Raw genomic sequence first — 53,879 nt, forward strand, 5'->3', positions numbered from 1 at the left:
TTCCGGCTCCACGACCGAACAGTACAACTTCCCGCCATCTTTCGGCAGTTCAAAGAGAGATGGTTATAGGACGCTTCCAAGCGGACATAAGTACAGTGAAGTTGGCAGCCAACTTCAACAACATGGTCAAACTTCCAGACGGTTGGCCGGTCGGACTCCCTTCCGGAGGGGAGCCGGGAGCCCGAGCAGTCGGCACCGAAGCACAGTCACAACTGCAGATCGCCGCACAGCCACAACCGAACATCGCGCGCACAGTCACAACTGAACAGCTACAGCTACAGCTACAGCTACGGATGAACAGCACCCGTCGGCCGCAGGAAAGGAGCTCAGAACTGGTCCGGGCACCACGGTCGCCCGGACGTACGCAGCAGGGCGTCGGCCTCACGGGCGGCGCCCGCTCGTTCTTCCCCGAGCCGGCCCAGCGCCGCGAGCCGCGCCGCCGACTGGTCGCCGAGCCACAGCGACGCCAGGTCGGCCACGTCCAGCGTGACGTCGGCGTCGCGGGTCGTCGGCGTGCAGGCGGCGCCGTCGGGGGTCGCGTCCAGCAGGAAGCGGCCCCCGGCCAGGCCCGCCCGGTCGACCACCTCCAGGACCAGGGCGCCCGCCGTGTCGTACGTACGCGCCTCCAGAGCCCGTACGACGTCCAGGATCCGCACCCACAGCCAGTCCGTCTGCGTGGTGATGCTCGCCGCGCGCGGGTCCGGCAGGAGAAGCGGGAGCAGGTCGTCCGGGGAACGCCAGCCCGACTTCACCCGGGTGATCCAGTCGATGGAGCACAGGTAGTGCCACAGGGCGCGCTCCGCGGCCGGGGTCACCGAGAGCAGCCAGTTCACCGAGGCCGTGTTCAGCGGCAGCTTGGCGTCGGTCCACTTGTCGTCCGCCTCGTACGAGACCAGGCCCTCGACCTCGCCGTCCGCCGAGCGGTACACCGCGTAGAACGGCTCGGTCCAGTGCGTGTCGCCGTGCAGGTGGATCACGCCGGTGTTCATGTCCCACCAGTGCTCGTGGCGGCTGACGGCGCCCGGCTGGGCGCGGCGCAACCGCTCGTGCAGGTCGGGGCCGATCTTGCGGACCTCCTCGCCGTCGATCAGGTCTGTCCGGCCGCCGGCGAGGGGGACCGGGTGGCGGGGGTCGAAGCCGGCGCGCTGTACGTCGATCATCCACTCGGTCATCGTCGTGGCCGGGCCGAAGCCGTGGCGGCCGTAGATGCGGTACTCCGCGGCCATGAGGGTGGCGACGACGTCCCCTCGGTCCTTCGCGGCCGTCAGGTCGTCGGACATGAGGCGGGTGAGGAGGCCTCGGCGGCGGTGGGTGGGGGTGACGGTGACGTTGGAGATGGCGTCGGCCGGGACGGGGGTGCCGCCGACCGCGGTGACCTCCTGGGGGAAGGAGCGGAAGGTGGCCACGCAGGTGCCCGCGTCGAAGGCGCCGTAGAGGCGGGAGTCGCCGAGGGTCGCTCGGCGGGCGGCGAGGTGCTGCTCGGTGACGGTGGGGGGACGCAGGAAGCCCGTGTTCAGGGCGCGCATCCAGGCCGGGAGTTCGGGGTCGGTGATGGGGCGGACGTCCATGGGGTCACGGTAGGCAGCGTGCGGGTGGCTGTCGCCGGGTTTTCCTCGCCCCCGCCGCCCCTGCCCTTCCCGTCCCCAGGGGCGGCGCCCCTTCGACCCCGCCGGGGGCCGTGCCCCCGGACCCCGCTTCGGCCCTGAACGGGCCTCGTCCTCAAACGCCGGACGGGCCGCGGCGCGCGGCCCCGCTCCGTCACACCAGCAGGTCGTCGATCTGGGCCTCGCCGTCCCGGTAGCGGCGGGTGATTTCCGCTCCGCAGTCGTCGGCTGTGCGCTGGAGGTGCTGGCGGCTGCGGGAGACCTGTTGTTCGTAGCCGACGAGGCGGGCCATGGCCGCGTGGAGCTCGGGGTCGGTGCGGGCGTCGAGGTCGGAGAGTTCGACGTCGGCGAGCATGTCGGCGGCGAGACGGCCGTACTCCTCGCTGTGCGGGGTGCCCAGGGTGACGTGGCGGGCGGAGGAGCGGTGGCGGGCGGGGGCGTCGGTGAGGATCTCCGGGAGCCGTTCGACGACCGAGGCGGCGCCCGTCGGGGAGCGGCGGGCCAACTCGGCGCGGAGGATGTCGATACGGCCCTGTAGGAGCCGCCGTACGTAACTCAGGTCGGCCTCGTCGCGCTGGGCGCCCTGGCGCAGCGTGCGCAGCTCTGGCAGGCTCAGCCGGCCCAGGTCGGGCTCGGGCGGTTCCTCGGGCAGCCCGGGGCTGCCGCTGCGTTGGAAGGGCGGCCGGTGTGTCTCCAGCCGCTCGGTACTCGGTGTGCTCATGTCCCTCTACCGTCCCCTCGACCGGCGTGTGGTGGAAGCATCGTGCCACCCCAAGTCGCCGCTATGTGACCGAGTCCCCCCGAACGGCCCCAGACAGGGCCTAAAGGATCAAAAATGGGCCCTCTCCGGGGCCGCGCGGGGCACCCGGCATGATGGTCCGCATGCGAGCTGTGGTGCAGAGGGTGGACGGCGCGAGTGTGGTCGTCGACGGGGAGACGGTCGGGGAGATCGTCGGCGAGGGGCTGTGCGTCCTGGTCGGGGTGACCCACGAGGACACCAAGGAGAAGGCGGCCCAGCTCGCCCGCAAACTGTGGTCCGTGCGCATGCTGCACGACGAGAGGTCCTGCAGTGACATCGACGCCCCGCTGCTGGTGATCAGCCAGTTCACGCTGTACGGGGACGCCCGGAAAGGCCGGCGTCCGACCTGGAACGCGGCCGCCCCGGGCCCCGTCGCCGAACCCCTCGTCGACGAGGTCGTGGCGCAGTTGCGGGCCCTGGGGGCCACCGTGGCGACGGGCCGGTTCGGCGCGCAGATGCGGGTGTCGCTGACGAACGACGGCCCGTTCACCGTCCTGATCGAGATCTAGCGATCCGGGGATCCACAGGTCCACAGGGCTACGGCTCTACCACTACCTCCTGCGCCGCCGCCGTCGTTCCCGCCATCAGGGGGGCGTCCACCGGGACGTTCCGCTTCACCAGGGCCAGGGCCACCGGGCCCAACTCGTGGTGGCGTACGGACGTCGTGATGAAGCCGATCTTGCGGCCGTCGGGGGCCTCGTCCGCGACCCGGAGTTCGGTGCCGGGGGTCGGCAGGTGGACCTCGCTGCCGTCGAGGTGGAGGAAGACCAGCCGACGGGGCGGCTTGCCGAGGTTCTGGACGCGGGCGACGGTCTCCTGGCCGCGGTAGCAGCCCTTCTGGAGGTGGACCGCGGTGCCGATCCAGCCCAGCTCGTGCGGGATGGTGCGGTGGTCGGTCTCGAAGCCGACGCGGGGGCGGTGCTGCTCGACGCGCAGCGCCTCGTGCGCCAGGATCCCGGCCGGGGGGCCTGCCTTCTCCGCGTACGCCTCCAGGTCGGCGCGCGGGAGGAAGAGATCACGGCCGTACGGCGTCTCGCGGACGACGACGCCCTGCGGCACCTCGGCGATGGAACCGGCCGGGAGGTGGACGACGGCGGTGTCGGCGGTGCGGTCGGCGACCTCGACCCGGTAGAAGAACTTCATCGACTCCAGGTAGGCGAGGAGTGCGTCCTGGGTGCCGGGCTCGATGTGGGCCCACGCCGTCTCACCGTCGTCGACCAGGTAGAGCGCGTGTTCGATGTGACCGTGGGCGGAGAGGATCAGGGCCTCGGTGGCCTGGCCGGCCGGGAGCTCGCTGACGTGTTGGGTGAGCAGCAGGTGCAGCCAGCTCAGACGGTCCTCGCCGGTGACGGTCACGACTCCGCGGTGCGAGAGGTCGACAAAGCCGGTGCCGTCGGCCAGGGCACGCTGTTCGCGGAACAGGTCGCCGTAGTGGGCGGCGACGCCTTCGTCCACGCCCTCGGCGGGGACGGCGCCGGGCAGGGACAGCAGGGGGCTCTTCATGTACCCAAGCCTACGACCCGGTAATTGAGCCCTTGCCGGTCGAACCCTTGCCGGTCGAATCCTTGCCGTTCGAATCCTTGCCGGTCGAATCCTTGCCGGTCGAGTCCTTGGGCGAGCAGTCCTTGCAGCGACCGAAGATCGCGAAGTGCTTCATGTCGGTCTCGAAGCCGAAGGTCTGCCGCAGCTTCGCCGTGAACTCGGCGGCCACCTCGATGTCGGCCTCGATGACGTTCTGGCAGTCCCGGCACACCAGGTGGATGTGGTGGTGCCGGTCGGCGAGGTGGTAGGTCGGTGCGCCGTGCCCGAGATGGGCGTGGCTGACCAGACCCAGCTCCTCGAGGAGCTCCAGGGTCCGGTAGACCGTCGAAATGTTGACCCCCGACGCGGTCTTCCTCACTTCCACGAGGATGTCGTCGGGGGTCGCGTGCTCCAGGGTGTCCACGGCTTCGAGGACAAGCTGGCGCTGCGGCGTCAGCCGGTAACCGCGCTGCCTGAGGTCGCTCTTCCAGTCGGTGCTCACCACACCGACGAGTCTAGAACTACTTGAAGAACGCGATGCCGTCGTCCGGCATGTCGTCGGGGAGGGCCTTGGCCCAGCGCTCGACTTCCTCCGGGGTGACGACCTTCTTCAGGTGGGCCGACATGTAGGGGCGCAGCTCGACCTCGGGGGTCTGCTTCTCGCCGACCCACATCAGGTCGCTCTTGACGTAGCCGTAGAGCCGCTTGCCACCGGTGTAGGGGCGGGAGGCGGCGGTGCGGGCGACCGCGTCCGTGACCAGGTCGATCTGCGGCTTCTTGTCGGCCAGCTCGCCGTACCAGATCTCGATGACGCCGTCGTCGCGGGTCATCGTCACCTCGACCTTGCGGGTGCCGTCGATCCGCCAGAAGCCGGTCTCGGACTCCAGCGGCCGGACCTTGTTGCCGTCGTTGTCCAGGACCCAGGTGCGGGAGTGGTACTCCAGGAAGTCCCGGCCGTCATGGCTGAAGGTGACCTCCTGCCCGAAGTTGCACTTCTCCGAGCCCGGGAAGTCGTGCACGCCCGCGCCCGCCCAGGTGCCCAGCAGGAAGGCGAGGGGGACGAGGTCCTTGTGAAGGTCGGACGGGATCTCGATCATGGTTGGCAGTTCCTGGAGTGGTCGGTCAGCGCTGGCCCTGGTACAGCTTCTTCACGGTCAGGGCGGCGAAGGCGAGGACACCGACGCAGACCAGGACCAGCAGGGTTTCGAAGAAGATCTCCACGGGGTGCTCCTCGGATGAGCGTGGTTGGTTCCGTACGTACACAGGGCCGGTCCCCAGCTTACGCGGCCGGGGACCGGCCCTCCGTATGAGGTACGCCCTCAGGCGGTCATGCGCGGGTCACTCCAGCAGCTGGCTCTGCAGGACCACCGTCTGCTGGAAGGGGATCGCCGGCATGGTGCCCTTCCTGGACTGCACGATCACCGCCATGACGTCACCGGCGCTCAGGTAGGCCAGCCGGGCCTGCTCGGTGCCGTACGGCTCGGACTCGACGTACGGCGTCAGCGCGACGTTCTTGGACTGCGGGGCCACCGGGAAGTCCTCGTCGCGCTCGTAGGTGTCGGCGCCGCGCGCCGGGTACACCGGGGAGCCGTACGTGGTGAAGTCCTCGGAGATCACCTCCTCGGTGACGGCGACCGTGCCGAACCTCAGCAGGTAGATCCGGGTGTTCGTGCCGTCCTGGGTGGTCCAGCCGCGGGCCGCGACGTGCCGCAGGCCGGCGTCGACGAGCTTCTGCTGAATGTCCTCGCGGCGCGTCTCGTCGAACTCCTTCAGGAAGTCCTTCGTCGCCAGCCAGCCGTCCGAGCCGTCGAGCGCCTTGTCCTGCGTCGCGCCCTCGGGGGCGGGCAGGACCAGGGCACGCAGGTCGGCGTAGTGGGCGTTGGTCCGATTGGCCCGGGCGAAGGGCTCGGGGCTGCCGGAGGGCAACGGCGGTTTGGTGAGCGTCGGGTACGCCCACCGGCCGTCGGACTCCGTCTGCAGACCCGGTACGTCCGTCCGCTCCATCCGCGTGATGCCGTACGCCGTCGACGCACCGACCGCCGCGAACACGGTCACGGCGGCGGCCCAGCGCAGAACGGCCCGCAGGCGCCGCCTGGGCGGGAGTGCGGGTGCCCCCAGTGGGGCGCCCCCGCCCTCGGCGACCGCGGCCGCGTACGGCTCGACCGCGGCCGCGTACGGCTCCACCGTGGCCGCGTACGGCTCCACCGCCGGGCCGACCGGCGGCGCGGGCACGACCGCCGTCGGGCCGACCGGCGGCGCGGGCACGACTGCCGGCGACTCCGCCTCCGGCGCGCCGGTCTCGGCAACCGCCGCCTCCGGCTGCGCCACGCCCGATGCAGGCACTGCCGATGCCGGCACTGCCGACGGGGGGCCGTCGGGCGCCACGACCTCCGACGCCTCGGCCTCGGCAACGGCAACGGCCGGCCCGGTCGGCGCGGGAGCCGTAACCGACCCCGCCGACTCAGGAGCCACCGTCGGCCCGGTCGGCGCAGGGGCCGACGCGGTTGGCTGCGGAGTGGCGTCCGCCGGCGGCTCTGCGGGCTCCACCGCTTCCGGCGAGGGCTCCAGCGACTCCGTCGCCGGCGTCTCCTCAGACACCGACGCAGCCTGCTCGGTGAGGTTCGCGGGGGTCTGGTCGTCGGTCATACCGCCTCCCCCGGTTCCGCGATGCGGTCGAGTTGTTCGCGGAGCAGCAACGCGACTCCCTTCGTGTCGAGCGGCTTGACGGCCTCCGCGGTCAGGGTGACCAGGACGTCGCCGACGTAGGCGGAGCAGAACATGCCCTCGAGGTCGGACTCGGCGTCCTTGGGCGGCAGGAAGCACTTCGCGTTCTTGTGGCCCTCGATCGCCGGCCCCTTGCGGAAGATGTCCAGGGCGTCGAGGAACTCCCCCTGGAAGGTCGCGATGTCGCGCACCGCCGCCTTGTTGTCCATCTGGGACAGCTCGATGCTGACGCTGTAGATCCCCTCGTTCACGTCGAGGGCGCTGCCCTCCTCGCTGAGGTAGCTGCGCATCGCCATGCCCTTGATGCGCTGCCGGTCGATCTGCTTCTCCAGACGCTTGCGCTGGGAGCGGGGCAGGTCCTTCAGCGACTCCTTGCGCAGAGCCGCCGCCCGCTCCCCGCTGAGCTGCGCGTCGGCGCCGAACTCGCCGATGTCCGGCCCCCGGGTGAAGCCCTCGGTCCCGTACGGGACGAGCATCGCGGCGAGTCCGGTCCGGCTCGTCTCGAGTTCCTCCGGCTGGTCCCCGAACGGGGTCTCCTTCGGGAACTTCCAGACCGGCGCCCCGGCGTCCCGGTCGGCGTCCCGCACGGTGACGGCCGTGAAGCCGACCCCGGCGACGAGTGCGCCGGCCAGCACCAGGGAACCCGCGGCCGCGACGGCCCGTCTCCTGCGCCTGCGCGCGACCGCGGGATCGGCGGGATCGACGGGCGGCTCGGGCGGCTGCGGGCCGGCCAGTTCCACGGGCCCGACCGAGCCGGCCGACCCGACGGCGGCCTCGTAGTCCTTCTCGCTCACAGCCGCTCCATCTGCCGCTCGGCCAGGTCCATGATCTTCTTCTTGGGGATCGACTTGCTCCCGTAGACCCAGATCTCCATGGAGACGTCGCCCCGCCAGGCGTGTGCCTCCGCGCTGTACAGCGGGAGGTAGCCGGGCTTGGTGTCGGCCTTGCGGTGGACGTACGCCATGCCGGTTCCGGTGCCGGGGACGGGCCAGCTGTCGGTGGAGTCCTCGTCCTCCGCCCAGTACTGGTTGTTGTCGCAGTAGTCGGCGGCCGCGAGCGTCTCCTCCTGCCGGAACTGCACCAGCCGCAGCTCCACGGTGTACGTGCTGCCCTCCGACCAGCCGGTGACGGCGGCGCGGCGGAACTCGTCGCCGACGAGGTCGCCGAACACCTCCTCGGGCTTCTCGTACGAATCGGCGTAGGCGGCCAGGTCCATCCAGCCGTCGTCGCCCAGCCAGTCGGCCTCCTTCGCGCCCTTCGGCTTCGTCAGCAGCAGCTTGCGCAGGTCGCCCTCGGTCTTCACCTGGCGGTCCTGCGCCGCCGACAGCGGCTCCGGGGCGGGGCCCTTCGCCTGCGGCAGCGTCGGCTGCGAGAGCGAGGGCAGCTTCGTCGGCTCCCGGTCGGCCTGGATCAGGTATCCGGTGCACGTGCCGGCCACCAGACCGAGTACGACGGCACCGGCGATCAGCAGGGTGGTACGCCCTCGCCCTCGCCTTTCCGGTCCCTCCGGCCCCTCCGGCCCCTCCGGCCCCTCCGGCCCCTCCGGCACTGCCGGCCCCTCCGGCCCCTCCGGCACTGCCGGTACTACTGGTACTACCGGCCCTTCCGGTACTTCCTCGGGCAGCCCTACGGCGCCCTCCTCGCGTTCTCCCACAACGTCCCCCTCAGAACGTGAAAACGCGCCTTCCGTATCGCGCTTCACAGGAGACCCATGGTCAACACAAGTAGTTGTAACGGTGTTGATTACGATTCGGCCATGGCGAAGAAGCTCGTGATCAAGGTGACGGCGGGGGCCGATGCCCCCGAACGGTGCTCGCAGGCGTTCACGGTCGCGGCGGTGGCCGTGGCCAGTGGGGTCGAGGTGTCGCTGTGGCTGACCGGGGAGTCGGCCTGGTTCGCGCTGCCGGGGCGCGCGGCCGAGTTCGAGCTGCCGCACGCCGCCCCGCTGCCCGACCTGCTCGACTCGATCCTGGCGGGCGGCCGTCTCACCCTGTGCACCCAGTGCGCGGCCCGCCGGGACATCACGGAGAAGGACGTCATCGAGGGCGTACGGATCGCGGGCGCGCAGGTCTTCGTCCAGGAGGCGCTGGCCGACGACACCCAGGCGCTGGTCTACTGACGGGGCTTCTTGCCGTCGAGCTCGTCCCACCACTCGTCGGACTGCGGGTCGCCGGACGGGTCGTCCCACCAGCGGTCCTCCGGCCCGCGCCGGTTGGCGACCATCGCGGCGAGCGGCGGGATGACCATGGCCACGACGCACATCCCGACCGCGACCGGGACGGACCAGATGCGTACGACTCCCCAGGCCAGGACGAACAGCCCGATGCAGGTGCCCATCATGGCGAAGTACACGTGACGTCGCCGTGCGTACATGAGTCCAGCGTAGGCCGAATGTCCGGCACAGGCCGAAGGGCCGCATCCCGAGGTGTCCAACCCGTGGGATGCGGCCCTTCGACCGTCAGGAGTCCGCAGCGTCCGTCACAGACCGCTCAGACCGTTCAGACCGCGATCGCGACCTCGGCGAGGCCGCCCTGCTGGGCGACGACCGTGCGGTCGGCGGTGGCGCCGGGGACCAGGGCGCGGACGGTCCAGGTGCCCTCGGCCGCGTAGAAACGGAACTGTCCGGTGGCGGAGGTCGGGACCTCCGCGGTGAACTCGCCGGTCGAGTCGAGCAGCCGGACGTATCCGACCACCGGCTCGCCGTCGCGGGTCACCTGACCCTGGATCGTGGTCTCACCGGGCTTGATCGTCGAGGCGTCCGGGCCGCCGGCCTTCGCTCCACACATGTCTTTCTCCAGAAGGGGTCTGACCGGAAGGAAGGCCGGTCGGTTTACGGGCGTCTGCGGTATTCGGTTGTTCCCTGCCGGCGGTTACGTGCCGGCTGTTACTTGTTGGCGCCGAGCTCGATCGGCACGCCGACGAGGGAGCCGTACTCGGTCCAGGAGCCGTCGTAGTTCTTGACGTTCTCGACACCGAGCAGCTCGTGCAGCACGAACCAGGTCAGGGCCGAGCGCTCGCCGATACGGCAGTAGGCGATGGTGTCCTTCGCCAGGTCGACCTGCTCGTCGGCGTAGAGCTCCTTGAGCTCGTCGTCCGACTTGAAGGTGCCGTCGTCGTTGGCGTTCTTCGACCACGGGATGTTGCGGGCGGACGGGACGTGGCCCGGACGCTGCGACTGCTCCTGCGGCAGGTGGGCCGGCGCGAGCAGCTTGCCGCTGAACTCGTCGGGCGAGCGGACGTCGACCAGGTTCTGCGAGCCGATCGCGGCGACGACGTCGTCACGGAAGGCGCGGATGGCCGTGTTCTGCGGCTTGGCCGTGTAGGTGGTCTCGGCGCGCACCGGGACCTCCTCGACCAGCTCGCGGGCGTCCAGCTCCCACTTCTTGCGGCCGCCGTCGAGGAGCTTGACGTTCTCGTGGCCGTACAGCTTGAAGTACCAGTACGCGTACGACGCGAACCAGTTGTTGTTGCCGCCGTAGAGGATCACCAGGGTGTCGTTGCCGATGCCCTTCGCCGAGAGGAGCTTCTCGAAGCCCTCCTGGTCGATGAAGTCACGGCGGACCGGGTCCTGGAGGTCCTTGGTCCAGTCGATCCGGATGGCGTTGCGGATGTGGTTCTTCTCGTAGGCCGACGTGTCCTCGTCGACCTCGACAATGGCGATGTCGGCGTTGTCGAGATTGGCCTCGACCCAGTCGGCGTCGACCAGGACGTCGCTGCGGCTCATGCTCGTTCTCCTCCGGGGCAGTTGCGGCGGGGGTGTGCAAGAAAGAGGGGTGCGCGGCCGGGTCTCGCCGGCGGCCGGCGCACGGATGCCCTCGGATCGAGGGCGCCGGGAGGCGCGGAAGGCCGGCGGCGCTTCCGCTGTCAGAAGGTGCGACAGAGCATGGCGGCGACGCGGCACAGGTCGACTGCCCGCCGCTTCGTGAGATCCGCCTGTCGCTGCATCATGCGGTCGATCGTAGGGACGTACAGGTGGGCATGTCACCAGCAGGCCGCATAGTGAGATGCGATCGTCCGGATCCTGGGACGAGGAGCGCGCCCGGGCCGTCCCCGCACGGCTTCCGGGCGCGTGTATCCGCCCTCACATCTACGGTGCGGACGGCGGCGTCTCGCCTGTCGGACACCGCCCGTCCGGCGCCAGGGGTACTACCCGGCCAGCCGCACGTTCGAACCCTTCACCGCGATCTCCACACCGTTCTTCGCCGCCTCCACCTTGTCGAGCTGGATGCCGCCCGGCAGGCCCTCGATCTTCTGCTCGAAGTCGGTGATGGAACGCACCTCGTTCTCGGCGGCCTGCACCCCGCCGAAGCTGGGGATCGAATCGGCGTGCACCCGGACGGTGTCCCCGTCGACGGTGACGGTGCTGAGGACGTGGACGGGCTGCTGCAGGACGCTCACCTTGACGGCGACCTTGATCTTGCCGTTGCCGCCGTCGGAGAGGCCGACGACCTTGGCGGTGACGCCCAGTGGGAGCTGGGTCTCCTCGGTCCTGGCGGTCTTCAACAGCTCGTCGTAGGCGATGGTGGCCGTACCGGAGGCGGTGGCCGCGGTGGCGGAGCTGTAGTCGCCGGAGAACTCGACGCCCTTCATGTCGGCCTTGAGGTCGTCGATGCGGATGCTCTGGCCGCTGGTGCCGGTGTCCGCCTCGTAGTCCTTGATGCCGACCTCGACGTCGTCCAGCGAGCCGGACACGACCTGGGTGAGGAAGGGGAAGCCCTTGATGGACACGTCCGGGGTGGTGGCCAGGCCCTCCGTGGTCCTGAGCTTGTCCGCGGCCTCGCCCTCGGCGAAGTGGACGGCGAGGCGGTCCGCGAGGACGAACAAGCCGCCGAGCACGACGACCAGGATCAGCAGTATTCGCAGCGCGCGCATGGTGGTGTCCCCCGGGTTGCGGTCGGTTGCCGCCCCACGGTAACTCCGGGAACAGGGGACACCCCTGATTTGTCGATCAGCTGTGACACGCCGTCACGGCCAGGAACAAGTCCTAGCCCAGCGCCCGCCCCAGGACGTACACCGCCGGAGCGGCGGCCGCCAGTGGCAGGGCCACGCCCGCCGTGAAGTGGACGAAGCGGGAGGGGTAGTCGTAGCTCGCGACCCGGTGGCCGATCAGCGCGCACACCGCGGCACCCGCACCGAGCAGCGCGCCCCGCGCGCCCATCCCGGTCGTCCCGCCGACCGCGATGCCCGCGCCCGCGGCGGCGAGCAGCGACACGACGACCGAGGCCGGCGTCGGCAGTGGCAGCGCACGGGCCAGGACGGCCACCGCGACGGCCGCGGCGCCCACCGTCACCGCGTCGGGGTCCGCGCCGAGGTGCCCGGTGGCGACGATCGCCAGCGCGGCGGAGGCGACGGTCGCCATCAGGCCGTACATCCGCTCGTCCGGGTCGGCGTGCGAGCGCAGCTGGAGGACCAGACAGAGCAGCACCCACACGCCCAGCGTGCCGAGGATCGCGGCGGGCGCGTGCTCACGGCCGGCCACGAGGAGCGCCACGTCCGAGACCAGCGCGCCGAGGAAGGCGAGCGCGATGCCCTGCCGGGCGGGCCACATGCCGTTCAGCCGGAACCAGCCCGCGGCCGTCACGGCCTGCAGGACCACGAGCGGCACGAGCAGGGCGTACGACCCGACGGCCGCCGCACCCGACAGAAGCAGGCCGAGGACCGCGGTGAGCGCCGCCGGCTGCATCCCCGGCTCGATGACCGGCGAGCGTCCTTCCAGACGCGCACGCTGGGCATCGGTGATACGAGAATTACCGGCGAGGGTGGCGGGACCGTAGCCGGGAGCATCGCCGTTGAACCCCTCGTCGCCTTGAGCAGCGCCGGGGAGCCCTCCCCCGCCGCCGTGGGCAGCACCGGGCGCCGCATAACCCCCGTCGTACCCCTGCGGAGCCATCTGCTCGGCCGAGCTGATCGGCGGCTGGACGCTGGTCTCCCAGGTCTGCCCCTGCCACTGCTGCGTGTACTGGAGGTCGGCCTGCGGGTCGTCGTACCCCTGCTGCTGCCCGGGCCAGCCCTGCTGGTCGTACCCCTCGTACCCCGGATACTGCTGATACGGCTGCTGGTCGGTCATCCTCACCCTCCTGCGAACGGCGGGAGCACCTCGACCGTGCCGCCGTCGGCCAGCCGTACCGTCTCATGTTCGCGGGTGCCCACGGGGTCACCGTCGACCAGGAACGAGCATCGCCGCAGCACACGCACGAGTTCGCCGGGGTGTCGCGCACGCGCGGCATCGAGGGCCCCGGCGAGGGTGTCCGCGTCGAACGGCTCCTCGGCGACCCCGGCCGCGGCCTTGGCGGCCGCCCAGTAGCGCACCGTGACCTTGGGCATCTCGTTCCTTCTCGGATCGGTTCGTGTTCGATCGGTTCGTGTTCGGTTCGTCAACAGGGTTCAGGCTAGCCCGCCCGCGCGACCGCCCAGTCCCCGATCCGGGCCAGCAGGCCGTCGTCGGCCGCGTTCTCGGCGTGGCCCATGCCGGCCTCCAGCCAGAGTTCGCCGTGGTCACCGGCGGCCGCGGCGAGCATCCGGGGGTGGTCGAGGGGGAAATAGCCGTCACGGTCGCCGTGGACGATCAGCAGCGGGGTGGGCGCGATCTTCGGCACCGCCTCCGTCGGGGAGAGCGGTACGGGGTCCCACCCCTGGTGGTGGATCCGGGTGCCGAAGCCGAAGCGGCCGAGCAGCCGGCCCTCCGGGCGGGTGATCAGCCAGTGCACCCGGCGCATGGGGACGGTGCCCCGGTAATACCAGCGGGCCGGCGCGCTGACGGAGACGACGGCGTCCACACCCCTGTGGAGGGCCGCGTGCCGCAGCACGACCGACCCGCCCATGGAGAAGCCGACCGTCACCACACGCGCGTGCCCGAAGGAACGCGCCCACTGCACGGCGGCGTCCAGGTCCAGGACCTCCTTGTCGCCGACCGTCGAGAGCCCGCCGGAACGCCCGTGCCCCCGGAAGGAAAACGTGACGACGGCCCCGTACCGGGCGAACGCGTCCGCCACGCGTCGCACGTGGGGGCGGTCCGCCTCGCCCGTGAACCCGTGCGCGATCACGAACACGGGATGAACGGCGGATGGCGGCGAGCCGTCGTATACGACCGCACCCGGGTTGTATACGGAATCGATGGAAATCCCGTCGGCGGTGGGCAGAAACGTCCGCAATGGTGTGCGCGTGCCCGTCTCGTAGTTCGGACGAACGGTGGAACGCACCACATGACCTGCCCGACTGTTGCTCATGTGGGCTATTCTGCTGGGCAGAGGACTCGGGCAGCGTAGCCCCCGGGTCCTTTTGTGCTTTCGGAAGCGTTGTATACGAAGCGGGAAACTCCAGGTGACCGCGGGTGTACGGGGCCTTCGGGATCGCAGAGCAGACCGCAGACCGCTGTGCAGTCATGCAGTGTCGTGCAGTGCAGTGCCGTAGTGCCGCAAACGTCCTCGCAGGGACCGAGGAGGAACCAGACGTATGAGTTCTCTGCTGCTCCTGACCAATGCCCTTCAGCCGTCGACAGAGGTGCTGCCGGCCCTCGGCCTGCTGCTGCACAACGTGCGCGTGGCGCCGGCGGAAGGCCCCGCGCTCGTCGACACCCCCGGTGCCGACGTCATCCTGATCGACGGCCGCCGTGACCTCCCGCAGGTCCGCAGCCTGTGCCAGCTGCTGCGCTCCACCGGCCCCGGCTGTCCGCTCATCCTCGTCGTCACCGAGGGCGGTCTCGCCGCCGTCACCGCCGACTGGGGCATCGACGACGTCCTGCTGGACACCGCCGGCCCCGCCGAGGTGGAGGCCCGTCTGCGCCTCGCCATGGGCCGGCAGCAGATCGTCAACGACGACTCCCCGATGGAGATCCGCAACGGCGACCTGTCGGTCGACGAGGCGACGTACAGCGCGAAACTGAAGGGCCGGGTCCTCGACCTCACCTTCAAGGAGTTCGAGCTGCTGAAGTACCTGGCCCAGCACCCGGGCCGGGTGTTCACGCGCGCACAGCTCCTGCAGGAGGTGTGGGGCTACGACTACTTCGGCGGCACCCGTACCGTCGACGTGCACGTACGGCGTCTGCGCGCCAAGCTCGGCCCCGAGCACGAGTCGCTGATCGGCACCGTCCGGAACGTGGGTTATCGATTCGTTACGCCCGAGAAGGCGGAGCGTGGCGCCGACGAAGCGAAGGCCAAGGCCGAGCGGGCAAAGGCGGACGAGGCGGACAACGTGGCCCCCGTGGGTGTCGAAGAGGTCTCGGCGGAGGCGTAGTACCCGCCGGTACCGCTCGGTTACCCACCGGTACCGGCCGGATCCGCTCGGCGGAGGCATTGCTTCCGCACAGGGAACGTGAGGTACGCCCTGCCCAGGGCGGGTCCATCCGCGTAGACTCCGCGCGTGGCCAAGGTGACTCGGGACGACGTTGCACGACTGGCGGGTACCTCCACCGCCGTCGTCAGCTACGTCATCAACAACGGACCCCGGCCGGTCGCCCCGGCCACGCGCGAGCGCGTCCTCGCCGCGATCAAGGAGCTGGGGTACCGGCCCGACCGGGTCGCCCAGGCGATGGCGTCCCGGCGCACGGACCTCATAGGACTGATCATCCCGGACGCCCGTCAGCCCTTCTTCGGCGAGATGGCGCACGCGGTCGAGCAGGCCGCGTCCGAGCGCGGAAAGATGGTCCTCGTCGGCAACACCGACTACGTCGCCGAGCGCGAGGTCCACTATCTGCGGGCGTTCCTCGGAATGCGGGTCTCCGGCCTCATCCTCGTCAGCCACGCGCTCAACGACCTCGCCGCCGCCGAGATCGAGGCCTGGGACGCCCGGGTCGTCCTGCTGCACGAGCGTCCCGAGGCCATCGACGACGTCGCCGTCGTCACCGACGACCTGGGCGGCGCCCGCCTCGCCGTACAGCACCTCCTGGAGCACGGCTACGCGTACGTCGCCTGTATGGGCGGCACCGCCGAGACCCCGTCCGTCGGCGACCCCGTCTCCGACCACGTCGAGGGCTGGCGGCAGGCCATGGCCGAGGCGGGCATCAGCACCGAGGGCCGGCTCTTCGAGGCGCCGTACAACCGCTACGACGCCTACCACGTCGCCCTGGAGCTCCTCTCGGGCCCGCACCGCCCGCCCGCGATCTTCTGCTCCACCGACGACCAGGCGATCGGCCTGCTGCGCGCGGCCCGCGAACTGCGCATCGACGTGCCGGGCGAGCTGGCGGTCATCGGCTTCGACGACATCAAGGAAGCGGCGCTCGCCGATCCGCCCATGACAACGATCGCATCGGACCGCTCGGCGATGGCCCGGGCGGCGGTGGACCTGGTCCTGGACGACGGGGTGCGGGTCGCGGGGGCGCGGCGCGAGCGGCTGAAGCTGTTCCCGTCACGGCTCGTGGTGCGGCGTTCGTGCGGGTGCGCCTGACCGTATGAAGGGATTCTGAGAAGCACCGCCCTGCCGCCGGATCCGTCTTTATTTCGGACGAACGAGGTTCTGGCGGGCTTCTCAGGGAGCACTCAGGGAGCTCTCATGGTCGCGGGACAAGCTTCTTGTCATGACCGAGAGCATCCGCCGCAGCGGCGAGTACGAGAGCTTCGAGAACCCCTACTTCCAGGGCGCGCAGCAGCAGGCCTCTTCTCCCGCCAACCCGGAGTGGCCGCCCCCGCCGGCGTACCAGCCCGCCGCGCAGACCGCGCAGCAGCCGGTGGTCGAGCCGACCGCGGTGTGGCAGACGCAGCCGACGGCCGCCGGAAGCGGCGAGGGCCACGGCGGCGGAAACGGTCCCGAGACGCCGCTCGCCACCGACCCGGCTCCCCGCAGGAAGCGCACCCGGGGACCGCTGGCCCTGCTCGCCGCGGTGGCGATCGTCGCCGCGGCCATCGGAGGCGGCACGGCGTACGGTATCCAGGAGCTGACCGGCAAGGACACGGTCGTCTCCTCTTCCACCACGACCAGCGTGGTGCCCTCGAGCAAGACCGGTGACGTCGCCTCGATCGCCGCGGCGGTCAGCCCGAGCGTCGTCGAGATCAACGCCACCCTCAGCAACGGGTCGTCCACCGGCTCCGGCGTGATCATCACCAGCGACGGCGAGATCATCACCAACAACCACGTCATCTCCGGCGCCTCCTCGATCAAGGTGACGACCAGCGACGGCAAGTCCTACACCGCGAAGGTCGTCGGCACCGACAGCAAGAAGGACCTCGCGCTGATCAAGCTGGAGAACGCCTCCGGTCTGAAGGCGGCGACCCTCGGCGACTCCGACGGTGTCCAGGTCGGTGACGAGGTCGTGGCGATCGGCTCCCCCGAGGGCCTGACCGGCACCGTGACCAGCGGTATCGTCTCCGCGCTCGACCGGGACGTGACCGTCTCCACGGACGAGAGCCAGGGCCAGCAGCAGCAACAGCAACAGCAGGGCGACGGTAGTTGGCCGTTCGAGTTCGGCGGCCAGCAGTTCAACGGCGACACCGGCTCGTCCACCACGACCTACAAGGCGCTCCAGACGGACGCGTCCCTCAACCCGGGCAACTCCGGCGGCGCGCTCATCGACGCGAGCGGCAACATCATCGGCATCAACTCCGCGATGTACTCCGCCGCCTCCGCCTCCTCCTCGGACGCCGGCAGCGTCGGCCTCGGCTTCGCCATCCCGATCAACACCGTCAAGTCCGACCTGGCCGGCCTGCGAGCCGGTGGTTCCGACAGCTGACCATCCACTGAACCCGTAAGGAGTACGTCATGATCAAGCAGGTTTCGCACACGGTGACCGGTGTCGGCGCGGCCGACCTCTCCCTGGCCCTCGACGTGGCGTACGAGCTGCACGCGCCGGTGCGGCAGCCGGCGGTGCGCGCCCCGGAGGTGGCGGCCCCGCAGATGATGGGCCTGCGCACCACCGCCGCCCGCCCGCACCGCCGCAAGGTGCCGCTGAACCGCCTCACGGCGATGCGCGCCTGATCTCACGCCGCTGTCCTCTTTACGCGCAAGCCGGGAGACATGCGAGGCTGAAGGCCTTCAGCACTTCCAGTACGCCCCCGTCTCCCGCCCGTCCCACCGCACCCGAGGGATCCACGCCCATGAGCCCCGCCGAAGGCGACCGTGACACCCAGCGCATCCTGATCGTCGACGACGAGCCGGCGGTGCGCGAAGCCCTCCAGCGCAGCCTCGCCTTCGAGGGCTACGACACGGAGGTCGCCGTCGACGGCGCCGACGCCCTCGAGAAGGCGACGGCCTACCGGCCCGACCTCGTGGTCCTCGACATCCAGATGCCCCGCATGGACGGCCTCACCGCCGCCCGCCGTATCCGCGGGGCCGGGGACACCACCCCGATCCTGATGCTGACGGCCCGCGACACGGTCGGCGACCGGGTCACCGGCCTCGACGCGGGCGCCGACGACTACCTGGTCAAGCCGTTCGAACTGGACGAGCTGTTCGCCCGGGTACGGGCCCTGCTGCGCCGCAGCTCCTACGCGGCGGCGGCCGGCGCGGCCGCCGTGGAGGAGGACGAGGCCCTCACCTTCGCCGACCTGCGCATGGACCTCGCGACGCGCGAGGTCACGCGGGGCGGGCGGCAGGTCGAACTGACCCGCACGGAGTTCACCCTGCTGGAGATGTTCATGGCACACCCGCGGCAGGTCCTCACCCGTGAGCAGATCCTCAAGGCCGTCTGGGGCTTCGACTTCGAGCCGTCCTCCAACTCCCTGGACGTGTACGTGATGTACCTCCGCCGCAAGACCGAGGCGTCCGGCGAGCCGCGCCTGGTGCACACCGTGCGGGGTGTGGGGTACGTGCTGCGACAGGGCGGCGCGGAGTGAACAAGGTCCTGCGGCGGTTCCGGACCCTTCCCATCAGAGCCCGGCTGTCGATGCTGGTGGCTGCCGCGGTGGCGTTCGCGGTGGCGGCGGTGTCGGTCACCTGTTGGTTCATCGTGCAGGGGAAGCTCTATGAGGAGCTGAACGACGACCTGAAGTCGGGTGTCGAGCGGGCGCAGCCCGCGAACCTGGTGTTCGCCGCCCTCGACACCTGTGCCCAGTCGCAGTCCGACGCGTTCCCCTTCGGCCCGCGTTTCAAGGGCTACTCCCAACTGGTCCAGTCGAGCGGCAAGGCCTGCATCTACGGCAACTCCGAATCCCTGGTGAAGGTCACCGGCAGCGACAAGAACGTGGCCAAGAACGGGCAGCCCGGGACCCTGTACTTCCGCAACGGCGTCGACAGCGACGGCAACGCGGTCCGCATCTTGACCACCCCCGTCGTCGTGAACAGCGACAGCGGCGCCGGGGTCGTCAAGAACGTCGCCCTCCAGATCGCCGTCCCGCTGAAGAGCACCCAGTCGACCCTCAACGAACTCGCTCTGATCCTCCTCCTCGTCTCCGGCGTAGGTGTCATCGGCGCCGGAGCAGCCGGCCTCGCGGTCGCCCGTGCCGGGCTGCGCCCCGTCGACAAACTCACCGAGGCAGTCGAACACGTGGCCCGCACGGACGATCTGAGCACCCGCATCCCGGTGAAGGACGACGCCGAGGACGAGATCGCCCGGCTCTCCCGCTCCTTCAACTCGATGACCACCTCCCTGGCCAACTCCCGCGAGCTCCAGCAGCAGCTGATCGCGGACGCCGGGCACGAACTCCGCACCCCCCTCACCTCCCTCCGTACGAACATCGAACTCCTCACCCGCAGCGAGGAGACCGGCCGCCCCCTCCCCGCCGCCGACCGCAAGGCGCTGCTCGCCTCGGTGAAGGCGCAGATGACGGAACTGGCCTCGCTCATCGGCGACCTGCAGGAGCTGTCCCGCTCGGAGGGCCAGCGCGGCGAGCGCGTGCAGGTGGTCGCGTTGGAGGACACGGTCGAGGCGGCCCTGCGCCGGGCCCGGCTGCGCGGCCCCGAGCTGACGATCAACGCCCACCTGGAGCCCTGGTTCACGAAGGCGGAGCCGGCCGCGCTGGAGCGCGCGGTGGTCAACATCCTGGACAACGCGGTGAAGTTCAGCCCCGAGGGCGGCACGATCGACGTCCAGCTGACGGGCGGTGTCCTGACGGTCCGCGACCACGGCCCCGGCATCCCCGAGGACGAACTCCCGCACGTCTTCGACCGCTTCTGGCGCTCCCCCAGCGCCCGCGCCCTCCCCGGCTCCGGCCTCGGCCTCTCCATCGTCGCCCGCACGGTCGAACAGGCCGGCGGCAACGTCGGCCTGGCCCGCGCCCACGGCGGCGGCACGGTGGCGACCGTACGTCTGCCGGGCGCGCCGACCCCTCCGCCGGAGACGGCGTAGTCACCACTTGAGCCTTTCGGCGGCCTCGGGCCCCGGCTGCTCATGGGTCCGCGACTGCCCGTCGGACTTGCAGCACTCTGTTGCACCCTTCACACCGCGAAGGCCACTGTCTTCCCTGTGGCCAGGAGGGGTGACGCGTGACGGGTCGGTTCCTCTGGGCACGCTTCGAGCCCCGTTGAGCGGTCTAGCTCGAAAGCTTTGACCGAGAGCCTGGTATCGGCTTCAGCCTGCCCAAAATCCCTCAGGGGGAGGGTGTCGCAAAATCGATTCCCCTCTGGCGATTCTCACAGTTAGAATCTCAAACGATCTTGCCGCCCCCTCATGAAAGGACCGCGTATGAAACGCGCCCTTGCGCTCACAATCAGTGCCTTTCCGTCTTGTCACTGAGCGTTGTGAACCTCATAGGCTCGTCCGCAGGCGCAGAGGCCGCTGAGAGAGCATGTGGAGGCTTCTGCCTGTACGTGAACGACGATTTCGAAGGGGACTTCTGGGGAAGTGGCCCCGAACCTGCGTGGGGCTGCCATAATGTCCCCGCAGCATACAACAACAAGGCGAGTTCGATGAAGAACCCCTTCCACGCAAAGGTGCTGTTCCATGACAGCAAGAACTGCACCGGCACGGCCGGCTACACAGCACAACCGGAAAGCCAGGACAAGGATCTGACGAACAACGGGTTTGATGACAAGACGTCCTTGATCAAGTACGTAGCCGCGTAAACCAGAAGGGTGAGGCGGCCTCCTGCGCCACCTCACCCTGGCCGCGTTCCCGAATGGTTTAGAAACTCCTTTGCAGGGCGAGGCACGTGGGGGTTCAGAACCGTCCGCGACCACTGCCCCGGCATCTCGAGGAAGAACTTTTGCGCGTCTTCGACCGCTTCTGGTGCTCCCCCCAGCCCCCGTGCCCTCCCCGGTTCAGGCTTGGCCTCTCCGGCGTCGCCCGTACGGTCGAACAGGCCGGTGACAACTTCAAACTCGCCCGCACCGAAGGCGACCGTGCGCTTGCTGGGCAGCGGCTACGGCTCCGCCTGAGGCGCCTTAGAAACCATCTCATTTGGTGAGTCTGCGGTAGCAGATGAGGGTGCAGGCAAGGCTCGTGAAGGCGAGGAAGTAGTCGGCCTTGCGTTCGTAGCGGCGGTGGAGCCGGCGGCAGCCCGCGAGCCAGGCCGTTGGGTCGGTGCGTTCGATGGTCCAGCGGTGTCGGCCGAGTCGCTGTGAGGTCTCGACGCCCTTGCGGGCGATGCGATGGCGGATGCCCCGCTGGGACAGCCATTGCCGCAGGTGGCGATAGTCGTAGCCCTTGTCTGCGTGAAGCTTGCCAGGCTTGCGTCGGCGAGGGCCTCGGCGGGACCGGATGGGTGGTATGCCCTTCACGAGCGGGATCAGGGCCTGGCTGTCGTGAACGTTAGCGCCGGAGATCCCGACCGACAGGGGCAGACCGGTCCGCTCGGTGATCAGATGGATCTTCGAGCCGTACTTGCCCCGGTCGACAGGATTCGGACCCGTCAGGTCCCCCTTTTCAGGGCCCGCATGTTCACCGAGTCGATCGCGCACCTCGACCAGTCCAACTCGCCGCGGGAGCCGAGTTCATCGAGGACCAGGCGGTGGAGCTTGGCCCACACTCTGGCCTTCATCCATTCGGTAAACCTGCGGTGGGCCGTCGCACCGGACGGCCCGAACGACGCGGCAGGCAGCTGCTGCCACGTACAGCCCGACATCGCCACGAACACGATCGCCGCCAGCACCTCCCGGTCACCATGGCGGCGCCGGCCACTACCCTGAGGTCGCGACGGCGCCTCCGGCACCACCCGCTGGAACAACTGCCACAACTCATCTGGCACCAGCCGCTCAACGATCCCCACCCCGGCAGGCTACCGGCACCAAGGAGAAGGCCCGCAGTCAGCGGCCCATCCCGCGCTGCTCGTCGAAACGACGCAGCACCCGTACCAGACGCCATATTCCGGCCGTCGCTCCGAGCAGTGCACCCCCTACCAACACGCCCTTCTTCGCTGAACCAGAGAACCCAAGGACTAGCGCGAGAGTCAGACCGACGGCGAACACCGCCGCAGCCAGCGCGACGGCTGTCACCAGGGCGAAAACAATCTCCACCGTCATTGCGTCCTTTTCCCACCGCGACTCACGCCCCATGTCCATGCTGCAAGTCTCACATCACGGTCAAGCCATGGCGCCTGGGCCGGACAGCCTGAACTCTCATGTGCGGAGGCGCACTTACCAATGGAGATGATTTCTTAGCCGGTTCGGCTCTCCGTCAGAAACCCTGCTCCACGAGGATCTGGGGGGCTTCGGCGCCGCGCACGAAGGTGTACTTCAGCCAACCGTTACCGCCGTCGAAGAACTCGGGCGTTCACCCTTTCAGGACCGTTTGGGAAGCTCAGGACGCAGACTGCCAATAGAGAAATCGCTCCGCCAATTTTCAATATATATTCTATTTTGGGCTGATTTGCGCACGGTCGGCATGTTGACAGGTTGGAGTTCCGCATGCACGATCATGGGATCGCAAGCTCGTCGCGGTTGGGATATTTACGCCACCCTTCAAACGGCGACTGCTACTGAAAGCCTTCGCAAACATCCCGTCAAAACCGAACAAATGGAGAGCGTATGCGAATAGCGAAAGCTCTGGGGACCATTGCAGTTTCGGCTGGCCTCTTTTTCAGTATGGCAACAAATTCGTATGCGGCAGACGCTTCTTGGTACACGAACGACGGCGACCCTGGTGGCCGAATTGAGTGGACCGCAAACGGAGACATTGTCCGCGTTTGCGACGTCGAGGCGGACGGCTATGCTGCAATTGGTTACGTCGCCAATGGCGAGACCACGATTTACAGCCTGCAGGCTGGCGGTAATGGCGTATGCAAGACGGCGCGCGCCAGCGACGGCGGGACGCACGACTTGGCGGAAAATCGCTACTACAACTTCACCATCTGTCTCAAGCAATCTGGCTCTGCCCCTGAATATTGCGACACAAGGGTTTTCTTGACGTGACCTGTTGGTCTCGCCATTTCATAGCGGCTCGCCAGTCCAACTGGCGGGCCGCTCTGGCTTGATGACGTGAAGAGTCTGAGCCAACTCGGGCTGCGCTAACACCGGCTAGCATAGAGAGCTGAATCGGTGCTGATGGCCGTGTCCAGGGCGGAAGCTGAGCGTTCCGTCTGGTATGGGGATGTCGCCGGGGATCGTGTCGGCTGAGCTGTGGGACCGCCTTGAACCGCTGCTGCCGCAGCGTGAGCGCAGGTTCCAGTATCCCGGCCGCAAGCCATTACCGGACCGGAAGTGCTGTGCCGGATCTTGTACGTGCTGCACACTGGAATTCAGTGGGCGTACCTGCCGCAGGGACTCGGCTTCGGCTCGGGCATGACGTGCTGGCGGCGGCTTCGTGACTGGAACGAGGTCGGTGTCTGGCAGCGGCTGCACGAGGTCCTGCTAGCCGAGCTGAATGCGGACTGACGGGCTGGGCCGGTCCCGCTGCGTGGTCGACCCCTCCCGCGTCAGGGCGCAAAAAAAGGGGGAACCACACGGGCCCCTCGCCAGTCGACCAGGCCAGACCGGGCCGACGCGTACAGGTTGGCCAGGACGTCCGGCCCTTGATCGAGCTCCTCGTCGGTCAGCGGGCAGCTCATCCGCTCGCGCAGTGCCTCGCGAGTGGCGGCGACACGTTCGGCGAGCTGATCGGCGGTGAGCTGATGGGCCACCAAGGGGGCGGCGGTCGTGATCTGTGCCATGACGTCACCGTGGCCGGACCGCTTCCCTTCCCGTCCCGGTTTCCCGCCTTCTTCACCCGAAGGTGCTCACACCGGCGTCGCCCTTGAGCCGCTCCACGAACACCGACCAGGAGCCGGCCGAGAAGACCAGGCGGGCCGTCGGGGTCTTGCTGTCGCGGACGGGGACTATGCCGGGGTAGCCGTCGGCAACCTCGACGCAGTCGTTGGCTCCGCCCTCGCTGTAGCTCGACTTGCGCCACTCGGCGGTGCTGAGATCAGGGATACGCGTCATGGTCTGTGCTCCTCCAGTACGTCGCTGATGAATGCGAGCGAGTCCGACGGGGACAGCGCCAGGTCGCGGAGCCGATCGTAGGACAGTCGTTGCCGCAGGACTTCGTCCGGATCTTCGATCAACCGGCTGCAACCGTTGCCTTCCTTGTAGGCAACGGCGCTTCCGTCCCTTTGCCAGAGCAGGGTCAGCGACCCGGTCATGTGATGGTGCGCTCCCGCGGAGAACGGCAGGACCTGGAGCGCCACGTTGGGCCACATCGCGGCAGCCTCAAGATGCAGCAGCTGGTCATGCCAGGTCTTGGCCATGGCAGCGGGACGCCTCAGGGCGAACTCATCCATGATGATGCGGACTTCGGGTTGCGGTTTCTGCCGCAGGACGTACTGTCGCCCGAGCCGTGCCGCCACCTGCTCCTCGACAGCAGCGTCACCATCGGCCGTTGTCTGGCCCCCAGACAACACCTCGCGAGCGAAGTCCTCGGTTTGAAGGAGCCCGGGAACACCCGGCGTGAACACGCAGATGACCCGTGCCGTCGCCTCCAGCCCCATGTAATCCTTGTACTGGTCCTTGAACGCGTCCAGCCGCGCCGCCCTCCAGTGACGTAACAGCAGGTCACCGGTGCCGTAATACCCGTCCAGGTCCTCCATGACCGTAACCTTGGACAGCCGCTCGCCCGACTCCAGGCGGCTCAGATAGCTCTTCTCGTACCCGGTCTCGTCGGCCAACTGACCGAGCGACTTCCCGGCCTTCTCTCGCAGAACCTTCAGCGTCTGCCCCAGAATCGCCCGCCCGGAAACCGGCTCCGTGTCAATCTTTTCGCCCACGTCACCCCTCCCCGTTGCCTGGCACCCCAGACAACACCGAACCTCTTCCGCAGCGTACGCCGAAGCTGTGACGATCGAGACACGAACGGTAATCACCGCTCGTCACGCCCCCTGCCACGACAAAACCCCCGCGACCGATGCTGCTCGGCCCCGGGGGCGTGGCCGACGCTTCGAAGGAGCGCCGTCATGCGCGAACGTACCGCCGGATTCATCGAATGGCTACTCCTCGCACTCGTGCGAGCACTGCTGCCCACCAGGGGGCGCCATCGCACGGCCCCGGCCCAACCGGCCGTCAGCAACGAGCCGTTGAACACACACCCGCACCGCCCGCACAGCGCAGCATGCCACTTCGAGTACGACACCCCCCTCGTACGCCCCTACCTCCTCACCCCCGACGAGCGCCACGAACGGAACCTGCAACGGCAGCGCCGCCGCGCCCTCTGGCCGGCAGCCCACGGCATCGACGTCGGCCCGCGCCGCATCCACGGAGTGGAGGTCTCCGCGTGAACACCGCAGAAGAGCACAGGCTTCGCCTCCTGCCCTGGACCACCCCCGAGGGCAAACCCTGCTACCTCAGCACTGACAGCGACGCCAGCAGGCTCTCCCTGCTCGCCGACGACGTGGAGGCCGCCCAACTGGAGTCGGGAGAACAGGTACTTGCCGGAGCCAGAGCCGTACTCGCGGACCCCGTGGCCGGGGAGCGGGCACTGCGCTTCGCGCTCCGCAGGACGACGGAGTGCCTGGCGGACGCCCTCCGCGTCGCGGTGAGCCGGGGTGAGCGCCTCCGCGACCACGACGAGTGACAGCGCGGCGGGACGGCCACGGCATGTGGTCGTCCTGCCGTGTCTCAGTGGAAGCCGAGCATGCCCGGGGAGTCGATGTCGACGGTGAGGATGCCCGGCGGGTAGTCGTTCTCGCGCCCGGTCAGGATGATCGACATACCGCCGGTCTCCTGGTGCGGGGTCGCGACGTACAGGGTGTGGCAGATGTCGGTGCCGCCCCAGCCGTCCCGGTGCATCGCTCCGACCGTGGCTGCCGCGGTCTGCGTCAGGGGGTCCACCATTACGCCAGGGAGAGCAAGAACATCGCTCGCGATGCCCTTCTCCTGCGACTCCGCGTACATGAGGCACAGCGCCGGGATGTGCAACCAGTCACCGGGCGTATGTGCCACATTTTCCGCGAGGTGGTGGAGCGCGCGATGTCCCCCGGCAAGCGCTACCACCGCGCTGGTGTCGAGAAGGATCATGCTGCGGCCTGATTCCGCAGGGCGTGCATCTTCTCGGCGGCCATCGCGTACACGTTGGCCAGAACGTTGGGCCCCTGATCGAACTCCTCGTCCGTGAGCGTGCAGCTCATCCGCTCGCGCAGCACCTTCCGAGTCGCGGCCACCCGCTCCGCGATCTGCTCCGCCGTGAGCTGCTGCGCCGCGAGCTCCTCGACGAGCTGCCCCAAGGTCATCCCCCGGTCCTTGGCGACCTGGGCAAGGTGGTCCCGGGCCTGGCGGGACACCTGAATGGTCGTGTGATCTGCCATGGCTCCACCATAGCCACACCGCAGCCGACCGTTTCCGGCCTTGGTTCCTACTTCACCCGATCGTGTTCCAGCACCCCATCGTCGAAATTCCCTGAGTTCGGCAACCTTTCCGTTCCGCGCGGCGACATACCCGCGCTCCCACTCCCAGCACGGAACGGAATGTCTCATGAGCGCCCACAGAAGCACAGGCACGGGCACGGAGACGGGCAAGCCCCGGCACCGCAGGCGCCGGACCGCGCTCGCCGCGGGAATCCCCCTCGCCCTCACCGCCGCCGGCACTCTCGCGTACGGCACGGATCTGGGCCTCTTCGGTGCCGACTCCCAGCGCACGGCGTCCGCGGCCGCGCCCGCCTGGGCCACCGCCTCCGCCGACGGCTTCGCGTCCGTCGACGCGCTGGGGCAGAACGGGACGTACGGCGGCCGGGACGGCAAGACGGTCACCGTGAAGACCCTCGCCGACCTGGAGAAGTACGCGACGGCGAGTGAGCCGTACGTCATCGTCGTCGCCGCGACGATCAACATGGACCCGGTCGGCAAGGAGATCAAGGTCCAGTCGAACAAGACGATCATCGGATCCGGGACGTCCGGGCAGATCGTCGGCGGCGGCTTCTTCCTCGGCCAGGGCGTCCACAACGTGATCATCCGGAACCTCACCATCCGGGACGCGTACCAGGGCGTCTGGAACGACAAGGAACACGACTACGACGGCATCCAGATGGACGGCGCCCACCACGTCTGGATCGACCACAACGACATCCGGCACATGGCCGACGGCCTCATCGACAGCCGCAAGGACACCACCTATCTGACCGTCTCCTGGAACAAGCTCAGCCAGGAGAACAAGGCCTTCGGCATCGGCTGGACCGACAACGTCACCGCGGACATCACCATCCACCACAACTGGATCCGCGAGACCGAGCAGCGCAACCCTTCCACGGACAACGTCGCCCACGCGCACCTCTACAACAACTTCCTGGAGGACGTGGCGGGGACGGACATCAAGTCCTCGTACGGCAACTACGCGCGCGGCAAGACCAACATGCTCCTGGAGAACTCCTACTTCCAGGGCCTGACCAACCCCGTCGTCCGGGACGCCACCGCGACCCTCGTCCAGCGGGGCAACGTCCTCTCGGGTACGACGGGCAAGAACGAGAGCGGCGGTTCGGGCGCCGCCTGGGATCCGAAGAAGTACTACTCGTACACCCTGGACAAGACGGCCGACGTGCCCTCGCTCCTCAAGTCCGGTACAGGTCCCCGCAGTTCCCTCGGCACCACCACGAGCGCGAACACGACCAAGGCGGCCGCCACGACGATCACCGTCGCCGCCGACGGCAGCGGCCAGTACCGGACGGTCCAGGCCGCCGTGGACGCCGTACCCGCCAACAACCCCTCCCGGGTGGTCATCTCGGTCAAGCCGGGGACGTACCGCGAGGTCGTCAAGGTCCCGGCCAACAAGCCGCACGTCACCATCCAGGGCTCGGGCGCCAGCCGCAAGGACACGACCATCGTCTACGGCAACGCGGCGGGTATGACCAAGCCCGACGGCTCCGGCACCTACGGCACGCCCGGCAGCGCCACCGTCTCCGTCCTGTCGGACGACTCCCAGGTCCGCAACCTCACCGTCACCAACGACTTCGACGAGTCCAAGCACCAGGACATCGCCAACCAGGCGGTGGCCCTGCTGACCCAGGCCGACAAGATCGTGCTCGACGGGGTCATCGTCAACGGCGACCAGGACACCCTGGAGCTGGAGACCGCCGCCAAGGACAAGCTCGGCCGGGTCTACATCAGCAACTCCTACATCACCGGCAACGTCGACTTCATCTTCGGCCGGGCGACGGTGGTGGTCGACAAGTCCGTCATCACGCTGAAGAAGCGCTGGAACGGCACCTCGGCCGGCTATGTCACCGCCCCCAGCACCCCCGCGAACCGCAAGGGCATCCTCATCAACCGCTCGTCGGTCAACGGTGACGTGAGCGCGGCCTCCTTCTACCTCGGCCGCAACTGGCACCCGGGCGGCGACACGACGGTCGACCCGCAGACCACGGTCCGCAACACCACCCTCAGCGCGGCGGTCAAGTCCACGCCCTGGTCGGACATGGGCGGCTTCTCCTGGAAGGACGACCGCTTCGCCGAGTACCAGAACACCGGCGCGGGCGCGGGAGCCGCGAGCAGCAACCGTCCGCAGCTGACCGCCGCCCAGGCCGCCGACCAGGAGGTCGCGGACTGGCTGGGCGACTGGACCCCGTCGGCGTCCTGATCCCAGCCCACGCACACCCCTCTGCCAGGCCGGCCACAGCCCCTCGCCCCACCGTGAAGGAATGGTGAATCAGACGGTGAGGGGAACGGCAGCGGACACCACGACGATCACGGCGGGCAGGATCCTGCTCGCCGACGACGACGCGGACATACGGGAAGGCATCGGCAGACTGCTCAGGTTCGAGGGCTACGAGACCGTCCTCGCCGGCGACGGACGGCTCGCCCTCGATCTGATCGCGGCCCCCGGCGGCGCACCCGACCTGGTCCTGATGGACGTCACCATGCCCGGCCTCGACGGCCTGGCCGCGACCCGCCGCATCCGGGCCTCGGGCAGCACCGTCCCGATCCTGATGATCACCGGCCGGGACGCCGTGGGCGACCGTATCGTCGCCCTGGACAACGGCGCGGACGACTATCTGATGAAACCCTTCGCCGTCGAGGAACTCCTGGCCCGGGTCCGCGCCCTGCTCCGCCGCGCCGCCCGTCGCACGCCCCCGCGCCCGCCGCGGCCCGTCGCCCCGGAGCTCCTCACGTTCCACGACGTCGTGATGGACCTCTCCACCCGCACGGTCACCCGGGCCGGCCACCCCCTCGACCTCACGCGCACGGAGCACACCCTCCTGGAGTACCTCCTGCGCCACCCCGCCAAGGTCCTCACCCGCGCCCAGATCCTCCACGACGTCTGGGGCTTCGACTTCGAACCCACCTCCAACACCCTCGACGTCTACGTCATGTACCTCCGCCGGAAACTGGAGACCGGCGGCCTGCCCCGGCTCATCCAGACGGTGCGGGGGTTGGGGTACATGCTGCGGACGGCGTAGCCGGTCCGCCCGAGCGGCTACAGCCTCAGCACCAGGGTGTCGTCCGTCGGGCGGTGCTCCGCCCAGGGCTCGGTGAGGCGGGCGTACGCCGGGCAGCGGCTCATCAGCTCGTCGTGGGTGCCCGTGTCGACGAGCCGGCCCTCGTCGACGACGAGGATGCGGTCGGCGTCGGGGGCGAGGCTGAGGTCGTGGGTGATCATGATCGTCGTACGGCCGGACATGAGGCGGCGCAGCGGCTGGACGATCTGACGGGCGGCCACGGAGTCCAGGCCGGCGGTGGGTTCGTCGAGGACGAGGACCGGGGCCGCGCGGAGCATGGCGCGGGCGATGGCGACGCGCTGGAGCTGGCCGCCGGAGAGGGCGGCGGTGCCGGGCGCGATGGGGGTGTCGTAGCCGTCGGGGAGGGCGGTGATGAAGTCGTGGGCCGCGGCGGCCCTCGCCGCCTGTTCGATCTCCTGGTCCGTCGCGCCGGGGCGGCCGCACGCGATGTTCTCGCGGACCGTGCCGTTGAGGACGAGGGTCTGCTGGGGCAGGAGCGTGATGTTCTCGCGGACGAACTCCAGGGGGACGTGCGGGAGGGGGACGCCGTCCAGGCAGATCGCGCCCGCCTCGGGGTCGTAGAAGCGGGTGAGGAGTTTGGCGAGGGTGGACTTGCCGGCTCCGCTCGGGCCCGTGACCAGGACCAGTTCGCCGGGGCCGGCGGTGAGGGTGATGTCGCGGAGGGAGGGGCGGGGGGTCTCGGGGTAGGTGAACGTGACGCCGTGGAAGCTGATCCGGCCGTGGACCGGCCAGGTGGGAACCGGGTCGGAGGGGTCCGCGACCGCCGGTTCCGCGTCGAGGATCTCGGCGATGCGGTCGGCGCCCGCCGTCGCCGCGGTGACCGTCAGGCCGAGCTGGCCGAGGCTGCGGACCGGGGGGTAGAGGTAGCCGACGAAGGCGGCGAAGGCGAGGAGCGTGCCGAGGGTCATGCGGCCGGCCGAGATCTCCCAGACGCCGAGGCCGATCACGGACAGGACGCAGAGGGTCTCCACGACCTCCACGAACTGCTCGTACATCTCACTGAGCCGTGCCCCGCGCACGCTCGCCCGCATCCAGGCGCGCGCCTCGCGGTCGAGGCGCCGCTCCTCGTCGGCGCGGCGGTTGTACGCCTGGGTCAGGACCACGTTGCCCAGGGACTCCTCCACCACCGAGGTGATCGCGCCGTCCGCGACGCGTTCGTCCTGCGAGGCCTGCTTGATCCGGCCGGAGAAGCGGCGGGCGGCCAGGAGGAAGAGGGGCGCGAGGAGGAAGGTGGCCAGGGCCAGGTCCCAGCGCAGATACAGCGCGGCGACCGCGTAGAAGACGGCGGAGAAGGCCGCGGAGATCGTGCCCACCACGCCCGACACCACCAGCTGCTCGATCGCCTCCACGTCTCCCGTCAGGCGTTCCACCAGGTCGCCCTGACGGTGCTTCTGGAAGAAGTGCGGCGGCAGGTCCTGGACATGGGCGAACGTCCTCGCGCGCAGCCGCAGGACGAATCGTTCCGCCGTCCAGGTCGCCAGTGAGTTGCCCAGGTAGCCGACGAGGGCGCCGGACGCGGCCACGGCCAGCCAGGCGCCGGCCGGGCCCCAGAAGGCGGAGAGCGAGCCCTCCTTCAGGGCGTTGTCGGTGAGTTCGGCGAACAGCAGGATGGCGGCGGTCTCGGCGAGCGCGGAGACCACCACGCAGGCCACGATCACCAGCATCCACCTGCGGTCGCCGCGGGTCAGCGGCCAGAAGCGACGGAAGGCCTCACGGGCTTCCCTCATCGTCGACGACTCCCTTCCAGTAGACATGCCGAGGCGGGGCCGCCGGCACGAGAACGCTCATGCCGGTGACCCCGCCTCGTGGCGTCCGGTCAGCCCTTGTGTGCGACCGGGCGGCGCTTCGGGGCCGCCTTCGGCGCCGGCTTCTTCTTGGCGACCGGCTTCGGGGCGGGCTTGCCGGTCTTCTTGGCGACGGGGGCGATCTTGTGGAAGCTCATGTGAATTGCCTTTCTTTTTACGGGTGCCAGTTATGTGCTTCTGTGAATTGCGTGTCAGTTCTTATGGGACACCGGGCGGCGCTTGGGAGCGGCCTTCGGGGCGACCTTCTTCTTGGCCACCGGCTTCGGGGCGGGCTGACGGGTCTTCTTGACGGGGGCGATCTTGTGGAAGCTCATCGTGTTCTCCGTTCGCTCTGTTTGCTTTCGACACGGAAAACATTACGGGACGCCCGGCGAAGAAAAGGCCAATTCCGCTTAGACCTCGATGAATTACGGCTGAGATGGGTTTTCAGGCGGATTCGGGAACCAAACACGGACTCACACAGGTTTTAAATGCGGAGAGGCCGCCGCGTCGGTGACGCGACGGCCTCGCTGCGGAGCGGGTCGTGGACTACTTCACGATCGTGATCCGGTTCGTCACCGGCGGGGCGATCGGGCTGCCGGCCGAGGAGTTGGCCGTCAGGTACTGCTCCAGGGCCGCCAGGTCGTCCGTGCCGACGAGGTCGTTCGTGCCCTGGCCCAGGGTGGTGAAGCCGTCGCCGCCGCCCGCGAGGAAGCTGTTCGTCGCGATGCGGTAGGTGGCGGCCGGGTCGACGGCCGTGCCGTTCACCTTGATGGAGTCCGTGACGACCCGGTCGGCGCCGGTCTTCGTCAGGTCCAGGGTGTACGTCAGGTTGGCGGACGGCTGGAGGATCTTCGGGGAGCTCGCGTTCGTCCCGCTCACCTGCTCCTTGAGGACCTGGATCAGCTGGGCGCCGGTGAAGTCCTGCAGATTCACCGTGTTGGAGAACGGCTGCACGGTGAAGCCCTCGGCGTACGTCACCACACCGTCGCCCTCGGTGCCCTTGGCCGCGTAGGTCAGGCCGGCCCGGACACCGCCCGGGTTCATCAGCGCGAGGTCGGTCTCGGCGTCGAGGCCCTTGCCGTACGCCAGCTGCGCGTCCGCGATCAGGTCACCCATCGGGGACTCGGTGCCCGTGCTGGGGATGTCGGCGGAGATGTAGCCGATGGCGCGGTTGCCGATGGGGGCGGCGAGGGTGTTCCACTTGCTGATCAGCTCGGTCATGTCCGGCGCCTTGGCGACGGTCCGGGTGACCACGTGGTTCGCCGATGTCGGCGACTTCACCGCCGTACGCGCGATGTCGCCGGTGAAGCGGTCGTACGTCAGCGTGGTGTCCGTGTACAGGCGGCCGAAGGACGCGGCCGAGGTGACCATGCGCGGGTTGCCCGCCGGGTCCGGGATCGTGCAGACGTACGCGGCGTGCGTGTGGCCGGTGACCAGCGCGTCGACCGACGGGCTGATGTTCTTCGCGATGTCGGCGATCGGACCGGAGATGCCGTCACCGGCGCCCGGGGAGTCGCAGTTGTAGTTGTACGCGGCCGACGCCGGCTGGCCGCCCTCGTGGATCAGCGCCACGATCGACTTCACGCCCTGGCGCTGCAGCTCCCTGGCGTACTTGTTGATCGTCTCGACCTCGTCCTTGAACTTCAGGCCCTTGACGCCCTCGGCGGAGACGACACCCGGGGTGTCCTCCAGCGTCACGCCGATGAAGCCGATCTTGACGTCCTTCTTCTTCCAGACCCAGTACGGCTTCAGGATCGGCCTGCCGGTCTTCTCGTTGAGGACGTTGGCCGCCAGGTACGGGAAGTCGGCGCCCTCGAACTCCTCGTCCGTGTAGCAGCCGGCCGTCGGGTGACAGCCGCCGTACTGCAGACGGGCCAGTTCCTTCGCGCCCTCGTCGAACTCGTGGTTGCCGACGGACGTGACGTCCAGGTCCAGCTTGTTCAGCGCGTCGATGGTGGGCTCGTCGTGGAACAGGCCCGAGATCAGCGGCGAGGCACCGACCATGTCACCGCCGGCCGCGGTGATGGAGTACGCGTTGCCCTCGCGCGCCTCGCGCAGGTGCGTGGCGAGGTACTCGACACCACCCGCGTCGATCGTCTTCGTGGTGCCGTCCGCCTGCAGTTCGGTCACGCGGCCGGACGAACCCGACGGCGGCTCCAGGTTGCCGTGCAGGTCGTTGAAGGACAGCAGTTGCACGTCCTGGTAGCGGCTCGGCAGCGGCTTGCCGTGCCCGGTGTCATGGGCGTCCGCGGGGATCGCGGCGGCCATCGCGCCCGCGGTGGCGAGCGTGGCGGCGGCCGCGAGCAGACGGTACGTACGGCGTCTGCGACTCGGGTCCGGCTGGGAAGTGGCTGGCATGCGCCCCCCTGAAAATCGGCTGAAGTAGGTGGCCCCGTCCGGCGCAGCCTAAGGTCAACGCGCGTAGCGCGACAGGGGGTTCGTGGTTACATCCTGGTTTCCCTTTGCCCTCCGCTTTGCCCCCACTTTGCGGCGCCCGCCCCTTACCCTCGTACGCATGACCAGCGACGACATCGCCCGGCCCCACGGCTCCCGATCCATCGAGACCCTCTCCGAGCTCTCCCCCGAACAGACCGATGCCGTCCTCGACCTGCTCGCGGAGGCCGCCCACACGGACGGCCAGCAGGCGGTGTCCGAACAGGGCCGGCTGCAGTTGCGCGGCGGCGCCCGCGAGGGCGTCTCGCACCTGGTCCTCACCGTCGGCGACGCACTCGTCGGCTACGCCCAACTGGAGGACACCGACCCGGTCGAGGCGCCGGCCGCCGAGCTGGTCGTCCACCCCTCCCACCGCGGCCACGGCCACGGCCGCGCCCTCGGCGCCGCCCTGCTCGCCGTCTCCGGCAAGCGGCTGCGGGTCTGGGCCCACGGCGGTCACTCCGCCGCCCGCCACCTCGCCCAGGTCCTCGGTCTCACCCTGTTCCGCGAACTGCGCCAGATGCGGCGGTCGTTGGCCGACCTCGAACTGCCCGACCCGGTGCTGCCCGAGGGCGTCACCGTCCGCACCTTCGTCCCCGGCCAGGACGACACCGCCTGGCTCGCGGTCAACGCCGCCGCCTTCGCCCACCACCCCGAACAGGGCTCCCTGGTGCAGCGGGACCTCGACGACCGCAAGGCCGAGCCCTGGTTCGACCCCGCCGGCTTCTTCCTCGCCTTCCGCGGCGAGGACCTCATCGGCTTCCACTGGACCAAGGTCCACGCCGAGGAGCAGCTCGGCGAGGTGTACGTCCTCGGCGTCGCCCCCGGCGCCCAGGGCGGCGGCCTCGGCAAGTCCCTCACCACGATCGGCCTCCGGCATCTCGCGGGTCAGGGCCTGCCGACGGCGATGCTCTACGTCGACGCCGACAACAAGGCGGCGGTCTCGGTGTACGAGAGGCTGGGCTTCGTCGCGCACGAGACGGACTTGATGTACCGGACCGAGACGTGAGGTTCCTCGAACGGTGACCGCTCGTCGGGGTGAGCCGCGCGCGGCTCATCGCCGGACGCGGGCCGGGCCGTGTCCCGAGCGCTCCGGGGTCCACAGGGCGCACACCGTCAGCGTCACCAGCAGGATCGCCGCCCAGCGCACCTGCGTGGCCTCCCACGAGGAGTCGTCCGGGGTGGCCAGCAGGCCCCAGCGGTTGGGTATCAGCATGACCACCGCGGCTGCCGCGCCCAGGCGGGCGGCCGTCCTCCTGCCCACTTCCGCGGTGTCCGTGAAGCGGATCGCGGTCGTGGCGAGGGCGAGCGCGGCGACGGTCGTCGCCGCTGCCTGGAGGGTGATCGGGAGCAGTGGGGGGCGGGTGGGGGACGGTACGAGGAGGAGGACCGTCGTCCACCACAGGGCGGTGAGGGGGGCGGCGAGGGCCAGCCGCAGGACCGTCCTCGTCGGGCGGGCTATCGGGGTCGCCGCACTGGTGTTGCGGGCCGGGTCGTCCAGGAGGAAGGCCAGACCCACGGCGCCGACGAGGGCGGCGAGACGCAGGACGAACAGCCCCTGGTAGGTGTCCGGGGCGTGATCCGGGAGGCGGGTGCTCGCCGCGAGCAGCAGGCCCAGCCCGGCCGCGGCGCTCAGGGCTCGCCACGGGAGGGTGCGCCACACCGCCGGCAGCAACGAGCGGAGCAGTGCTCCCGAGATCCGCCGCTCCGCGGCGTCCCCACCGGTGCCCGTCCCCAGGTTCATGGCCGTGCCCTGCCTTTCTCCGTCTGTTCCCCGTCGTTCTCCGTCTGCTCCTACTCGTCGCACGACTCCGCTCCCTTCGGGACCGGGACTCCCAGCAGCTTCGCGGCCTCGGCCGTGGTCGTCGCCGGGGAGGTCAGTTCCGTCCAGTGGGACTTGACGCGGGCCGTCACCTCGGCGCCGGGACGCTGCAGCAGCTCGCGGACCACCGTCGTCTGGTGGTCCGTCAGGCTCACCGGGTCCGTCGGAGCCAGGACGATGCCGGAGCCCTCGGTGCTGTCGTCCAGCCGGACGTTCTGGAAGGTGTCCATCGGCGTGGGGTCGCTGCCCAGGGCCAGCCACATGATCGCCACGGACCGGGCGTCGCACAGGGGGCCGCCGCTCTCCGCCGCCTTCTCCGAGCCCATGACGAGGACCGTGGCGACGCCGACCGCGAACTCGGGGACGCGGTTGCCGCCCCAGCGGGTGGAGACCGTGACCTGGCCGGGCGTGGCGGAGGGTTCGAGGTACCCGTCGACCTCCACTCCGCCGCTGGTGTCGATGCGCTGGCGGATCGTCAGCGGTGTCCGCGCGGCGGTTCCTCCCGCCAGGGACCGGACGCGGTCGGCGACTGCGGCCCACTCGGACCGTACGCCGTTCCACTCGGGGAACGCGCAGTACGTCGAGCCGTCGTACGTCGCGCACGACTGGACCTTCTCCGGGTGTTCGGAGGCCGTCCTGCGCGCCGCCTCCAGGGCCGCCGTGTCGTGCGGCAGCTGGCCGATCGCGCCGGCCACGGTGGTCGCGAGGGCGAGGCCGGTCGCGGCCTTGACGGCCCGGGTGCGGCCGCCGGACAGCAGCAGGGCCGCGCAGGTCACGAGCACGCACAGGCCCACCAGATACAGGGCGTGCCAGGCGGCGGGGCGGCCGAGCAGGTCGGCGGGGACCGGATCGCCGCCCTTGTCGACGTCGAGGGTGATCGGGGAGAGCCAGCCCCACCCGTTGTCCCCGGCGCCGGCCGCCGAGGCCATGATCATGGCCAGGTAGAACGCGATGACGAACAGTATGGGAGCGAAGGCGGAGGGCAGCGCGCGGGCCAGCAGGACTCCCGTGACCCCGGCCAGCAGGACCGTCAGGGGGGCGGCGGCCAGTTCGCCGAGCGAGCCGTGGCCGATCGCGCCGGGCTTCATCGCCTCCCGGAGGTACTCGACGGCGACGACGAGCGCGGTGAGCGCCGCGAACGGGACCGCGGAGAGCGCATGGGCGACCGTGCGCCGCCAGGGCTCCAGGGCGAGCACGCCGAACTGCTGCTCCGTGGCGTGCTTCCGGGAGCGCAGCGCGGCCGCGTTGGTGCAGACGAGGACGGCGATGGCGAACAGCGGCCAGGCCGACTGTGTGGCGCGGTCGACCGTGTTGAGGACGGGGAAGTCGTCCATGCCCTCCTGGCGCACCATCCGCAGGGCGACGAGGAGGACTTCGAGGGCGAAGAAGACCAGGATCTGGATCTGGAACAGCAGTTCGCGGGTCTCGAACCGGGCGAGGGCGAGGATCGCGGCGATGTGGCCGCCGGTGGGCGGCTGCTCGGGGAGGGCGGCCGCGGTCTCCTCGACCGGGGAGGGCGGGGTGGCCGTGGCGCTCATGCCGTCACCTCGGCGCTCTCGCCGTCCAGGGCGAGCAGATAGCCGTCTTCCAGGGTGGGTTCGAGCAGGTCGGCGCCCGCGGGCGGGTCGCCGATGTTGCGGAAGGTGCCGAGGCCGGTGCGCCAGCCCGCCAGCGCGCCCGGGTCGCGTTCCGCGCTGCTCCAGACCCGGCCGGCCGCGCGGGCGGTCAGGTCGGCGGGGGTGCCCTCGAAGCGGACGCGGCCCTGGGCCAGAACGATGACGCGGTGGCAGAGCATCGCCACGTCCTCCGTCTGGTGCGTGGACAGCAGGACCGTGCGGCCCTCGCCCGCCTGGGCGATCAACTCGCGGAAGCGCATGCGCTGTTCGGGGTCCAGGCCGACGGTCGGCTCGTCCAGGACGAGGAAGCCGGGGTCGCCGACGAGTGCGGCGGCCAGGGCGACGCGCTGCCGCATGCCGCCGGAGAGCCGCTTGAGGCGCTTGCCGCGCACGTCGGAGAGGTCGACGGCGTCCAGGACGCGGCGTACCTCGCGGTGGCGGGCTCCTCGGTCGGTGAGCTCCTTGAGGATCGCCACGTAGTCGACGAACTCGAAGGCCGTGAAGTCCGGGTGGAAGCCGGGGGTCTGCGGCAGATAGCCGAGCGTGCGGCGCAGGGCGAGGCGGCCGCCGGCGGTGCCGGGGGCGTGGCCGAGGGCCGTGAACTCGCCGGCGTCGGCCGGTACGGCCGTGGCCAGCACCCGCAGCAGCGTGGTCTTGCCGGCGCCGTTGGGGCCGAGCAGCCCGGTGACTCCGCGGGTCAGCCGCAGCGAGACACCGTCGAGGGCCCGGGTCCCGCCGTAGCGCAGGGTCAGGCCGTCGGCCCGCACGGTGATGGGCTCGGTGGTGGGGTCGATGGTCACGCGGGACTCCTGAAAGTGCGGTGGGCGGGCGGGGCAGGGGGCCGGGTCATGCCGTCCCCCCGCCCGCGAAGCCGCCCATCGGGCGGGCGTCGAAGCGGTCTCGGGCCTGGTAGAGCAGCAGGGCGGCGAGGACCGCCACCCCGGCGGCGGCGGCCTGGCCGACCGCGGTGAACGGGGCCAGGGTCCCGTGGGTCTGCGCGCTCGCCTGGGCCACGAGCAGGCTCAGCCAGGCCCCGCCGACCAGGGCGGGCGCAACGACCGGGCCCAGCCGGGCGGAGAGCGCGAGCGCCGTCGTCGTGAGGGCGAGGGCGGGCAGCAGCCAGGCCAGGGCCATCAGTCCGTACCCCGGGAGGGCGAGGGTCGCCAGGCCGTTGAGGGCGAGGCCCGCGGTGAGCACCGCGACCGTACGGATCATCAGCAGCCGGAAGCCGTGCAGCGGGGCGACGACGGCCATCTCGTACGTCGGGTCGATGGCGGGGCCGTAGGACAGGGCGACGCCGGCCAGCGGGAGCAGCGGGGCGAGCGCCAGGAACAGCCCGGGCACGTCCGCGACGCGTACCGCCAGTACCGTCATGACCAGCAGGAACAGCACCGACAGCAGCCAGGACCGGCGCAGTATCGGCGTCGCCGTGAGCAGGCGCGCGGTGTGGTCGGCGACGCCGATCCGCACCAGGAGCCGCTCGGTGAGGCTCGGCCGCGGCGCGTCCAGCTCGGCGTCCAGCCGCTCCCAGCCGGCGTCCAGTGTCACGGGGTCGGCGGTCAGCGCGAGCCGGGCCCGGCACTCCTCGCACGCGGTGAGATGGGTGTCGGCGGACCACAGCAGGGGCGGCGCCAACTCGCCGTGGACGTAGGCGCGCAGATCCTCGTCCGCCACATGCCACGTCATGCCTGTGCCTCCCTCGGCTGGTCGATGCCCGCGCCCGGGCGGGCGTCGGCCGCTGCTTCGTACGACGTCGGGCGGTCGGCCCGGTGCCATGTCACGCGCTCTCCCGCGCAGGCCGCGGCCTCGGCCTGCGCGTACCAGCGCAGTCCGGCGTCCCCCGTGCGGCCTGTGCGCCGCACGGGCCCGCGGGTGCCGCGGCCTGTGTTGTCCACGAACCGCCTCATGCCAGCGCCTCCCGCAGTTGCTTGCGGGCGCGCAGGGCCCGCGTCTTGACGGTGCCGGGCGGGATGCCGAGCAGGACGGCCGCCTCCCGGGTGGTGAGCCCGTCGATGACGGTCGCCTGCAGGACGGCCCGCAACTCCGGTGAGAGGCTGGTGAGGGCCCCGGCGAGATCCCCGTGCTCCACCCCCGCGAGCACGCGCTCCTCCGCCGAGACCTCGTCGCGGTGGCGCAGGCGGGAAAGGGCCTGGCGCAGCCGGCCGCGGGCGCCGTCGCCGCGCAGGGCGTCGACCAGCCGCCGCGCGGCGATGCGCCACAGCCAGCCGGCGGCGTCGCCCTCCTCGCGGTAGCGGGCGGTGCCCCGCCACACCGCGAGGAACGTCTCCTGTACGACGTCGTCGACTATCCCGGCGTCGGCGCAGCGGCCGCGCATCCGCGCGGTCAGCCACGGCGCGTACCGCCGGTACAGCTCCTCGAAGGCGTGACGGTCCGCGTCCGCCGCGATGGCCCGCAGCAGATCCCCGTCGCTTCTCGTTTCGCTCACGACCCCTCATCGGTCCGGCCCCGCCGATCGGTTCACGATCGGGCCCACAATTTTTTCCCGCCCCGCCCGGCCCGGATCTCACGGCACCCGACCTGGCCTTTCGCTCCGATCTTGACTTCCTCCCCCGCTTCCACCACCCTTTCACTACTCAATTAGTGAAAGGGTGGTGATCCGAGTGGTCGAGTACCGCATCGACCGGCACAGCGGCGTGGCCACCTACGTCCAGATCGTCCAGCAGACCAAGCAGGCCCTGCGCCTGGGTGTGCTGCGGCCCGGCGACAAGCTGCCCACGGCCCGCGAGGTCGTCGAGGCGACGGCCATCAACCCGAACACCGTGCTGAAGGCGTACCGCGAGCTGGAGCGCGACGGGCTGGTGGAGGCGCGGCGCGGGCTCGGCACGTTCGTGCGGCGCGGGCTGAGCACCGCCCCGGCCCACTCGCCCCTGCGTGCCGAGCTGGACGCCTGGGCCGTCCGGGCCCGGGACACCGGCCTGGACCGCGACGACGTGGCCGCGCTCTTCACGGCCGTACTCGAAGAACACTTCGCCGCACGCGAAGCACACTTTCAGGGAGACCCCTCATGACCGACACCGCCATGGCGGCAACCGCGCTCGGGAAGCGTTTCGGCCGGCGCGGGGGCTGGGCGCTGCGGGACTGCACGTTCCGGCTGCCGGCCGGCCGCGTCTGCGCCGTCGTCGGACCCAACGGGGCCGGCAAGTCCACGCTCCTCTCCCTCGCCGCCGGGCTGCTCGCCCCCACCGAGGGCACGGTCGCCGTCCTCGGCACGGACCCCGCTTCCGCACGCGCGCGTGTCGGTTACGTCGCCCAGGACAAGCCGCTGTACCCGCAGCTCACCATCGAACAGACACTGCGCGTGGGCGCCGACCTCAACCCGGGCCGCTGGGACGCCGCGACCGCCGAGCGGATCGTCTCAGCGGGCGATCTCGACCCCAGGCGGAAGATCCGCGCGCTCTCCGGCGGCCAGCGCACCCGCGTCGCCCTCGCGCTCGCCCTCGGCAAGCGGCCCGAACTGCTGCTCCTGGACGAGCCGATGGCCGACCTGGACCCGCTCGCCCGGCACGACCTGATGGGCACCCTGATGTCCCAGGCGGCGCAGCACGGGACGACGATCGTGATGTCCTCGCACGTGGTCGCGGAGCTGGAGGACTCCTGCGACCACCTGCTGCTGGTGGGCGGCGGCCGGGTCCGGCTGGCCGGGGAGCTGGACGACCTGCTCGACGCGCACACGCGCGTGAGCGCGACGACGGAGTCCGCGGACGCGCTTCCCGACCTCGCGCCGCACACGGTCGTCGAGTCCCGTGTCACCGGCCGTCAGTTCACCGCGCTGATCCGCCCCGCGGGTCCCCTCGCCGACGGCTGGCGCTCCACGACGCCCTCCCTCGAGGAACTCGTCCTCTCCTACCTGCGCAACCCCGAAGCCGCCTCCCTGACCCCCGCGGCGCCCGAGGAGGCCCTGGCATGACCACCCGGCTTCCCACCGAGCCCCGCCGAGCCCAGGAGGCCGCCACATGACCACCCTCTCCCCGCCCGACACCGCTCCCGCCGTCCCCTCCCCCCGCTGGCTCCTGCGGCTGCACCGCCCCGCCCTGTACGTGTGGCTGGGTACCGTGGTCGTCCTCGCCGCCGGCCTGCTGTGGCTGTGGGGCCCGCTCACCGACGCGTCGGCGGCGGCCTGGCGGCAGTACCGAACCGACTGCGGCGACGGCGCCACCTGCACGTACGACCAGAACGCGATCGTCCGCTACAAGAGCGTGTACAACTACACGACCCTCGCCCTGACCGCGCTCCCCTTCGTCGTCGCCGCCTGGGCGGGCGCCGCCCTCTTCGGCCGCGAACTGGAGCAGGGCACCGCGCACCTCGCCTGGACGCAGGGCCTGTCCCCGACCCGCTGGCTGGCCACCAAGCTCGCCGTGCCCGCCGCCCTCGTGGCCACCGGCACCGGTCTGCTGGTCACGCTGCACCGCCTCATGTGGGCGGCTGGCGACGGCCGTATCGACACCGCCAAGCCCTGGCACGACAACCTGACCCTGCACACCAACGGCCCCACCACGGTCGCCTTCGCCCTGACCGGCCTGGCCGCCGGCGCCCTCGCGGGCCTGCTGCTGCGCCGCACCCTGCCCGCGCTGATGCTGGCCCTCGGTGCGGTCGCCGCCGTACGGGTGCTGGCCGCTCAGGCCCTGCCGCACCTGTGGCCGGGCGTCACGAAGATCAGCGGCCTCCGCACCGGTCCGAACGGCGCGGGCCTCGAGTTCGACTCCGGCCTGGTCACAAGCGACGGCGCGCACATCCCCGACCCCGGCTGCGGGGTCGTCCTGGCCGCCCACGACGCCTGCGACACGCTGTACGCCAAGCTCGACGCCACCGGCTTCTACGCCACCTACCACCCCGAGTCCCACTACTGGGCCCTGCAACTGACCACGACCGCCCTCGTCCTGGCCGTCGCCGCCGCCCTCACCGTGGCCGCGTTCACCCTGCTCAGGCGCTCCACGGCCACGCCGACGAACACCGCCGCACCCCTCACCCGGACCCCGGCCGCGCCCGCCGCCCAGGAGGCCGCCGTATGACCGCCGTCGCCGACGCGAGGCCCGCCGCCGCGAGCCCTGCGGCCCCGAGCACCTCCTGGGGCACCGCCCGTACCGTCCTGCGCCTGCACCGCGCCGCCCTCGTCGTGTGGGCCGTGTTCGTCGTGGGCCTGAGCGGCTGGCTGGTGTGGCTCGCCGAGGTCACCGCGAAGGAGGAGCGCAAGGCGCTGGAGGCCTGCGACCGCGCCGGTCAGGACTGGTGCGACATGACGATGGTCGGCCTGCCCGGTTACGAGGTGGGCATGGGCTGGGTCGGCCTGCTGGTCGCGTACGTCTTCTTCGGCACGGCCGCCTTCGCGGGCGGCGCGCTGATCGGCCGCGAACTGGAGAACGGCACCGCGCGCCTCGCCTGGACCCAGGGCATCACCCCCACCCGCTGGCTCACCGCCAAGCTCGGCGTCCCCGCGCTCGTCGTGACCGCCGGCGCCACCGCGCTGGTGCTGGTGTACCGCTGGGCCCGGTCCGGCAACCAGGACCTGCTGTACGACGTCTGGTCGGACAGCACGTTCCTCTCCCGCGGTCCGGCCGTCGTCGCGTACGCCCTCTGCGCGCTCGCCGTCGGCGCGCTCACCGCGCTCCTGCTGCGCCGTGCGCTGCCCGCCCTCACCGTGTCCGTCGTCGCGACGGGGCTGCTCGCGTTCGCGGTGGCGCAGTACCGCGGCTCGTTCTGGCCCACAGTGACCCTCACCTCGGCGACGGAGGGCTCCGACTACCCCCTCTCCGCGTGGGAGGTGGAGAGCGGCGCGCTGATCCATGGTCGTCAGGTCCCGAATTTCGACGTCACCCGTTGTTACGGCGGCTCGACCGCCAGGACGCAGGGCTGCTTCGACGACCTCGGCGTCACCGGCTTCTACACGACCTATCACCCCGAGTCCCACTACTGGCCGATCCACCTCGTGGAAACCGGCATCGTCCTCACCGTGGCCGCCCTCGCGACCACCGCCGCCTTCTGGCTGCTGCGCCGCCGCACGGTCTGACCCGACCGCCGTACGGTCCGGGAGCCGGGACCGGGGATGCGGTCCGGGAGCCGGGACCGGGGGTGCGTACGTCCTTCCGCGGGGGGATGGACGTACGCACCCCTCAAAGCCCTCGCCGCCCGACGCCCGCGAGCCGCCCCCCGATATCCCACACGCCATGTCTCCGTAACCGCCGGTTCAGACGACCTTGCGACGCTCGGCGAATGAAGCCCGCCGTGCCCGAGGCCTCGCCGCCCCCCGAGGGAAATGAACCCGACGGGACAGCCGCCACGCTCCCGCCTGCACGTTCTGACGCGCCCGTAACGTTCCTGGCGCGGAACAATGGGTACATGAGCCAGTCACACGCCGCCCAGGCCGATGTCCAGCACGCGCAGCCCTCCGTGGGCTCCATAGCCGCGCACCGCCCGCACACCGTCGCGGCCGCGGTCTCCGATCTGGAACCCGACATCGACGCCGACCTCGACGCGTACGAGGAGTCGAAGCTCGACGGGGTCCAGCTTCCGCAGGGCCGTTTCCTCGACCGGGAGCGCAGCTGGCTCGCGTTCAACGAGCGGGTGCTCGAGCTCGCCGAGGACCCGAACACACCCCTCCTCGAACGGGCGAACTTCCTCGCCATCTTCGCGAGCAACCTGGACGAGTTCTTCATGGTCCGGGTGGCCGGTCTGAAGCGCCGCATCGCGACGGGCGTGGCGACCCGCTCCGCCTCGGGGCTGCAGCCCCGCGAGGTGCTGGAGATGATCTGGGCCCGCTCGCGCGAGCTCATGGCCCGGCACGCCGCGACCTACCACGAGGACATCGCCCCCGCCCTCGCGGAGGAGGGCATCCACCTGGTCCGCTGGAGCGAGCTGACGGAGAAGGAGCAGGCCCGCCTCTTCACGCTCTTCCGGCACCAGATCTTCCCGGTCCTGACCCCGCTGGCGGTCGACCCCGCGCACCCGTTCCCGTACATCTCGGGTCTCTCGCTGAACCTCGCGGTCGTCGTACGCAACCCGGTGAGCGGTCACGACCACTTCGCGCGCGTCAAGGTGCCGCCGCTGCTCTCCCGCTTCCTGGAGGCCTCCCCGGGCCGTTACGTCCCCATCGAGGACGTCATCGGCGCCCACCTGGAGGAGCTGTTCCCGGGCATGGAGGTGCTGGAGCACCACGCCTTCCGGCTCACCCGCAACGAGGACCTGGAGGTCGAGGAGGACGACGCCGAGAACCTCCTCCAGGCCCTGGAGAAGGAGCTCATGCGGCGCCGGTTCGGCCCGCCGGTGCGCCTGGAGGTCGAGGAGTCGATCGACCGCAAGGTGCTCGACCTCCTGGTCCGCGAGCTGAAGATCAGCGAGGCCGAGGTCTACCCGCTGCCCGGCCCGCTCGACCTCACCGGTCTCTTCCGCATCCACGGCCTCGACCGGCCCGAGCTGAAGTACAAGAAGTTCATCGCCGGCACACACCGTGACCTCGCCGAGGTGGAGTCCGCCTCCGCCCCCGACATCTTCGGCGCGCTGCGCAGCCGCGACGTACTCCTGCACCACCCGTACGACAGCTTCTCCACCTCCGTGCAGGCCTTCCTGGAGCAGGCGGCCGCCGACCCGGACGTCCTCGCGATCAAGCAGACCCTGTACCGGACCTCCGGCGACTCCCCCATAGTCGACGCGCTCATCGACGCGGCCGAGTCCGGCAAGCAGGTCCTCGTCCTGGTCGAGATCAAGGCCCGCTTCGACGAGCACGCCAACATCAAGTGGGCGCGGAAGCTGGAGGAGGCCGGCTGCCATGTCGTCTACGGCCTCGTCGGTCTGAAGACCCACTGCAAGCTGTCCCTGGTGGTCCGTCAGGAGGGCGAGACGCTACGGCGTTACAGCCACGTCGGCACCGGCAACTACCACCCGAAGACGGCCCGGCTCTACGAGGACCTCGGCCTGCTCACCGCGGACCCGCAGGTCGGCGCGGACCTGTCCGACCTGTTCAACCGGCTGTCCGGCTACTCGCGCCGCGAGACCTACCGCCGTCTCCTCGTCGCCCCCAAGTCGCTGCGGGACGGCCTGATCTCCCGCGTCGAGAAGGAGATCCAGCACCACCGCGCGGGCCGTCCCGCGTACGTCCGCATCAAGGTCAACTCGATCGTCGACGAGGCGCTGATCGACTCCCTCTACCGGGCCTCCCAGGCGGGCGTGCCCGTCGAGGTGTGGGTGCGCGGCATCTGCGCGATCCGCCCGGGCGTCCCCGGACTGTCGGAGAACATCAAGGTCCGCTCGATCCTCGGCCGCTTCCTCGAACACTCCCGGGTCTTCGGCTTCGGCAACGGCGGCGAGCCCGAGGTGTGGATCGGCAGCGCCGACATGATGCACCGCAACCTCGACCGCCGTATCGAGGCCATGGTCAGGGTCGTGGACCCGGCCCACCGGGCGGCCCTGAACCGGCTGCTCGAAACCGGCATGTCCGACGCCACCTCCTCCTGGCACCTCGGCCCCGACGGCGAGTGGACCCGGCATGCGACCGACCCGGACGGCCAACCCCTGCGCAACGTCCAGGAGATGCTCATAGACGCCCGGAGGCGCCGGCGTGGCACAGCGACACCATGACCTGACGGACCCCGCGGCCGGGCCCGCCCCCGCTCTCGGCTCCGCCCGAGCGGCGGGACCCCCCACCGGGGACGCCCTGGAGGGCTACCTCCGGGCCCAGGCCACGGACTTCCTCCGGGCGCTGCGGCTGCACCGGGAGACGGGCGGCGGTACGTCGTCCAACGGGTCGTCGGCGGGCGGCCCGGCCTCCTCCGGTGCGGCGGGCGGCGCGGAGGAGGCCGTCGACGCGGCGCGCGCCCTGCGCCGCACGGCCCGCCGCATCAGCGGCAGCCTGCACACCTTCCGCCCCCTCCTCGACCCGGAGTGGTCGGAACAGATCCGCCCGGAACTGGCCTGGCTGTCGGGCACCCTGGCCCTGGAACACGCGTACGCCGCCCGCCTGGAACGCCTCCTCCTGGCCCTGCACCGCCTGTCGGGCTCGACACCGATGCCCGCCCAGACGTCCGCCGCGGGCGCGGGCGCCCCCTCCGCCGCCGTGGCCGCGGGCAGTCGTGCCACTGGGGCGGCACCCGTCCCCCAGCGAGCGGCACCCGTCCCGGGCGGCACCCCGCCCACCCCCGACCGCGGCAATCTCACCGTGGGCGCCGCCAAGGCGGGCGCCCTCCTCGACCGCCAGCTCACCCTCGCCCGCACCCGAGCCCACAGCACCGCCCTCCAGGCCCTCGGCTCGAGCCGCTTCCACGCGGTCGCCGACAAGGTCGCGGTCCTCGCCAGCGAGGTCCCCCTCACCCCCACCGCCCCCACCACCGACCTCCGCCCCCTGGCCACCGCCGCCGAGGAACGCCTCGCGGACGCCGTCGCCGCCCTCCCCCTCCTCACCGCGGGCCACCCGTACAACGCGGAGGCGCTGGTCCACGGCCTCTCCCCGGACCCCGCCCCGCACCCGCAGGACGCCCCCTGGCACCAGGTCCGCCTGCTGCTGCGCCTGCACCGCTACGCCTGCGAGGTCCTGTACGGCCGCGACACCCCCCTGGACATGCGTCTGATCACCGCGGGCCAGTCCCTCGACCGGCACCGGGACGCCTCGGAGGCGGCGGCCGCCGCGGCCCAGGCGGCCCGGACGCCCCGCATCGCGCCGGCCACCGCGTACGCGCTGGGCGTGCTGCACGCGGATCAGCGGCATGAGGTGGAGGCAGCGCGGTACGCGTTCCAGCGCTGCTGGCAGAAGCAGACCTACGGCACGCCGTAGCCCGGCCCCACGGCACGCCGCATCGGCACGCCGTGGACACCGTGCCGTAAGGGCGTGGACGGACCGCCGTAAACAGGAGGACAGCCGACAGGGGAAGACAGGAAGTCAGAGAGCCGGTCATCCAGGCGGTGAGAAACAGTGAGCTACCCGAACCAGACCCTCGTACAGGCCGCCGGCTGCGTCCTGTGGCGCCGTTCCCCGGGCGGGGGTGAACTGGAGGTGTGCCTGGTCCACCGGCCCAAGTACGACGACTGGTCCCACCCCAAGGGCAAGCTCAAGCGGGGCGAGGACCCGCTGGCCGGTGCCCTGCGCGAGGTCGCGGAGGAGACGGGCTACCGGGCCGCGCCCGGGGCCGCGCTGCCCACCGTGCGGTACGAGGCGAACGGCCGCCCCAAGCAGGTGCGCTACTGGGCGGCCGAGGCCGTATCCGGTGGCTTCACCCCGAACGACGAGGTCGACCGCCTCCTCTGGCTCCCCCCGTCGACGGCCCGTGTGCGCCTGACCCAGGCCCGGGACCGCGACCTCGTGGACGCCCTCCTGAACACCATGCGCCTCACCTGACCCGGGACCCGGCCGTGTCCTCGACGTGAGCGTTCCGTGACCTAACCAGGCCGTCCCCAGGGGTTCACCCGCCGTTCATTCACGCCCGTAGGCGCCTTCACCTGATCTGCCTAATTTCGGCCTTACCCGGTGCGGAACGCGTCCAGACGGACGCGGCCATGCCACCCATGACTTTCGCACGCCGCCGAATTCAGGACGGCGGCTCCTGGAAGGATCTCCCTCAAGTGAAGCTTCAGCGCATGAACCGGCGGGCCCTCACCCTCGGTGCTCTCGCCGTCTCCGGCGCCCTGGCCCTCACGGCGTGCGGCTCCGACGACACCGGCTCCAGCAGCGACAGCAGCTCCTCCGCCACCGCCGCGGCCGGCTCCATCAAGTGCGACGACGCCAAGGGCCAGCTGCTCGCCGACGGCTCCTCCGCGCAGAAGAACGCGATCGACGCCTGGGTGAAGAACTTCACTCAGGCCTGCTCCGGTGTCCAGGTGAACTACAAGGGCTCCGGCTCGGGCGCCGGTGTCACCGCGTTCACCCAGGGCCAGGTCGCCTTCGCCGGCTCCGACTCCGCGCTGAAGCCCGAAGAGGTCACCGCCTCCAAGTCGGTCTGCTCCAGCGGCCAGGGCATCGACCTGCCGATGGTCGCCGGCCCGATCGCGGTCGCGTACAACGTCTCCGGTGTGGACGACCTGACGCTGGACGCCGCGACGATCGCCAAGATCTTCGACGGCAAGATCACCAACTGGAACGACGCGGCGATCGCCAAGCTGAACCCCGACGCGAAGCTCCCCGACCTGAAGATCCAGCCGTACCACCGCTCCGACGAGTCGGGTACCACGGACAACTTCACCAAGTACCTGATCGCCGCCACCCCGGACAACTGGAAGTACTCCGGCGGCAAGGCCTGGCAGGCCAAGGGCGGCCAGTCCGCCTCCGGCTCCTCCGGTGTCGCCCAGGGCGTGAAGCAGACCAACGGCGCGATCGGCTACATGGAGCTGTCGTACGCCAAGGACGGTCTGGGCACGGTCGCCATCGACACCGGCGCCTCCGCCCCGGTCAAGGCCTCCTCCGACGGTGCCACCAAGGCCGTCGCCGCCGCCCAGGTCGTCGGCACCGGCAGTGACCTGTCGCTGAAGCTCGACTACACCACCAAGGCCGACGGCGCCTACCCGATCACCCTGGTGACGTACGAGATCGTCTGCGACAAGGGCAACAAGGCCGCCACCCTGCCCGCCACCAAGGCGTTCCTGCGCTACATCGCCAGCACGGAGGGCCAGGGCATCCTCTCGGGCATCGACTACGCGCCGATCCCCGACGCCATCATCTCCAAGGTCCGTACCACCATCGACGGCCTGAGCTGATCTGAAGGTGCGGTCCGGCGCCGGGGAAACCCGGACCGGACCGCACCCGTCCGGTGCACCGCCGCCAGGGGCCGCCCCGCAGCCGGCCCCGCCCGAGCCGCCCACACCCGCAGCGGCTCCGCAGACCGGAGACCCCCATGGACATATCGACGCACAAGACAGGCACCGGGGCCGACGACTCGCCTCCGCCCCACGACTCCCTTCCCCCCATCACCCCGCAGCCCGCGAACGCCGAGCAGAAGCGCGCGGCCCGCGGCGCCACCCGACCCGGTGACCGGATCTTCCTCGGTCTCTCCCGCGGCTCGGGCATTCTGCTGCTGGCGATCATGGCGGCGATCGCGGTCTTCCTGACCTACCGCGCCTACCTCGCCATCAGCGAGGACGACGCCAACTTCCTCACCACCTTCGAGTGGAACACCGGGGTCGTCCCGCCGAAGTTCGGCGTCGCGGTCCTGGCCTTCGGCACGGTGGTCTCGTCGATCATCGCGATGGCCATCGCGGTCCCGATCGCCGTCGCCATCGCCCTCTTCATCACGCACTACGCCCCGCGCCGCCTGAGCGGCCCCATCGCGTACGTGGTCGACCTGCTCGCCGCCGTCCCGTCCATCGTGTACGGCCTCTGGGGCGCCCTGGTCCTCGTACCGCACATGGACGGCCTGTTCGGCTGGCTGAACGACTACCTGGGCTGGACCGGGATCTTCTCCTGGGACGAGGGCGCCCCGCGCTCGATGCTCACGGTGGGCATCCTCCTCGCCATCATGATCCTTCCCGTGATCACCAACGTGAGCCGCGAGGTCTTCCGCCAGGTCCCGCAGATGCAGGAGGAAGCGGCCCTGGCGCTGGGCGCCACCCGCTGGGAGGTCATCCGCATGGCGGTGATCCCCTTCGGCCGCTCCGGTGTGATCTCGGCCTCGATGCTCGGCCTCGGCCGCGCGCTCGGCGAGACGATGGCCGTCGCCACGGTCCTCTCCCCCGACTTCGACATCCACGCCAGCCTGCTGAACCCCGGCGGCGGCACCTTCGCCCAGAACATCGCCAGCAAGTTCAACGAGGCGACGGAGTACGGCCGTGACGCGCTCATCGCCTCCGGTCTCGTCCTCTTCGTCATCACCCTGCTGGTCAACGGCGCGGCCCGCATGATCATCGCCCGCCGCAAGGAGTACTCGGGGGCCAACGCATGAGCCACGCAACAGCAGTCGCCGACAAGCGCCCCAGCACCCTGCGCGGCGCGAGCCTCCCCAAGTGGTCCCCCTGGGCGATCGCCGGCGGTTCGATCGTCGTCGCCGTCGGGATCGGCCTCGCGGCCGGCCTGGACAGCAAGGTCCAGTGGGGCCTGCTCGCGGGCATCCTCTTCGTCCTCGGCACGTACGTCATCGCCGCCAAGGTGGAGGGCCGCCGCCAGGCGAAGGACCGCATCGCGACCTCCCTGGTCTGGGTCGCCTTCCTCCTCGCCGTGGTCCCGCTGGTCTCGCTGATCTGGACGACGATCGTCCGGGGCGTGAAGGTCCTGGACGTCTACTTCCTCACCCACTCGATGGGTGTGGTCGCCGACTCCGAGCCGGGCGGCGGTATCTACCACGCCATCATCGGCAGCCTCGAGCAGGTCGGCCTCGCCACCCTGATCGGCGCCCCGATCGGCATCCTCACCGCGATCTACCTCGTCGAGTACGGCCGCGGCGGCCTGGCGAAGGCCGTCACCTTCTTCGTGGACGTCATGACGGGCATCCCGTCCATCGTCGCGGGCCTGTTCATCCTCAGCCTGATGCTGATGTTCGACATGCAGCCCTTCGGCTTCGCGGGCTCCCTCGCGCTGGCGATCCTGATGATGCCGGTGGTCGTCCGCTCGACCGAGGAAATGCTGAAGCTGGTCCCGAACGAACTGCGTGAGGCAAGCCTGGCGCTCGGCGTCCCGAAGTGGCGCACAATTCTGAAGGTGGTCGTCCCGACGTCGATCGGCGGCATCATCACCGGCGTCATGCTGGCGGTGGCCCGCATCGCCGGCGAGACGGCCCCGGTCCTCCTGCTGGTCTTCGGCAACCCCTTCATCAACAACAACCCCTTCGAGGGCGCGCAGGCCTCGCTGCCGCTGTACATCTACCAGCAGTACGCGCAGAGCGCCGGCTCGTCGGCGGCGTACGACCGCGCCTGGGCGGCGTCGCTCACGCTGATCGCCTTCGTGATGATCCTCAACCTGGTGGCCCGGGCGATCGCCCGCTGGAAGGCCCCCAAGACCGGTCGCTAAGGCGACATTTTCCCGCTCCGCGGGGCGTGGCCCCTCAGCTCAGCGACCGAGACGGAAGTGAAGTAGTAACCATGTCCAAGCGAATCGATGTAAGCGGGCTCACCGCCTACTACGGCACCCACAAGGCGATCGAGGACATCTCGATGACGGTCGAGCCGCGCTCGGTGACGGCCTTCATCGGCCCCTCCGGCTGCGGCAAGTCGACGTTCCTGCGCACGCTGAACCGTATGCACGAGGTGACGTCGGGCGGCCGGGTCGAGGGCAAGGTGCTGCTGGACGACGAGGATCTGTACGGCGCCGGCGTGGACCCGGTGTCCGTCCGCCGCGAGATCGGCATGGTCTTCCAGCGGCCGAACCCCTTCCCCACCATGTCGATCTTCGACAACGTGGCGGCGGGTCTGCGCCTCAACGGCAGCTACAAGAAGGCCGAACTGACGGAGATCGTCGAGAAGTCCCTGAAGGGCGCGAACCTCTGGAACGAGGTGAAGGACCGCCTCAACAAGCCGGGTTCGGGCCTCTCTGGCGGCCAGCAGCAGCGCCTGTGCATCGCGAGGGCGATCGCGGTCGAACCGAAGGTCCTGCTCATGGACGAGCCCTGCTCGGCCCTCGACCCCATCTCCACCCTCGCCATCGAGGACCTGATCGGCGAGCTGAAGGAACGCTTCACGATCGTCATCGTGACGCACAACATGCAGCAGGCCGCCCGCGTCTCCGACCGCACGGCCTTCTTCAACCTCGCGGCGGTCGGCCAGCCCGGCAAGCTGATCGAGATCGACGACACCGAGCGCATCTTCTCCAACCCCTCGGTCCAGGCGACGGAGGACTACATCTCGGGCCGCTTCGGCTAACCCCGACGCCCCTCCCAAACCCCTCGCGGTGCTGCATGGCGGTGCCACCGCGAGGCCACAAAGGGCCCGCCCCCCGACTGCCTTGGGGGGCGGGCCCAGGTGGTTGGCTGGGGGGTGGGGGGCGTGCGTGTTGCCTCCGGCGGGGGCGGAGGTGGTGCGGGTTGCCCCCGGCGGGGGGCGTGCGGGTGCCCCCGGCCGGGGGGCGGAGGTCGTACGGGTTGCCCCCGGCGGGGGGGGGGCGTGCGGGTGCCCCCGGCGGGGGGCGGAGGTCGTACGGGTTGCCCTCGGCCGGGGGCGGAGGTCGTACGGGTTGCCCCCGGCGGGGGGGCGTGCGGGTACCCCCGGCGGGGGGCGGGGGGCGTGCGGGTACCCCCGGCGGGGGGGGCGGAGGTCGTACGGGTTGCCCCCGGCCGGGGGCGGAGGTCGTAAGGGTTGCCCCGCGTGTTACCCCTGGCGGGGGGGGCGGAGGTCGTGCGTGTTACCCCCGGCGGGGGGCTGGGGGCACGGGCGCGGTCGCCCTCGGCAGGGGGCACAGGCCATGCCGTCTGCCTCCGGCGGGGGACCATGTCGTGCAGGTTGCCTCCGACGAGGGGGAGGGCCGTGCAACTGAGTTCGGCAGGCGGCTCTGGGGCCCGTGAGGTTGCCTGGTCAGGGGTGGCTGCGCCCTGGGGACTGGGCCGCCCGTGCCTACGACGAGTTGGGCAGGTAGCCGCCAAGTCGGAACACGCCGGCGAAGCCGGGCCGGGATCTGGGCCGAAGCCCCACCAGGGTCCGGGGCGAACGCCCGCCGGGATCCAGGGCAATGCCCCACTGGGTTCCGAGCCAATGCCCCACCGAGATCGGGGGCGAAAGCCCCACCGGGATCCGAGGCGAACGCCCTACCAGGATCGGGGGCGAAAGCCCCACCGGGATCCGAGGCGAACGCCCTACCAGGATCGGGGGCGAAAGCCCCACCGGGATCCGAGGCGAACGCCCCACCGAGATCCACAGCCGAAGCCCACCGGAATCCGGGCGAACGCCCCACCACGATCCGAGCCAAAGCCCCACCGACATCCGGGGCGAAGCCCCATACAAGGCCGCCCATCCAGCCAACCGAGTCGGGTGGTGGGTGGGCGGGGTTTGGGGGTTCGGGGCGGAGCCCCGGGGCGGGTGCCGCTCGGCCGACCGAGTCGGGTGGGCGGCGGGCCTACAGGAACGCCAGGTTCACCACCCAGAACGACGCCGCGGCGACCACCGCAGCCGCCGGCATCGTGATGAACCACCCCAGCACGATGTTCTTGGCAACACCCCACCGCACCGCATTGATCCGCTTCGTCGCACCCACACCCATGATCGCCGACGTGATCACATGCGTCGTGGAGATCGGCGCCTTGAACAGAAACGCCGTGGTGAACATGATCGACGCCCCGGTCGTCTCCGCGGCGAACCCCTGCGGCGGATCCAACTCGATGATCTTCCGCCCCAACGTCCGCATGATCCGCCACCCACCTGCGTACGTCCCCGCCGACAGCATCACCGCGCACACGATCTTGACCCACACCGGGATCGGATCCCCGTAGTCCTCGACATCCGCGATGACCAGCGCCATCACCACGATGCCCATCGTCTTCTGCGCGTCCTGCAGACCATGTCCCAACGCCATCCCGGCCGCGGAAACGGTCTGCGCTATCCGGAACCCCCGCTTCGCCTTGTGCGGATTCGCCCGCCGGAAGATCCACATGATCGCGGTCATCACCAGATAACCGACGATCAGCCCGACGACCGGCGACACGAACATGGGGATGACGACCTTGTCCAGGACCCCGTTCCAGTAGACCGTCGTACCCCCCGCCAGCGCGGCCCCCACCATGCCACCGAACAGCGCGTGCGAGGACGAGGACGGCAGCCCGAAGTACCAGGTGACGAGGTTCCAGGTGATCGCGCCCACCAGTGCGGCGAAGAGGATCCCCATCCCCTTCGACCCCTCGGGCGTCTGGATCAGCCCCTCACTGACGGTCTTGGCGACCCCGGACCCGAGAAACGCCCCCGCCAGATTCATGACCGCGGCCATCGCCAGCGCCGCCCGCGGCGTCAGCGCC

At 70.3% G+C, this 53,879-nt stretch carries 60 protein-coding genes and 1 pseudogene (2 of these 61 running past the window's edge); 27 read left to right on the top strand and 34 right to left on the bottom strand.

The window, feature by feature from the left end:
- The 3 genes from ACIRF9_RS17480 to ACIRF9_RS17490 all read right to left on the bottom strand — a co-directional run.
- A protein-coding gene (locus ACIRF9_RS17480; protein WP_403822208.1) for a winged helix-turn-helix domain-containing protein crosses the window boundary here: on the bottom strand, positions 1-12 show its start. It extends 900 nt beyond the left edge of the window; only the first 12 of its 912 coding nucleotides appear in the window; it begins with the start codon at positions 10-12; its stop codon lies beyond the left edge, outside the window.
- Between the two features lie 314 nt (positions 13-326).
- On the bottom strand, positions 327-1,568 hold the full coding sequence (locus ACIRF9_RS17485) for a GNAT family N-acetyltransferase (RefSeq protein ID WP_403822210.1): 1,242 nt from the start codon (positions 1,566-1,568) through the stop codon (positions 327-329).
- Between the two features lie 190 nt (positions 1,569-1,758).
- The gene (locus tag ACIRF9_RS17490; RefSeq protein WP_403822213.1) at positions 1,759-2,325 is read right to left on the bottom strand and encodes an aerial mycelium formation protein; all 567 of its coding nucleotides are present in this window, start codon (positions 2,323-2,325) and stop codon (positions 1,759-1,761) included.
- 161 nt (positions 2,326-2,486) lie between these two features.
- Between ACIRF9_RS17490 and dtd the strand changes: the two genes are divergently transcribed.
- The gene (gene dtd, locus ACIRF9_RS17495) at positions 2,487-2,912 is read left to right on the top strand and encodes a D-aminoacyl-tRNA deacylase (RefSeq protein ID WP_403822216.1); all 426 of its coding nucleotides are present in this window, start codon (positions 2,487-2,489) and stop codon (positions 2,910-2,912) included.
- A gap of 28 nt (positions 2,913-2,940) precedes the next feature.
- On the opposite strand, the gene ACIRF9_RS17500 is transcribed toward dtd, so the two are convergent.
- From ACIRF9_RS17500 to ACIRF9_RS17525, 6 genes are all read right to left on the bottom strand, one after another.
- Positions 2,941-3,906: a YgfZ/GcvT domain-containing protein gene (locus ACIRF9_RS17500; protein ID WP_403822219.1), complete on the bottom strand. Its 966-nt coding sequence runs from the start codon at positions 3,904-3,906 to the stop codon at positions 2,941-2,943.
- Between the two features lie 10 nt (positions 3,907-3,916).
- The gene (locus ACIRF9_RS17505) at positions 3,917-4,429 is read right to left on the bottom strand and encodes a Fur family transcriptional regulator (protein ID WP_403822221.1); all 513 of its coding nucleotides are present in this window, start codon (positions 4,427-4,429) and stop codon (positions 3,917-3,919) included.
- 16 nt (positions 4,430-4,445) lie between these two features.
- Positions 4,446-5,021 (bottom strand): FABP family protein, encoded by a 576-nt coding sequence (locus ACIRF9_RS17510; RefSeq protein ID WP_403822223.1) that lies wholly within the window; start codon positions 5,019-5,021, stop codon positions 4,446-4,448.
- 241 nt (positions 5,022-5,262) lie between these two features.
- On the bottom strand, positions 5,263-6,252 hold the full coding sequence (locus tag ACIRF9_RS17515) for a hypothetical protein (RefSeq protein WP_403822225.1): 990 nt from the start codon (positions 6,250-6,252) through the stop codon (positions 5,263-5,265).
- Between the two features lie 314 nt (positions 6,253-6,566).
- Entirely contained in the window at positions 6,567-7,442 is an 876-nt protein-coding gene (locus ACIRF9_RS17520; protein ID WP_403822227.1) for a hypothetical protein, read from the bottom strand.
- The gene (locus ACIRF9_RS17525; protein WP_403822229.1) at positions 7,439-8,197 is read right to left on the bottom strand and encodes a hypothetical protein; all 759 of its coding nucleotides are present in this window, start codon (positions 8,195-8,197) and stop codon (positions 7,439-7,441) included. Before ACIRF9_RS17525 ends, ACIRF9_RS17520 begins: the two co-directional genes overlap by 4 nt.
- A gap of 207 nt (positions 8,198-8,404) precedes the next feature.
- On the opposite strand from ACIRF9_RS17525, the gene ACIRF9_RS17530 reads away from it, so the two are divergent.
- Positions 8,405-8,767, top strand: a complete 363-nt coding sequence (locus ACIRF9_RS17530; protein ID WP_403822231.1) for a DsrE family protein — start codon at positions 8,405-8,407, stop codon at positions 8,765-8,767.
- Here the strand turns inward: ACIRF9_RS17530 and ACIRF9_RS17535 are convergent.
- From ACIRF9_RS17535 to ACIRF9_RS17570, 8 genes are all read right to left on the bottom strand, one after another.
- Complete coding sequence (locus tag ACIRF9_RS17535) at positions 8,761-9,021, bottom strand: DUF3099 domain-containing protein (RefSeq protein ID WP_403822233.1); 261 nt, start codon at positions 9,019-9,021, stop codon at positions 8,761-8,763. The two genes, ACIRF9_RS17530 and ACIRF9_RS17535, sit on opposite strands and share 7 nt — an antisense overlap.
- Before the next feature lie 125 nt (positions 9,022-9,146).
- On the bottom strand, positions 9,147-9,434 hold the full coding sequence (locus ACIRF9_RS17540; RefSeq protein ID WP_020122955.1) for a DUF1416 domain-containing protein: 288 nt from the start codon (positions 9,432-9,434) through the stop codon (positions 9,147-9,149).
- Between the two features lie 98 nt (positions 9,435-9,532).
- Positions 9,533-10,372: a sulfurtransferase gene (locus ACIRF9_RS17545; protein ID WP_403822235.1), complete on the bottom strand. Its 840-nt coding sequence runs from the start codon at positions 10,370-10,372 to the stop codon at positions 9,533-9,535.
- A 140-nt stretch (positions 10,373-10,512) separates the two neighbouring features.
- Positions 10,513-10,596 (bottom strand): putative leader peptide, encoded by an 84-nt coding sequence (locus ACIRF9_RS17550; protein WP_351766844.1) that lies wholly within the window; start codon positions 10,594-10,596, stop codon positions 10,513-10,515.
- Between the two features lie 198 nt (positions 10,597-10,794).
- Positions 10,795-11,520: a DUF2993 domain-containing protein gene (locus ACIRF9_RS17555; protein ID WP_403822237.1), complete on the bottom strand. Its 726-nt coding sequence runs from the start codon at positions 11,518-11,520 to the stop codon at positions 10,795-10,797.
- Between the two features lie 112 nt (positions 11,521-11,632).
- The gene (locus tag ACIRF9_RS17560; RefSeq protein ID WP_403822242.1) at positions 11,633-12,715 is read right to left on the bottom strand and encodes a hypothetical protein; all 1,083 of its coding nucleotides are present in this window, start codon (positions 12,713-12,715) and stop codon (positions 11,633-11,635) included.
- Between the two features lie 2 nt (positions 12,716-12,717).
- On the bottom strand, positions 12,718-12,972 hold the full coding sequence (locus ACIRF9_RS17565; RefSeq protein WP_390660557.1) for a MoaD/ThiS family protein: 255 nt from the start codon (positions 12,970-12,972) through the stop codon (positions 12,718-12,720).
- A 65-nt stretch (positions 12,973-13,037) separates the two neighbouring features.
- Positions 13,038-13,874: an alpha/beta hydrolase gene (locus tag ACIRF9_RS17570; RefSeq protein ID WP_403822245.1), complete on the bottom strand. Its 837-nt coding sequence runs from the start codon at positions 13,872-13,874 to the stop codon at positions 13,038-13,040.
- Positions 13,875-14,100: 226 nt separating this feature from the next.
- Here ACIRF9_RS17570 and ACIRF9_RS17575 point away from each other — a divergent pair, with 226 nt between their 5' ends.
- The 7 genes from ACIRF9_RS17575 (at position 14,101) to ACIRF9_RS17605 (ending at position 20,577) form a co-directional block, all read left to right on the top strand.
- Positions 14,101-14,880: a response regulator transcription factor gene (locus tag ACIRF9_RS17575; protein ID WP_403822248.1), complete on the top strand. Its 780-nt coding sequence runs from the start codon at positions 14,101-14,103 to the stop codon at positions 14,878-14,880.
- A gap of 126 nt (positions 14,881-15,006) precedes the next feature.
- On the top strand, positions 15,007-16,029 hold the full coding sequence (locus tag ACIRF9_RS17580; RefSeq protein ID WP_403822251.1) for a LacI family DNA-binding transcriptional regulator: 1,023 nt from the start codon (positions 15,007-15,009) through the stop codon (positions 16,027-16,029).
- A gap of 130 nt (positions 16,030-16,159) precedes the next feature.
- Positions 16,160-17,308: a S1C family serine protease gene (locus tag ACIRF9_RS17585; protein ID WP_403822254.1), complete on the top strand. Its 1,149-nt coding sequence runs from the start codon at positions 16,160-16,162 to the stop codon at positions 17,306-17,308.
- 29 nt (positions 17,309-17,337) lie between these two features.
- A complete protein-coding gene (locus ACIRF9_RS17590; RefSeq protein WP_403822257.1) occupies positions 17,338-17,553 on the top strand; it encodes a hypothetical protein in 216 nt (71 codons plus the stop codon).
- A gap of 119 nt (positions 17,554-17,672) precedes the next feature.
- The gene (locus tag ACIRF9_RS17595; protein ID WP_403822260.1) at positions 17,673-18,410 is read left to right on the top strand and encodes a response regulator transcription factor; all 738 of its coding nucleotides are present in this window, start codon (positions 17,673-17,675) and stop codon (positions 18,408-18,410) included.
- Positions 18,407-19,861: a sensor histidine kinase gene (locus tag ACIRF9_RS17600; protein WP_403822262.1), complete on the top strand. Its 1,455-nt coding sequence runs from the start codon at positions 18,407-18,409 to the stop codon at positions 19,859-19,861. The genes ACIRF9_RS17595 and ACIRF9_RS17600 overlap by 4 nt, the downstream gene beginning before the upstream one ends.
- A gap of 392 nt (positions 19,862-20,253) precedes the next feature.
- The gene (locus ACIRF9_RS17605) at positions 20,254-20,577 is read left to right on the top strand and encodes a peptidase inhibitor family I36 protein (RefSeq protein WP_403822265.1); all 324 of its coding nucleotides are present in this window, start codon (positions 20,254-20,256) and stop codon (positions 20,575-20,577) included.
- A 330-nt stretch (positions 20,578-20,907) separates the two neighbouring features.
- Here the strand turns inward: ACIRF9_RS17605 and ACIRF9_RS17610 are convergent.
- Both ACIRF9_RS17610 and ACIRF9_RS17615 read right to left on the bottom strand, forming a co-directional pair.
- A protein-coding gene (locus tag ACIRF9_RS17610) for an IS5 family transposase (protein ID WP_403822470.1) occupies positions 20,908-21,713 on the bottom strand; the annotation gives its coding sequence in 2 pieces (ribosomal slippage) (positions 20,908-21,365 and positions 21,365-21,713; 807 coding nt in all).
- 43 nt (positions 21,714-21,756) lie between these two features.
- Positions 21,757-22,011 carry a DUF6332 family protein gene (locus ACIRF9_RS17615; RefSeq protein ID WP_403822268.1) on the bottom strand — a complete coding sequence of 85 codons (255 nt, stop codon included), beginning with the start codon at positions 22,009-22,011 and terminating at the stop codon, positions 21,757-21,759.
- Between the two features lie 465 nt (positions 22,012-22,476).
- Here ACIRF9_RS17615 and ACIRF9_RS17620 point away from each other — a divergent pair, with 465 nt between their 5' ends.
- Together ACIRF9_RS17620 and ACIRF9_RS17625 are read left to right on the top strand one after the other, a co-directional pair.
- Positions 22,477-22,860 (top strand): hypothetical protein, encoded by a 384-nt coding sequence (locus tag ACIRF9_RS17620; protein WP_403822271.1) that lies wholly within the window; start codon positions 22,477-22,479, stop codon positions 22,858-22,860.
- Positions 22,861-23,032: 172 nt separating this feature from the next.
- Positions 23,033-23,480, top strand: a pseudogene (locus ACIRF9_RS17625) (transposase); the annotation flags it as partial.
- 169 nt (positions 23,481-23,649) lie between these two features.
- On the opposite strand, the gene ACIRF9_RS17630 reads toward ACIRF9_RS17625, so the two are convergent.
- Positions 23,650-23,868 (bottom strand): DUF397 domain-containing protein, encoded by a 219-nt coding sequence (locus ACIRF9_RS17630; RefSeq protein ID WP_403822273.1) that lies wholly within the window; start codon positions 23,866-23,868, stop codon positions 23,650-23,652.
- Positions 23,865-24,689, bottom strand: coding sequence for a helix-turn-helix domain-containing protein (locus ACIRF9_RS17635; RefSeq protein WP_403822276.1), 825 nt, complete (start codon positions 24,687-24,689; stop codon positions 23,865-23,867). The genes ACIRF9_RS17630 and ACIRF9_RS17635 overlap by 4 nt, the downstream gene beginning before the upstream one ends.
- 186 nt (positions 24,690-24,875) lie before the next feature.
- Here ACIRF9_RS17635 and ACIRF9_RS17640 point away from each other — a divergent pair, with 186 nt between their 5' ends.
- Together ACIRF9_RS17640 and ACIRF9_RS17645 are read left to right on the top strand one after the other, a co-directional pair.
- On the top strand, positions 24,876-25,196 hold the full coding sequence (locus tag ACIRF9_RS17640) for a hypothetical protein (RefSeq protein ID WP_403822279.1): 321 nt from the start codon (positions 24,876-24,878) through the stop codon (positions 25,194-25,196).
- Complete coding sequence (locus ACIRF9_RS17645) at positions 25,193-25,492, top strand: hypothetical protein (protein ID WP_403822282.1); 300 nt, start codon at positions 25,193-25,195, stop codon at positions 25,490-25,492. Before ACIRF9_RS17640 ends, ACIRF9_RS17645 begins: the two co-directional genes overlap by 4 nt.
- Before the next feature lie 44 nt (positions 25,493-25,536).
- Here ACIRF9_RS17645 and ACIRF9_RS17650 read toward each other — a convergent pair whose 3' ends face one another.
- On the bottom strand, positions 25,537-25,752 hold the full coding sequence (locus ACIRF9_RS17650; RefSeq protein ID WP_403822285.1) for a hypothetical protein: 216 nt from the start codon (positions 25,750-25,752) through the stop codon (positions 25,537-25,539).
- A 179-nt stretch (positions 25,753-25,931) separates the two neighbouring features.
- Positions 25,932-26,222 carry a hypothetical protein gene (locus tag ACIRF9_RS17655; protein ID WP_055634043.1) on the bottom strand — a complete coding sequence of 97 codons (291 nt, stop codon included), beginning with the start codon at positions 26,220-26,222 and terminating at the stop codon, positions 25,932-25,934.
- A gap of 166 nt (positions 26,223-26,388) precedes the next feature.
- Between ACIRF9_RS17655 and ACIRF9_RS17660 the strand changes: the two genes are divergently transcribed.
- Positions 26,389-28,482 (top strand): pectinesterase family protein, encoded by a 2,094-nt coding sequence (locus tag ACIRF9_RS17660; protein ID WP_403822288.1) that lies wholly within the window; start codon positions 26,389-26,391, stop codon positions 28,480-28,482.
- 61 nt (positions 28,483-28,543) lie between these two features.
- Complete coding sequence (locus tag ACIRF9_RS17665; protein WP_403822290.1) at positions 28,544-29,302, top strand: response regulator transcription factor; 759 nt, start codon at positions 28,544-28,546, stop codon at positions 29,300-29,302.
- A 17-nt stretch (positions 29,303-29,319) separates the two neighbouring features.
- Here ACIRF9_RS17665 and ACIRF9_RS17670 read toward each other — a convergent pair whose 3' ends face one another.
- The 4 genes from ACIRF9_RS17670 to ACIRF9_RS17685 form a co-directional block, all read right to left on the bottom strand.
- The gene (locus tag ACIRF9_RS17670; RefSeq protein WP_403822293.1) at positions 29,320-31,089 is read right to left on the bottom strand and encodes an ABC transporter ATP-binding protein; all 1,770 of its coding nucleotides are present in this window, start codon (positions 31,087-31,089) and stop codon (positions 29,320-29,322) included.
- 89 nt (positions 31,090-31,178) lie between these two features.
- Positions 31,179-31,304, bottom strand: a complete 126-nt coding sequence (locus tag ACIRF9_RS17675; protein ID WP_403822296.1) for a hypothetical protein — start codon at positions 31,302-31,304, stop codon at positions 31,179-31,181.
- 54 nt (positions 31,305-31,358) lie between these two features.
- Positions 31,359-31,481, bottom strand: coding sequence for a hypothetical protein (locus tag ACIRF9_RS17680; RefSeq protein ID WP_403822299.1), 123 nt, complete (start codon positions 31,479-31,481; stop codon positions 31,359-31,361).
- A gap of 214 nt (positions 31,482-31,695) precedes the next feature.
- Positions 31,696-33,507, bottom strand: coding sequence for a bifunctional metallophosphatase/5'-nucleotidase (locus ACIRF9_RS17685; protein WP_403822301.1), 1,812 nt, complete (start codon positions 33,505-33,507; stop codon positions 31,696-31,698).
- 157 nt (positions 33,508-33,664) lie between these two features.
- On the opposite strand from ACIRF9_RS17685, the gene mshD reads away from it, so the two are divergent.
- Complete coding sequence (gene mshD, locus ACIRF9_RS17690) at positions 33,665-34,591, top strand: mycothiol synthase (RefSeq protein WP_403822303.1); 927 nt, start codon at positions 33,665-33,667, stop codon at positions 34,589-34,591.
- Positions 34,592-34,636: 45 nt separating this feature from the next.
- Here mshD and ACIRF9_RS17695 read toward each other — a convergent pair whose 3' ends face one another.
- Genes ACIRF9_RS17695 through ACIRF9_RS17720 form a run of 6 tightly spaced genes read right to left on the bottom strand, consistent with a single transcriptional unit; the run spans position 34,637 to position 39,466 of the window.
- On the bottom strand, positions 34,637-35,326 hold the full coding sequence (locus tag ACIRF9_RS17695) for an ABC transporter (RefSeq protein WP_403822305.1): 690 nt from the start codon (positions 35,324-35,326) through the stop codon (positions 34,637-34,639).
- 50 nt (positions 35,327-35,376) lie between these two features.
- Positions 35,377-36,942 (bottom strand): ABC transporter permease, encoded by a 1,566-nt coding sequence (locus ACIRF9_RS17700; RefSeq protein WP_403822308.1) that lies wholly within the window; start codon positions 36,940-36,942, stop codon positions 35,377-35,379.
- Entirely contained in the window at positions 36,939-37,820 is an 882-nt protein-coding gene (locus tag ACIRF9_RS17705) for an ABC transporter ATP-binding protein (protein WP_403822311.1), read from the bottom strand. The genes ACIRF9_RS17700 and ACIRF9_RS17705 overlap by 4 nt, the downstream gene beginning before the upstream one ends.
- Before the next feature lie 46 nt (positions 37,821-37,866).
- Entirely contained in the window at positions 37,867-38,706 is an 840-nt protein-coding gene (locus tag ACIRF9_RS17710) for an anti-sigma factor family protein (protein ID WP_403822314.1), read from the bottom strand.
- The gene (locus ACIRF9_RS17715) at positions 38,703-38,927 is read right to left on the bottom strand and encodes a hypothetical protein (RefSeq protein WP_403822317.1); all 225 of its coding nucleotides are present in this window, start codon (positions 38,925-38,927) and stop codon (positions 38,703-38,705) included. Before ACIRF9_RS17715 ends, ACIRF9_RS17710 begins: the two co-directional genes overlap by 4 nt.
- Complete coding sequence (locus ACIRF9_RS17720; protein WP_403822320.1) at positions 38,924-39,466, bottom strand: RNA polymerase sigma factor; 543 nt, start codon at positions 39,464-39,466, stop codon at positions 38,924-38,926. Before ACIRF9_RS17720 ends, ACIRF9_RS17715 begins: the two co-directional genes overlap by 4 nt.
- A 175-nt stretch (positions 39,467-39,641) precedes the next feature.
- Here ACIRF9_RS17720 and ACIRF9_RS17725 point away from each other — a divergent pair, with 175 nt between their 5' ends.
- The 11 genes from ACIRF9_RS17725 to pstB all read left to right on the top strand — a co-directional run bounded on the left by ACIRF9_RS17725 (position 39,642) and on the right by pstB (position 51,801).
- Positions 39,642-40,049: a GntR family transcriptional regulator gene (locus tag ACIRF9_RS17725; protein WP_403822473.1), complete on the top strand. Its 408-nt coding sequence runs from the start codon at positions 39,642-39,644 to the stop codon at positions 40,047-40,049.
- Positions 40,046-40,948 (top strand): ABC transporter ATP-binding protein, encoded by a 903-nt coding sequence (locus tag ACIRF9_RS17730; RefSeq protein ID WP_403822323.1) that lies wholly within the window; start codon positions 40,046-40,048, stop codon positions 40,946-40,948. Before ACIRF9_RS17725 ends, ACIRF9_RS17730 begins: the two co-directional genes overlap by 4 nt.
- Positions 40,949-40,994: 46 nt before the next feature.
- On the top strand, positions 40,995-42,050 hold the full coding sequence (locus tag ACIRF9_RS17735; RefSeq protein WP_403822326.1) for an ABC transporter permease: 1,056 nt from the start codon (positions 40,995-40,997) through the stop codon (positions 42,048-42,050).
- On the top strand, positions 42,047-43,045 hold the full coding sequence (locus ACIRF9_RS17740; RefSeq protein ID WP_403822329.1) for a hypothetical protein: 999 nt from the start codon (positions 42,047-42,049) through the stop codon (positions 43,043-43,045). The genes ACIRF9_RS17735 and ACIRF9_RS17740 overlap by 4 nt, the downstream gene beginning before the upstream one ends.
- Positions 43,046-43,248: 203 nt before the next feature.
- Positions 43,249-45,609: an RNA degradosome polyphosphate kinase gene (locus tag ACIRF9_RS17745; protein WP_403822331.1), complete on the top strand. Its 2,361-nt coding sequence runs from the start codon at positions 43,249-43,251 to the stop codon at positions 45,607-45,609.
- Positions 45,590-46,798, top strand: a complete 1,209-nt coding sequence (locus tag ACIRF9_RS17750) for a CHAD domain-containing protein (RefSeq protein ID WP_403822334.1) — start codon at positions 45,590-45,592, stop codon at positions 46,796-46,798. The genes ACIRF9_RS17745 and ACIRF9_RS17750 overlap by 20 nt, the downstream gene beginning before the upstream one ends.
- Positions 46,799-46,936: 138 nt before the next feature.
- The gene (locus tag ACIRF9_RS17755; RefSeq protein ID WP_403822337.1) at positions 46,937-47,359 is read left to right on the top strand and encodes an NUDIX hydrolase; all 423 of its coding nucleotides are present in this window, start codon (positions 46,937-46,939) and stop codon (positions 47,357-47,359) included.
- A 224-nt stretch (positions 47,360-47,583) separates the two neighbouring features.
- Positions 47,584-48,711: a phosphate ABC transporter substrate-binding protein PstS gene (gene pstS, locus ACIRF9_RS17760; RefSeq protein ID WP_403822340.1), complete on the top strand. Its 1,128-nt coding sequence runs from the start codon at positions 47,584-47,586 to the stop codon at positions 48,709-48,711.
- Positions 48,712-48,848: 137 nt separating this feature from the next.
- Entirely contained in the window at positions 48,849-49,892 is a 1,044-nt protein-coding gene (pstC, locus tag ACIRF9_RS17765) for a phosphate ABC transporter permease subunit PstC (RefSeq protein WP_403822342.1), read from the top strand.
- Entirely contained in the window at positions 49,889-50,953 is a 1,065-nt protein-coding gene (gene pstA, locus ACIRF9_RS17770) for a phosphate ABC transporter permease PstA (protein WP_403822345.1), read from the top strand. Before pstC ends, pstA begins: the two co-directional genes overlap by 4 nt.
- A gap of 71 nt (positions 50,954-51,024) precedes the next feature.
- A complete protein-coding gene (gene pstB, locus ACIRF9_RS17775) occupies positions 51,025-51,801 on the top strand; it encodes a phosphate ABC transporter ATP-binding protein PstB (protein ID WP_403822347.1) in 777 nt (258 codons plus the stop codon).
- A gap of 1,186 nt (positions 51,802-52,987) precedes the next feature.
- On the opposite strand, the gene ACIRF9_RS17780 is transcribed toward pstB, so the two are convergent.
- On the bottom strand, positions 52,988-53,879 hold the 3' portion of the coding sequence (locus ACIRF9_RS17780; RefSeq protein WP_403822349.1) for an anion permease. Its footprint extends 107 nt past the window's final position; only the last 892 of its 999 coding nucleotides appear in the window; its start codon lies beyond the right edge, outside the window — the gene reads right to left on this strand; it ends in the stop codon at positions 52,988-52,990.

The organism is Streptomyces sp. NPDC096132 (assembly GCF_044763345.1).
Classification (GTDB): Bacteria; Actinomycetota; Actinomycetes; order Streptomycetales; family Streptomycetaceae; genus Streptomyces.

What these genes read in the sequence shown, in the direction of transcription:
- ACIRF9_RS17540 (WP_020122955.1), bottom strand. Translation starts at nt 9,434, where the DNA reads ATGTGTGGAGCGAAGGCCGGCGGCCCGGACGCCTCGACGATCAAGCCC.
- ACIRF9_RS17575 (WP_403822248.1), top strand. Translation starts at nt 14,101, where the DNA reads ATGAGTTCTCTGCTGCTCCTGACCAATGCCCTTCAGCCGTCGACAGAG.
- ACIRF9_RS17670 (WP_403822293.1), bottom strand. Translation starts at nt 31,089, where the DNA reads ATGAGGGAAGCCCGTGAGGCCTTCCGTCGCTTCTGGCCGCTGACCCGC.
- pstC (WP_403822342.1), top strand. Translation starts at nt 48,849, where the DNA reads ATGGACATATCGACGCACAAGACAGGCACCGGGGCCGACGACTCGCCT.
- ACIRF9_RS17555 (WP_403822237.1), bottom strand. Translation starts at nt 11,520, where the DNA reads ATGCGCGCGCTGCGAATACTGCTGATCCTGGTCGTCGTGCTCGGCGGC.
- ACIRF9_RS17530 (WP_403822231.1), top strand. Translation starts at nt 8,405, where the DNA reads ATGGCGAAGAAGCTCGTGATCAAGGTGACGGCGGGGGCCGATGCCCCC.
- ACIRF9_RS17745 (WP_403822331.1), top strand. Translation starts at nt 43,249, where the DNA reads ATGAAGCCCGCCGTGCCCGAGGCCTCGCCGCCCCCCGAGGGAAATGAA.
- ACIRF9_RS17535 (WP_403822233.1), bottom strand. Translation starts at nt 9,021, where the DNA reads ATGTACGCACGGCGACGTCACGTGTACTTCGCCATGATGGGCACCTGC.
- ACIRF9_RS17560 (WP_403822242.1), bottom strand. Translation starts at nt 12,715, where the DNA reads ATGACCGACCAGCAGCCGTATCAGCAGTATCCGGGGTACGAGGGGTAC.
- ACIRF9_RS17545 (WP_403822235.1), bottom strand. Translation starts at nt 10,372, where the DNA reads ATGAGCCGCAGCGACGTCCTGGTCGACGCCGACTGGGTCGAGGCCAAT.
- ACIRF9_RS17485 (WP_403822210.1), bottom strand. Translation starts at nt 1,568, where the DNA reads ATGGACGTCCGCCCCATCACCGACCCCGAACTCCCGGCCTGGATGCGC.
- ACIRF9_RS17510 (WP_403822223.1), bottom strand. Translation starts at nt 5,021, where the DNA reads ATGATCGAGATCCCGTCCGACCTTCACAAGGACCTCGTCCCCCTCGCC.
- ACIRF9_RS17710 (WP_403822314.1), bottom strand. Translation starts at nt 38,706, where the DNA reads ATGACGTGGCATGTGGCGGACGAGGATCTGCGCGCCTACGTCCACGGC.
- ACIRF9_RS17680 (WP_403822299.1), bottom strand. Translation starts at nt 31,481, where the DNA reads ATGAGCTTCCACAAGATCGCCCCCGTCAAGAAGACCCGTCAGCCCGCC.
- ACIRF9_RS17685 (WP_403822301.1), bottom strand. Translation starts at nt 33,507, where the DNA reads ATGCCAGCCACTTCCCAGCCGGACCCGAGTCGCAGACGCCGTACGTAC.
- ACIRF9_RS17550 (WP_351766844.1), bottom strand. Translation starts at nt 10,596, where the DNA reads ATGATGCAGCGACAGGCGGATCTCACGAAGCGGCGGGCAGTCGACCTG.
- ACIRF9_RS17595 (WP_403822260.1), top strand. Translation starts at nt 17,673, where the DNA reads ATGAGCCCCGCCGAAGGCGACCGTGACACCCAGCGCATCCTGATCGTC.
- ACIRF9_RS17695 (WP_403822305.1), bottom strand. Translation starts at nt 35,326, where the DNA reads ATGAACCTGGGGACGGGCACCGGTGGGGACGCCGCGGAGCGGCGGATC.
- ACIRF9_RS17735 (WP_403822326.1), top strand. Translation starts at nt 40,995, where the DNA reads ATGACCACCCTCTCCCCGCCCGACACCGCTCCCGCCGTCCCCTCCCCC.
- ACIRF9_RS17700 (WP_403822308.1), bottom strand. Translation starts at nt 36,942, where the DNA reads ATGAGCGCCACGGCCACCCCGCCCTCCCCGGTCGAGGAGACCGCGGCC.
- ACIRF9_RS17655 (WP_055634043.1), bottom strand. Translation starts at nt 26,222, where the DNA reads ATGGCAGATCACACGACCATTCAGGTGTCCCGCCAGGCCCGGGACCAC.
- pstB (WP_403822347.1), top strand. Translation starts at nt 51,025, where the DNA reads ATGTCCAAGCGAATCGATGTAAGCGGGCTCACCGCCTACTACGGCACC.
- ACIRF9_RS17490 (WP_403822213.1), bottom strand. Translation starts at nt 2,325, where the DNA reads ATGAGCACACCGAGTACCGAGCGGCTGGAGACACACCGGCCGCCCTTC.
- ACIRF9_RS17585 (WP_403822254.1), top strand. Translation starts at nt 16,160, where the DNA reads ATGACCGAGAGCATCCGCCGCAGCGGCGAGTACGAGAGCTTCGAGAAC.
- ACIRF9_RS17565 (WP_390660557.1), bottom strand. Translation starts at nt 12,972, where the DNA reads ATGCCCAAGGTCACGGTGCGCTACTGGGCGGCCGCCAAGGCCGCGGCC.
- pstA (WP_403822345.1), top strand. Translation starts at nt 49,889, where the DNA reads ATGAGCCACGCAACAGCAGTCGCCGACAAGCGCCCCAGCACCCTGCGC.
- ACIRF9_RS17675 (WP_403822296.1), bottom strand. Translation starts at nt 31,304, where the DNA reads ATGAGCTTCCACAAGATCGCCCCCGTCGCCAAGAAGACCGGCAAGCCC.
- ACIRF9_RS17630 (WP_403822273.1), bottom strand. Translation starts at nt 23,868, where the DNA reads ATGACGCGTATCCCTGATCTCAGCACCGCCGAGTGGCGCAAGTCGAGC.
- ACIRF9_RS17570 (WP_403822245.1), bottom strand. Translation starts at nt 13,874, where the DNA reads ATGAGCAACAGTCGGGCAGGTCATGTGGTGCGTTCCACCGTTCGTCCG.
- ACIRF9_RS17665 (WP_403822290.1), top strand. Translation starts at nt 28,544, where the DNA reads ATGGTGAATCAGACGGTGAGGGGAACGGCAGCGGACACCACGACGATC.
- ACIRF9_RS17650 (WP_403822285.1), bottom strand. Translation starts at nt 25,752, where the DNA reads ATGGTGGACCCCCTGACGCAGACCGCGGCAGCCACGGTCGGAGCGATG.
- ACIRF9_RS17740 (WP_403822329.1), top strand. Translation starts at nt 42,047, where the DNA reads ATGACCGCCGTCGCCGACGCGAGGCCCGCCGCCGCGAGCCCTGCGGCC.
- ACIRF9_RS17590 (WP_403822257.1), top strand. Translation starts at nt 17,338, where the DNA reads ATGATCAAGCAGGTTTCGCACACGGTGACCGGTGTCGGCGCGGCCGAC.
- ACIRF9_RS17640 (WP_403822279.1), top strand. Translation starts at nt 24,876, where the DNA reads ATGCGCGAACGTACCGCCGGATTCATCGAATGGCTACTCCTCGCACTC.
- ACIRF9_RS17615 (WP_403822268.1), bottom strand. Translation starts at nt 22,011, where the DNA reads ATGGACATGGGGCGTGAGTCGCGGTGGGAAAAGGACGCAATGACGGTG.
- ACIRF9_RS17620 (WP_403822271.1), top strand. Translation starts at nt 22,477, where the DNA reads ATGCGAATAGCGAAAGCTCTGGGGACCATTGCAGTTTCGGCTGGCCTC.
- ACIRF9_RS17500 (WP_403822219.1), bottom strand. Translation starts at nt 3,906, where the DNA reads ATGAAGAGCCCCCTGCTGTCCCTGCCCGGCGCCGTCCCCGCCGAGGGC.
- mshD (WP_403822303.1), top strand. Translation starts at nt 33,665, where the DNA reads ATGACCAGCGACGACATCGCCCGGCCCCACGGCTCCCGATCCATCGAG.
- ACIRF9_RS17660 (WP_403822288.1), top strand. Translation starts at nt 26,389, where the DNA reads ATGAGCGCCCACAGAAGCACAGGCACGGGCACGGAGACGGGCAAGCCC.
- dtd (WP_403822216.1), top strand. Translation starts at nt 2,487, where the DNA reads ATGCGAGCTGTGGTGCAGAGGGTGGACGGCGCGAGTGTGGTCGTCGAC.
- ACIRF9_RS17730 (WP_403822323.1), top strand. Translation starts at nt 40,046, where the DNA reads ATGACCGACACCGCCATGGCGGCAACCGCGCTCGGGAAGCGTTTCGGC.
- ACIRF9_RS17715 (WP_403822317.1), bottom strand. Translation starts at nt 38,927, where the DNA reads ATGAGGCGGTTCGTGGACAACACAGGCCGCGGCACCCGCGGGCCCGTG.